General features: G+C 60.1%; 42 protein-coding genes and 2 tRNA genes (1 of these 44 only partly in view). 8 read left to right on the top strand and 36 right to left on the bottom strand.

Annotation, left to right across the window (positions count from 1 at the left end; all coding sequences use genetic code 11):
* Positions 1-1,772 (top strand): hypothetical protein (locus L4X63_RS22695; RefSeq protein ID WP_250680953.1); only part of this gene is annotated, 1,772 nt, incomplete at its 5' end.
* A 497-nt stretch (positions 1,773-2,269) separates the two neighbouring features.
* On the opposite strand, the gene L4X63_RS22690 is transcribed toward L4X63_RS22695, so the two are convergent.
* The 9 genes from L4X63_RS22690 to L4X63_RS22650 all read right to left on the bottom strand — a co-directional run bounded on the left by L4X63_RS22690 (position 2,270) and on the right by L4X63_RS22650 (position 8,061).
* Positions 2,270-2,346: transfer RNA gene (locus tag L4X63_RS22690), tRNA-Arg, on the bottom strand.
* 279 nt (positions 2,347-2,625) lie between these two features.
* Positions 2,626-3,114 carry a type II TA system antitoxin MqsA family protein gene (locus tag L4X63_RS22685; protein ID WP_250680952.1) on the bottom strand — a complete coding sequence of 163 codons (489 nt, stop codon included), beginning with the start codon at positions 3,112-3,114 and terminating at the stop codon, positions 2,626-2,628.
* Positions 3,102-3,383 carry a DUF4258 domain-containing protein gene (locus L4X63_RS22680; protein ID WP_250680951.1) on the bottom strand — a complete coding sequence of 94 codons (282 nt, stop codon included), beginning with the start codon at positions 3,381-3,383 and terminating at the stop codon, positions 3,102-3,104. The genes L4X63_RS22685 and L4X63_RS22680 overlap by 13 nt, the downstream gene beginning before the upstream one ends.
* Positions 3,384-3,646: 263 nt before the next feature.
* On the bottom strand, positions 3,647-4,162 hold the full coding sequence (locus L4X63_RS22675) for an adenine phosphoribosyltransferase (RefSeq protein WP_250680950.1): 516 nt from the start codon (positions 4,160-4,162) through the stop codon (positions 3,647-3,649).
* A gap of 15 nt (positions 4,163-4,177) precedes the next feature.
* Positions 4,178-5,194, bottom strand: a complete 1,017-nt coding sequence (locus L4X63_RS22670) for a sigma-70 family RNA polymerase sigma factor (protein ID WP_250680949.1) — start codon at positions 5,192-5,194, stop codon at positions 4,178-4,180.
* A 46-nt stretch (positions 5,195-5,240) separates the two neighbouring features.
* A complete protein-coding gene (locus L4X63_RS22665; RefSeq protein WP_250680948.1) occupies positions 5,241-5,885 on the bottom strand; it encodes a protein-L-isoaspartate(D-aspartate) O-methyltransferase in 645 nt (214 codons plus the stop codon).
* 55 nt (positions 5,886-5,940) lie between these two features.
* Complete coding sequence (surE, locus tag L4X63_RS22660; protein ID WP_250680947.1) at positions 5,941-6,687, bottom strand: 5'/3'-nucleotidase SurE; 747 nt, start codon at positions 6,685-6,687, stop codon at positions 5,941-5,943.
* A gap of 310 nt (positions 6,688-6,997) precedes the next feature.
* Positions 6,998-7,324, bottom strand: a complete 327-nt coding sequence (locus tag L4X63_RS22655; RefSeq protein WP_250680946.1) for a SemiSWEET family sugar transporter — start codon at positions 7,322-7,324, stop codon at positions 6,998-7,000.
* The gene (locus tag L4X63_RS22650) at positions 7,321-8,061 is read right to left on the bottom strand and encodes an RNA methyltransferase (RefSeq protein WP_250680945.1); all 741 of its coding nucleotides are present in this window, start codon (positions 8,059-8,061) and stop codon (positions 7,321-7,323) included. Before L4X63_RS22650 ends, L4X63_RS22655 begins: the two co-directional genes overlap by 4 nt.
* 324 nt (positions 8,062-8,385) lie before the next feature.
* Here L4X63_RS22650 and L4X63_RS22645 point away from each other — a divergent pair, with 324 nt between their 5' ends.
* On the top strand, positions 8,386-9,255 hold the full coding sequence (locus L4X63_RS22645) for a sensor histidine kinase (RefSeq protein ID WP_250680944.1): 870 nt from the start codon (positions 8,386-8,388) through the stop codon (positions 9,253-9,255).
* Positions 9,256-9,440: 185 nt separating this feature from the next.
* On the opposite strand, the gene L4X63_RS22640 is transcribed toward L4X63_RS22645, so the two are convergent.
* The 5 genes from L4X63_RS22640 to cobO all read right to left on the bottom strand — a co-directional run bounded on the left by L4X63_RS22640 (position 9,441) and on the right by cobO (position 13,373).
* Positions 9,441-10,094 carry a DedA family protein gene (locus tag L4X63_RS22640; RefSeq protein ID WP_250680943.1) on the bottom strand — a complete coding sequence of 218 codons (654 nt, stop codon included), beginning with the start codon at positions 10,092-10,094 and terminating at the stop codon, positions 9,441-9,443.
* 82 nt (positions 10,095-10,176) lie between these two features.
* Positions 10,177-11,184 (bottom strand): L,D-transpeptidase family protein, encoded by a 1,008-nt coding sequence (locus tag L4X63_RS22635; protein ID WP_284694778.1) that lies wholly within the window; start codon positions 11,182-11,184, stop codon positions 10,177-10,179.
* Between the two features lie 94 nt (positions 11,185-11,278).
* Positions 11,279-12,220 (bottom strand): methylmalonyl Co-A mutase-associated GTPase MeaB, encoded by a 942-nt coding sequence (gene meaB / locus L4X63_RS22630; protein WP_250680942.1) that lies wholly within the window; start codon positions 12,218-12,220, stop codon positions 11,279-11,281.
* A 101-nt stretch (positions 12,221-12,321) separates the two neighbouring features.
* Entirely contained in the window at positions 12,322-12,726 is a 405-nt protein-coding gene (locus tag L4X63_RS22625) for a cobalamin B12-binding domain-containing protein (protein WP_250680941.1), read from the bottom strand.
* Between the two features lie 116 nt (positions 12,727-12,842).
* Positions 12,843-13,373, bottom strand: coding sequence for a cob(I)yrinic acid a,c-diamide adenosyltransferase (gene cobO, locus L4X63_RS22620; protein WP_250680940.1), 531 nt, complete (start codon positions 13,371-13,373; stop codon positions 12,843-12,845).
* 266 nt (positions 13,374-13,639) lie between these two features.
* Between cobO and L4X63_RS22615 the strand changes: the two genes are divergently transcribed.
* Positions 13,640-13,714 (top strand) — tRNA-Val (locus L4X63_RS22615).
* Between the two features lie 77 nt (positions 13,715-13,791).
* Positions 13,792-15,543 carry a DUF6538 domain-containing protein gene (locus L4X63_RS22610; protein ID WP_250680939.1) on the top strand — a complete coding sequence of 584 codons (1,752 nt, stop codon included), beginning with the start codon at positions 13,792-13,794 and terminating at the stop codon, positions 15,541-15,543.
* 363 nt (positions 15,544-15,906) lie between these two features.
* Here L4X63_RS22610 and L4X63_RS22605 read toward each other — a convergent pair whose 3' ends face one another.
* Positions 15,907-16,395, bottom strand: coding sequence for a hypothetical protein (locus L4X63_RS22605; protein WP_250680938.1), 489 nt, complete (start codon positions 16,393-16,395; stop codon positions 15,907-15,909).
* A 277-nt stretch (positions 16,396-16,672) separates the two neighbouring features.
* On the opposite strand from L4X63_RS22605, the gene L4X63_RS22600 reads away from it, so the two are divergent.
* Complete coding sequence (locus L4X63_RS22600) at positions 16,673-17,233, top strand: recombinase family protein (RefSeq protein ID WP_250680937.1); 561 nt, start codon at positions 16,673-16,675, stop codon at positions 17,231-17,233.
* A gap of 31 nt (positions 17,234-17,264) precedes the next feature.
* On the opposite strand, the gene L4X63_RS22595 is transcribed toward L4X63_RS22600, so the two are convergent.
* From L4X63_RS22595 to L4X63_RS22545, 11 genes are all read right to left on the bottom strand, one after another.
* Positions 17,265-17,795, bottom strand: a complete 531-nt coding sequence (locus tag L4X63_RS22595) for a hypothetical protein (RefSeq protein ID WP_250680936.1) — start codon at positions 17,793-17,795, stop codon at positions 17,265-17,267.
* A 450-nt stretch (positions 17,796-18,245) separates the two neighbouring features.
* A complete protein-coding gene (locus tag L4X63_RS22590) occupies positions 18,246-18,407 on the bottom strand; it encodes a hypothetical protein (protein WP_250680935.1) in 162 nt (53 codons plus the stop codon).
* A gap of 77 nt (positions 18,408-18,484) precedes the next feature.
* Positions 18,485-18,703 carry a hypothetical protein gene (locus L4X63_RS22585; RefSeq protein WP_250680934.1) on the bottom strand — a complete coding sequence of 73 codons (219 nt, stop codon included), beginning with the start codon at positions 18,701-18,703 and terminating at the stop codon, positions 18,485-18,487.
* A gap of 118 nt (positions 18,704-18,821) precedes the next feature.
* Entirely contained in the window at positions 18,822-19,115 is a 294-nt protein-coding gene (locus L4X63_RS22580; RefSeq protein WP_250680933.1) for a hypothetical protein, read from the bottom strand.
* A 230-nt stretch (positions 19,116-19,345) separates the two neighbouring features.
* Entirely contained in the window at positions 19,346-20,353 is a 1,008-nt protein-coding gene (locus tag L4X63_RS23985; RefSeq protein WP_250680932.1) for a replication initiation factor domain-containing protein, read from the bottom strand.
* A 697-nt stretch (positions 20,354-21,050) separates the two neighbouring features.
* Positions 21,051-21,932 (bottom strand): efflux RND transporter periplasmic adaptor subunit, encoded by an 882-nt coding sequence (locus tag L4X63_RS22570; RefSeq protein WP_250680931.1) that lies wholly within the window; start codon positions 21,930-21,932, stop codon positions 21,051-21,053.
* A 30-nt stretch (positions 21,933-21,962) separates the two neighbouring features.
* Entirely contained in the window at positions 21,963-22,163 is a 201-nt protein-coding gene (locus tag L4X63_RS22565; protein WP_250680930.1) for a DUF1656 domain-containing protein, read from the bottom strand.
* On the bottom strand, positions 22,153-24,333 hold the full coding sequence (locus L4X63_RS22560) for an FUSC family protein (protein WP_250680929.1): 2,181 nt from the start codon (positions 24,331-24,333) through the stop codon (positions 22,153-22,155). Before L4X63_RS22560 ends, L4X63_RS22565 begins: the two co-directional genes overlap by 11 nt.
* Positions 24,330-25,757: an efflux transporter outer membrane subunit gene (locus L4X63_RS22555; RefSeq protein WP_250680928.1), complete on the bottom strand. Its 1,428-nt coding sequence runs from the start codon at positions 25,755-25,757 to the stop codon at positions 24,330-24,332. Before L4X63_RS22555 ends, L4X63_RS22560 begins: the two co-directional genes overlap by 4 nt.
* A 216-nt stretch (positions 25,758-25,973) precedes the next feature.
* Complete coding sequence (locus L4X63_RS22550) at positions 25,974-26,408, bottom strand: MarR family winged helix-turn-helix transcriptional regulator (protein ID WP_250680927.1); 435 nt, start codon at positions 26,406-26,408, stop codon at positions 25,974-25,976.
* Positions 26,409-26,577: 169 nt separating this feature from the next.
* Positions 26,578-26,877, bottom strand: a complete 300-nt coding sequence (locus tag L4X63_RS22545) for a DUF1294 domain-containing protein (RefSeq protein ID WP_250680926.1) — start codon at positions 26,875-26,877, stop codon at positions 26,578-26,580.
* A 227-nt stretch (positions 26,878-27,104) separates the two neighbouring features.
* Here L4X63_RS22545 and L4X63_RS22540 point away from each other — a divergent pair, with 227 nt between their 5' ends.
* Positions 27,105-27,683 (top strand): J domain-containing protein, encoded by a 579-nt coding sequence (locus L4X63_RS22540; protein ID WP_250680925.1) that lies wholly within the window; start codon positions 27,105-27,107, stop codon positions 27,681-27,683.
* A 106-nt stretch (positions 27,684-27,789) separates the two neighbouring features.
* Here the strand turns inward: L4X63_RS22540 and L4X63_RS22535 are convergent, their stop codons facing one another.
* The 10 genes from L4X63_RS22535 to can all read right to left on the bottom strand — a co-directional run bounded on the left by L4X63_RS22535 (position 27,790) and on the right by can (position 39,413).
* Complete coding sequence (locus L4X63_RS22535; RefSeq protein ID WP_250680924.1) at positions 27,790-29,310, bottom strand: NYN domain-containing protein; 1,521 nt, start codon at positions 29,308-29,310, stop codon at positions 27,790-27,792.
* 219 nt (positions 29,311-29,529) lie between these two features.
* Positions 29,530-30,009: a hypothetical protein gene (locus tag L4X63_RS22530; protein ID WP_250680923.1), complete on the bottom strand. Its 480-nt coding sequence runs from the start codon at positions 30,007-30,009 to the stop codon at positions 29,530-29,532.
* Positions 30,010-30,181: 172 nt separating this feature from the next.
* A complete protein-coding gene (locus L4X63_RS22525) occupies positions 30,182-31,096 on the bottom strand; it encodes a PLP-dependent cysteine synthase family protein (RefSeq protein WP_250680922.1) in 915 nt (304 codons plus the stop codon).
* A 72-nt stretch (positions 31,097-31,168) separates the two neighbouring features.
* Entirely contained in the window at positions 31,169-31,927 is a 759-nt protein-coding gene (locus tag L4X63_RS22520; RefSeq protein WP_250680921.1) for an NADH-quinone oxidoreductase subunit B family protein, read from the bottom strand.
* Between the two features lie 12 nt (positions 31,928-31,939).
* The gene (locus tag L4X63_RS22515) at positions 31,940-33,451 is read right to left on the bottom strand and encodes a hydrogenase large subunit (protein ID WP_250680920.1); all 1,512 of its coding nucleotides are present in this window, start codon (positions 33,449-33,451) and stop codon (positions 31,940-31,942) included.
* Positions 33,448-34,884 (bottom strand): proton-conducting transporter transmembrane domain-containing protein, encoded by a 1,437-nt coding sequence (locus L4X63_RS22510; protein WP_250680919.1) that lies wholly within the window; start codon positions 34,882-34,884, stop codon positions 33,448-33,450. The genes L4X63_RS22515 and L4X63_RS22510 overlap by 4 nt, the downstream gene beginning before the upstream one ends.
* 1 nt (position 34,885) lies before the next feature.
* Positions 34,886-35,527 carry an NADH-quinone oxidoreductase subunit K gene (locus L4X63_RS22505; RefSeq protein WP_250680918.1) on the bottom strand — a complete coding sequence of 214 codons (642 nt, stop codon included), beginning with the start codon at positions 35,525-35,527 and terminating at the stop codon, positions 34,886-34,888.
* A gap of 4 nt (positions 35,528-35,531) precedes the next feature.
* The gene (locus L4X63_RS22500; protein WP_250680917.1) at positions 35,532-36,440 is read right to left on the bottom strand and encodes a respiratory chain complex I subunit 1 family protein; all 909 of its coding nucleotides are present in this window, start codon (positions 36,438-36,440) and stop codon (positions 35,532-35,534) included.
* A 52-nt stretch (positions 36,441-36,492) separates the two neighbouring features.
* Positions 36,493-38,388, bottom strand: coding sequence for a proton-conducting transporter transmembrane domain-containing protein (locus L4X63_RS22495; protein WP_250680916.1), 1,896 nt, complete (start codon positions 38,386-38,388; stop codon positions 36,493-36,495).
* 308 nt (positions 38,389-38,696) lie between these two features.
* Entirely contained in the window at positions 38,697-39,413 is a 717-nt protein-coding gene (gene can, locus L4X63_RS22490; RefSeq protein ID WP_250680915.1) for a carbonate dehydratase, read from the bottom strand.
* Positions 39,414-39,797: 384 nt separating this feature from the next.
* Between can and L4X63_RS22485 the strand changes: the two genes are divergently transcribed.
* Both L4X63_RS22485 and L4X63_RS22480 read left to right on the top strand, forming a co-directional pair.
* Positions 39,798-40,082 carry a hypothetical protein gene (locus L4X63_RS22485; RefSeq protein ID WP_250680914.1) on the top strand — a complete coding sequence of 95 codons (285 nt, stop codon included), beginning with the start codon at positions 39,798-39,800 and terminating at the stop codon, positions 40,080-40,082.
* A gap of 421 nt (positions 40,083-40,503) precedes the next feature.
* A protein-coding gene (locus L4X63_RS22480; RefSeq protein ID WP_250680913.1) for a cytochrome c3 family protein crosses the window boundary here: on the top strand, positions 40,504-40,623 show its 5' portion. Its footprint extends 357 nt past the window's final position; the window shows 120 of its 477 coding nt (coding positions 1-120); its start codon is at positions 40,504-40,506; the stop codon falls past the right edge of the window.

Raw genomic sequence — 40,623 nt, 5'->3', positions numbered from 1 at the left:
TCCCTTCCTTGCCTTACGTCAGAATGACTGATTTTATGGACGGGAAGGCGGGAAGGCCAACGTTTAACCAGTGGTCAAGCGCACAAGCCACCACCAGCATCTATTCAGCGTATCAGGCCGCAAAGGCCGCCCTCCCTGCTGCTGGTGGAGAGATTGTTTTTGACCACAGCGGTAACTACTACACTGCAAGCCAGTTAGTAATAGACAAGTCCATCACGCTCAGAGGAAACATGCCTGCAGGGAGTGCCAACGGGACTTCTCCCATTACCATCCTGTCGGCTGTGGCCGGCCCGACCGTCCTGGTCAACGGTGTCGACGGATGGGGCTTGAAGCATCTCAACTTTGCATTCACGGCTGGAAACACGACCGGCACAGCGTGGAAAGGATTATCGGCCCAGCACGGGGACGTTGAGCATGTGACCGTCACCAATGCACCGGCCACCCCCGCAGTGCTCTACGATGTTAACACCGGCTCCGGCGCGGCTTACAACTCGATGCACAACTTCCACCGCGGGGTGGTCATCCGACTCAACAACGCCGTGGACAACCTCGAAGCTATCCAGCAAACCGGATCAACCACGGCAAACACCTGCTTCAACACTTGGGTTGACACCACGATCATTCCGACCAAGACCACGCATACGGCAATTCATGAGGCGGCAGCAGACAATAACATTTTCATCAACACGCACATCTACGGCGGGATTGTGGCCACGGCTGTCAACTTTGACTACTCGATCAATACCAGCTGGCCGGCTGACACCCACTTCTATGGCCTTGATCCGGGGCAGAGCACCTTTACAAACACCGGCACTCCCGGCGCGTCAGCTACCTCTAACGTCATCCACGGACTTTCCCGCACCAACGGGGCCGTGCCTGCCGACCTGGCAAACCTGTCCTTCGGTGCCACAGCCAAGGGTCTTGGGCAGACCTACAGCTACCCCGGGACCAACGTCAATTTTGATTTGCTTCCCGGCAGCGACCGGAGCTTGAACATCAACAAGCCGGTTGGGACGCTTGCGGGGAGCTCTAACTCCTATATCAAGATGGGACTCATCGGGAACATCGACGGCAACGATCCGGAGTGGAACGGCTTGAGGTGGTATGGCCACGCGGCAACGGATTCAGGTGTTTCTAAGGTCGCCGCCTTGAGGGTCTACAGCCGGTCAAACGCAACAGCGGACCCGACCGACTACTCCTTCGTCCTGGGAGCCGATTACAACACCTCGTCTGCCCTCCCGCTCAACCTTGGACTTTACGCAAAGAGCAAGGTGAAGATCGGGAAGTACTCGCTTGGAACCTTCACCGACTACGTGACCCTGTACGATGTTGCGGATAATAGCTCGACGTTCACTTTCATCAAGAGCAGTCAAGCAACCTTCTCGGGCCTCAACTACTTTGCCAACTCGGCACAGGTTCGGCTTCCCACCGCCGCGCAGTCGAGTGAAGGATATCTCTGGTACGACACAACGAACCACACCGCGGCATTTTCCAACGGCACCGCTAACGTGATTACGCAGGCAGGGTTCAGGGCGGTCACCGGGAACATCGGTGGCGGTGCTTTGGCGGCGGGGGCGTGTACCAGCGGCACGGTGACGGTCTCGGGGGCCACGACTAGCATGGCAGTAGTGGCAACACCGGTGACGTACCCTGGCGACGGTGCGATGTGGTCTGGTTATGTGTCGTCTGCCAACACCGTGACCGTAAAGGTCTGCGTCATGTCGGCAATGACGCCATCGACTTCGGCATACAATGTTAGGGTGTTGCAGTAAGGAACCATAAATGGGGTTTTAAGACTTGGACTTTATAGCGTAGCCTTGGTTTAGCAACTTTGATAAGAGCGGCGTTTGCGGTAGGAGGAGGGGGTTATCGATATCTATTTTGTAATGGAGTGGGAATAGGACGATAAAAATAAAATTCAATTTCAACCGTGTGGGCTTTTTAAAGCGGATTTGACAGGGTTGATGCACCCGGTTGGACCCGCTTTTTTATACCCATGTAAATGCGTCAACCATCTGTCCCTTTTGCGCCAATCATGTGGCGCGTTACATTTGACAGGGTTGATGCACCCGGCTGGACCCGCTTTTTTATACCCATGTAAATGCGTTAACCATCTGTCCCTTTTGCGCCAACCATGTGGCGCGTTACACGTTCCTTCGTTTAATATCTTCAGGTACTCAGTATAGACGAACAGGGGGGAATGCGGTGCGGTGGTTGCGTGACGTATGAAAAAAGGGCCACGGATTTTCCGTGGCCCTTTTGTTTCTAATGGCGTCCCCGAGACGATTCGAACGTCCGACCCCTTCCTTAGGAGGGAAGTGCTCTATCCTGCTGAGCTACGGGGACATAAGTGAGACAGACTTTATAACGCAGGATCGGCTGTTTTGCAAGGGGTTTGTAGAGATTTCTGGGTCGTGATAGGCAAATCCCCCCTGTCCCCCCTTTGACAAGGGGGGGGACTTTACACGCTCCTCACATCCGCCGCCAGTTGCACGAACTGCGGGGTTTGCGCGAGAATCTGTCGGGTTGAAGTGCTGCGTATGAATCCGGCAGTCACCTTCAGGCGGGGGATTACGAGACAATCTTCTGCGGTCAGCGGGTTGGGGAACTAGAGGAAAGTTGGTCCTACGCTGCCGACTTCCAGCCTTCACGCAAGTGCTGGAAACGACGATGCATCACTGTAGTCTCTTCGTGGTTTATGTCGTAGCTGTGACAATCGTCAATCTTCTTCCCCCTGGCAACCATCTCCCGTAAAAGAAGCTCCGTAGGTGTACTCATCCTCACCTTGCCGGATTCCCATTTGGAAACCTGGGAGCTCGTACTGTGCATATTCCTTGCGAAGTCCACTCCGGACCAACCGAGGAACTTCCGAAGGAACACAATCTCGGAAGGCTCCAGATTTCCCTGCTTCTTGATGACATCTCGAGCGATGGCGTGGTGAAGGCCAGACAGAGCAGGAATCATAGGCATGGTATTGCCACAGCAAGCACATTTCCTAACACGAATTCCTTCCAGCACGATGTTGCTCAACCCACACTCGGTATAGTGGTAGGGCTCAACTACCTCGACCATCTCTTCTTTTCCGCAGATCCCACAGATCATCAGATCCTCCACGCAGTTACTATTTGCAGGATCGTATCGTCCTCGAATCTAATAACCACACACATCTTCCTGGTTTCAACGCGATACCGCCACGTTCCGTTTTCCAGCTCCGGATCGTGAACAACTCCGCCATACAGCACGTTTTCGCAGTCGACAGTGCTGATTGTCCGCTTCGCCATGCGCTCGAGAGCGTGCGGTCTGGCGTACGTCACGATGCCGCTTCTGAGAATGGCCCGGATTAGGGCCTTCGCATCCTTTCGGGAAAGAGGCTCCAGCAACATGATTACACCATCCCATGGTTGTGTTCAATGAAATATTTGTGCCAGACACAACAAACATTAGCTTACACTTAAATGATACCCGTCCCGTGTCGGGAAGGAAGCCATCTTTTCTGGGATGTATTTCGGTGGGGAGGATTTTGACGAGGGGCGACAGGCCACACAGGGCGCGGTGCGAAGAGGAGGGCTTTCTACGTACAGGAGGCGGGCTTACCCCACCCCCCGGCCCCTCCCTCAAGGGGAGGGGGCCGGGGGGTGAATGGAGACTAGAACTTGAGGAGGGAGAAGACTTTGCCTTCGGGGAGCTTTTTCTTTCCGTCCAGGAATTCGAGCTCGGCCATGAAGCAGCATTCGACGAGGTCGGCGCCCAACTCCTGCACCATGTCGACGACGGCGGACATGGTGCCGCCGGTGGCCAGGAGGTCGTCGGCGACGATGACGCGCTCGCCGGGCTTAATCGCATCGGTGTGGATTTCGAGGGTGTCGGTGCCGTACTCGAGATCGTAGGTCTTCTTGTAGGTGGCGGACGGGAGCTTGCCAGGCTTTCTCACCAGCACGATGCCCGCGCCCAGCTTGTAGGCCAGGGCGGCACCGATGATGAAACCGCGCGCCTCGACCCCCACCACCTTGTCGATCTTCTCGCCGACGTACCGATGGGCCAAAAGGTCCACCATGCGCTGGTAACTCTTGGCGTCGCCCAAAAGCGTGGTGATGTCCTTGAAAAGAATCCCCTTCTTGGGAAAGTCGGGCACGTTCCTGATGATATCCTTCAGTTCTTGCATCTCGATAGCCGCTCCTTATTTTCCATTGGTGGCTGTGCGCCCCATTATATCGGTTGTTTCCACTATCTTTCTCAGCTTCTCCAGCGACTTGGCCTCGATCTGGCGGATCCTCTCGCGGGTCACGCCGAAGCTCCTCCCGATGGTGTCCAGGGTCTGGGGATCCTTGTCGTCGAGACCGAAACGGAGGGTGAGGATCTTCTTCTCGCCGTCGGAGAGGGTATCGAACCACTTGGAGACCAGCTCGTACTTGTTGAGGTCCTCGAGGAGCACCGCGGGCGAGATGGTCGAGGTGTCCTCGATGGTGTCGATCAGGAAGTAGTCGTTGTTCTCCCCCATCGGCCGCTCGATCGAGTAGGTCTTCTTGAGCAGAACCATCAGCCGCCGCACGTAGGTGACGTTGACGTCGAGGGTGTCGGCCACTTCCTTGATGGTCGGCTCGCGGTTCATCTTCTGCACCAGCTCGCGGGTCACCCTGAGCATCTTGTTGATGTCGTCGGAGACGTGTACCGGGAGACGGATGGTGCGGGACTGGTTGACCAGCGCGCGCTCGATGGACTGCCTGATCCACCAGGTGGCGTAGGTGGAGAAGCGGCACTCCTTGGAGAGCTTGAAGCGCTCGACCGCCTTGATGAGCCCCATGTTCCCTTCCTCGATCAGGTCCAGGAACGGGAGCCCGCGGTTGATGTAGCGTTTGGCGATCTTCACCACCAGGCGGAGGTTCGATACGATCATCCGGTCGCGGGCCGCCTTGTCGCCGAGATCGATCTTGGCCGCCAGCTCCTTCTCCTCATCGGCGGTCAAAAGCTTGGTCTTTTGGATCTCGCGCAGGTAGAGTTTGATGGCGTCGTCGAAGTGCTCGACCACCGCCGCCTTGATCTCCTCTTCCTCTACCTCGCCCCCGTCGTCGTCCCCTTCCTCGGCCTCTTCGACCTCTTCCACATCCTCGACGTCGTCAAGCTCCAGCGCATCAGGGTCTCGATCCACGTCCAGAAAGAGCGGCTCTTTCTCCTCGAGAAGTTCTTCGTGTTTCATACAAGACTCCTATGCAAATCGGTAAGTAAGTTCAGTTGTCCAGGGGTTAGTGCTCACTCCAACCGTGCCTGCCGATCAGACGGACGAAGCGGCATCCTTCGGAATCCTCTCTTTCGATGCTCCCGTCATGCCCTTTCTTCACCAATACGAGCTGCTGGTCCACCTTGTCCCCTACCGGAATCACCATCCGGCCGCCGGGTGCCAACTGGTCGATCAGGCAATCCGGAACCGAGGGTGCGCCGGCGGTTACCAGGATGGCGTCGAAGGGCGCTTCCTCCGGCCAGCCGTCGGTTCCGTCGCCGATCCGCAGGTTAACGTTCAAAAGCCTCAAACCGTCGAGCACCTTGCGGGCCTTCAGGGCCAGCGGGCGTATCCTCTCGACGGTGTAGACCCAGCCGGCCAGGGTGGCGAGCACCGCGGCCTGGTAACCGGAACCGGTGCCGAGCTCGAGCACCCTCTCCTTCCCGGTCAGCTGCAGCATCTGGGTCATGAGCGCTACCGTGTACGGCTGCGAGATGGTCTGCTTTTCCCCGATGGGGAGCGGCGTGTCGCTGTACGCCTGCGCAGCCATGGCTTCCTCGACGAAGAGGTGCCTCGGGATCTGCTGCATGGCGTCGATCACGCGCTGGTCGGTGATCCCTCGCTTGACGAGCTGGGCCACCATTCTTTTTCGTGCTACGGACAGATCCATCTTCCCCCCTAAACCAGCGGGGAAATATAACAAAGCACCAACCAAAAGTCCAGCTTCACCGCAGTTCCCACCGCTTCAGTTCCTCGAGCGAGGCATAGTTGGTGAGGTCGAGATGGAGCGGCGAAACGGAGACGTGGCCGCGGGAGACCGCGTGGTAATCGCTGCCGGGAATATCCTGGTAACTTTGGTCGGCGGTCCCGATCCAGTAGTAGTTGCGCCCGCGCGGATCGACCTTCCCGACGATGGTCCCCTCGTAGCTCCTCTTCCCCTGCCGGGTGATGAGCGGCGGGAGGAGATCCCCCGCGGGAAGGTCGGGGACGTTCACGTTCAAGAAGGTATCGGGGGGAAGGCCGTTCGATTGCACCGTGACCGCCAGCCGCGCGGCCACCTCGGCGGCGGCGTCGTAATGCTCTCCCGCTCCCGTGGTGGCAAGCGACACCGCGATGGCGGGAATTCCCATCAGGGTGGCCTCGAGGGCCGCGGCGACGGTTCCCGAATAGGTGACGTCGTCGCACATGTTGGCTCCCCGGTTGATGCCGGAGATGACCAGGTCGGGACGGAAGGTAAGCAGGCTGTGAATGCCGAGATTGACGCAGTCGGTGGGGGTGCCTTCGACGGCGAAGATGTTTTCGGCGATGCGGGAGGCGCGCAGGGGATGATGCAGGGTAAGGGCATGGCCGACGGCGCTCTGTTCGCGATCGGGGGCAACCACGACTACTTCGCCAACTTCCGACACGCGTCTGACGAGCGCGGCCAGACCCGGAGCATGTACACCATCGTCATTGGTAAGCAGGATCTTCAACGGGTACCCCTTGTTTTCGGCATTGCAGACGGCGGCATAAAAGGTTGTGACTTTATTTACCCCATCCTCACCCCGTCCCTCACTTTGAAGGGGAGGGAACGCGGGGCGGGTGGTCTTCTTTCGTTGTTTTCCTGTACGGCTGAAATCCCCCCTGTCCCCCCTTCGCAAAGGGGGGGACCTGTTTCCCCCCACATTCCCGGATGAACCTTTGCAAAGGGGGACCTGAGACTGGGAGCGTCCTTTCTCTCAGAGCAGGGACGGCGGCTCTTATCTCAACCAATCGGAGGGGGCGGAGAATACTTTAACATATTTAATTTACGTTTTTAAATTCTTTTTCTGCCAGTGGCCGCTCCCCTCCTCTGGTCACGGCACCGGCGTCCTCCCTGTCGAAACGAATCTTCATGCAGATGAGACCAACATAGCAGCAGATCGAGAAGGTGTTGGCTGCTATAAGAGGAAGATCGTCGATGAGCAGACCGTAGATCAGCCAGAGGAGCATTCCGGTTGACAGCAAAACGAGCTGCCACATCGAGATGTCGCGGGCGTGCCGGGTCCGCCAGGTACGCCAGACCTGCGGAAGGGCGGCGCCGGAGGTAAGCGCCCCGGCTAACAGCCCGATGTAATGGACAAAGTTCATGCTCCCTTCTTCCCCTTGAACTCGGCGCAGGCCCAGTCGATCTGGGAAAGGAGGCCGCGCATCGAGTTCACCTCGCGCTCGTCGAGCTCGGCCCGCGAAAAGATGCGGCGCATGGTGCGCATCATGTGATCGGGGTTTTGCGGATTGAGGTAGCCGATCTTTAAAAACACCTGCTCCATGTGGACGTAGAGCGGCTCCAACAGCGCGGAGCCGGCCACTTCACGGGCGGGCTGGGCGGGATTATCCGGCACCTCCCCTTTCAGGAATTCGTAGCAGAAGATCAAGACCGCCTGGGAGAGGTTGAGGGATCCGAACTCGTCTGCGGTGGTAATGGTGGACTGCCAGCGGCAAAGGGCGACCTCGTCGGTGGTGAGCCCGCTGTCCTCGCGGCCGAAGACCAGGGCCAGCCGGCTGCCGGGGGCGCAGGCGTGGAAGCGCTCGACGACTTCTCCCGGCGTCCAGATTTCGTTCCGGTACTTGCCGTGGCGGCGGGTAGTGGCGACGGAAAATTCGCTGTCGGCAATGGCCTCCTCCAGCGAGGTGAATACCTTGGCCGCGTCCAGCAGGTCGCGGGCGGAGACGGCGAACTTCACGGCGTCGAGGTGATCGAGACGGCAGGGGTTGACCAGGCGAAGGTCGCGCAACCCCATGTTTTTCATGGCCCGGCAGACCATGCCGATGTTGCCGGGACTCTGGGTGCCGACCAGCACCACTGAAATGCGTTCTTTGAGATCCATTGTGTTCGATACTTCCTTGATAGGCGAGTGGGACGCGGACCGGCCGGTTCCGGCGGATCCACGCTGATAGTGCGGCATCCCGTACCGGGGACGAGACCGCCCGGCATTAGACCATAACTTGCGAGCGTTTGGCAATACCGCTCCTGATGAGATCCGGCCCGCGTGCGCGCCACGGGCACCGGACCGCCCTTCCTAAGAGAGGGGGCACCACCGGCTCAGACTTTTTCGGGGCTTACCCGGCAAATTCCTTAGGTCTATGCATTTTTAGCTTGCCTATTTTGGTAATTTTGGTATTTCTAGCGCAGATTAATTACTGAGAGATACATGAACGCTGACCAAAAAACAAGAGAAGAGCTGCTGAAGGAGATCCAGGAGCTGCAGGAAAGGCTCTTGAGGGAGCGGCGGCGCACCGATGAGGCGCTCAGGGAGCGGGAGGAGGAGCTGCACCAAATCCACGCCACCTTGGAGCGCCGGGTCGAGGAGCGTACCGCCGCGCTGCAGGCGGCGGTCAGGGAGCGCGAGTCGTTCAGCTACTCGGTGTCTCACGATCTTAGGTCGCCGCTTCGCCTGATCAACAGCTGCTGCGCGATCCTGGAGGAGGACTTCGAAGAGGCACTTCCCGCCGATGCGAGGAAACTTCTGGACCGGATCCGGGCGGGGACCAGCCGGATGGGGGACGTTATCGACCGTCTACTCGAGCTTTCCCAGGTTCACCGCAGCGAACTGAGGGTCGCCAAGGTGCAGTTGAGCCACCTGGCCGAGGCGTCGCTGGAAACGCTGCGCGAGGCCGAGCCGCACCGGCAGGTGGAGTACCGGGTGGAGCCGGGGCTGACCGCCTACGGCGACCACCACCTCTTGGGCCAGCTCCTGATCAACCTCCTGGAGAACGCCTGGAAGTACAGCTCGCTGAAGCCGCAAACCGTCATCGAGTTCGGGAAAGTTAATGCCGCGGGCGAGATGGCTTATTTCGTCAAGGATAACGGGGCGGGCTTCGACATGAGGTTCAGCGACAACCTGTTCAAGCCTTTCGAGCGGCTGCACGGCCCGGAGTTCCAGGGAATCGGGATCGGGCTGGCAACCGCCCAGCGTATCGTCGAGCGCCACCAGGGAAGGATCTGGGCGGAAGGGGTGGAAAACGAGGGATCGATCTTTTTCTTTACGCTGGGGACCGATGTTGGGTATCCGAGGGCATAGTACACTTCAGCAGCTACCTTTCTGAGCTTTATTCCCACCTTTCCCACCTTTCCCACCTTTCCCACCTTTCCCACCTTTCCCACCTTTCCCACCTTTCCCACCTTTCCCACCTTTCCCACCTTTCCCACCTTTCCCACCTTTCCCACCTTTCCCATCAGTCGGACCAGTCGGACGAGTCCGATCATTCAGATTTTCGCCGGGTGTCTCTTATGGCGGGGGGAATGCGGGTTCTGGCGCCAGGCGCGGAGGCGTTTGAGCCTTCTTCTCGCGTGACGGCGGCGCCACCAGTGGACGACGAAGTGGCTGAGCCATAGGAGCGCGGTGAAGCCGCCAAGGATCAGCAGCAGATACGGCTCGTAGCTCTCCAGGTCGTCGACCACCATGGAGGCACCCTTGCCGAAGAGGTAGCCGGCCAGCGAGAAGACGATGGCCCAGGAAAGGGCGCTTCCCATGTTCAGCAGCAGGAATCGTTGGGACGAGAGATTGGTCATCCCCAGGATGATCGGGAGGAGGATGCGGAAACCGTAGGTATAGCGGGAAACGAAGGCGACGAAGGAACCGTAGCGCTCGATGAGGCGCAGGGCTTTCCGGAATTTTCTGGCGAAAGAGGTGAAGATGCGGAGAAGCTGCGCCCCTTTGCGCCTCCCCAAATGGAAGTAGAACTGGTCACCGAGGAAGGAACCGGCGAAGGCGGAGAGGATGACGCCGTAGATGCTTAAGTACCCTTGGCAGGCAAGGAACCCGGCAAAGATGAGGATGGCCTCCCCTTCCAGGAAGGTGCCGATGAAAAGCACCCAGTAGCCGTGAACCTGCAGGTATTCCCTGAGAAACTGCTGCACGCGACTCCCTTTCGTCGGGCTGTGATGGTTTGTAAATAGTAGACGCTATCCCAACCGCCGCAACCCCTCATGATGAAAGGGGTCAGCGGCCGGCCACCGCCAGGTACTTCGGAATAGCGCCCCGTACCTCCACCACCGGTGCGTTGCGGACGAGGACTGCCCCGCGGGTGGAACCTTCCCCCTGCGGCGCTTTCACGCCTTCCTCGGGATTGGCCCCCACTTCGGTGGAGCCTGCGGCCGCCATCACGATGCCGGCACCGGCACTGGCTCCCCTTACGCCTTCGCTTTCGGCGGCAGCCTCGGCCTCGCTGGTGTCCTTCGACTCGAGGCGGGCGATGGCGATCGGCTCTCCCCCGGCCCACTCGAAGAATTTTTCGGAATCGAGCAGCGTCGGGTTTTTCGGGACGCCGTAGACCCGCTTCTGCATCGCTTCGTCGAAGAGGCCTACACAGCCGTGGGAGGCAGGTTTGCCGGGAAGATCGCGGGCGTGGATCCAGTAGGCGACGTTGTCGGCCCCGACATGGAAACGCATGGCGTTGTCCATCGGGTACTGTCCGCTTTGGTCCTCGGTCTTGTAGAGGGAAGAGGCGTGGTTCTTGTCGCGGGCGTCGACCTGGAAGAGGCCGGTGGGGGTTTCGTGCCCGGCGGCACCGGTGGCGGCCGGCGCGGAGAAGGCCAGCTTCCCGTGCTCGTAGGCGCCCATCCACTGCTCGGTGAGGTCGATCAGGATGTACTTGGCGTGGCGTTGTGCGGGGGGATACTCCTGCGGGAGAGGACAGTAGTTGCGGGCGGCGGCCATGTCGTCGGGGACCCTGATGGTCATGCCGGGGTAGACGTGGCGGCGGTCGATGCGGTTGAAACGGGCAACCGTGGGCCAGTCGTTGCCGAAGAGGGATTCCAGGGTTTCTTCGGGAAGGACGAAGTGGGGGTGCCACTTTACCTGGGCGAGGCTTGGATATTCGAAACGGGTGAGGTCTTCATGGGCGGGATCGAGCGGATTCGGCCCCGGCATCGAGGTGGCCAGCGGTTTGTAGACGACGATGGCAAAAGCGACAAACGGCAACAACACGTACAGCAACTTGCGTAACATCCTGGCAAATCTCCCGACAGCGACTGACGACAAACGAATAATGGGGCAGTCGTTGCCCCATTCTCGTTGTAAGTAGCACTATTAGCCGCGTCGGTCAAGAAAAAGAGCTTTGCGCGAGCACCCGTTCTACCGCGGTGTAGGGATCGGTGGTCCGCTCGCGCAGGCCATCGAGGATCTGGCGGTAGGTGCCGTCCTCCTTGATGGCGCCGAAGACGGCCTCGAACAGCTGATCCCGGAGGGTATCGGTGAAGAGCTTGGCGTTGCGTTCCTCGGTGAGGCGCTGGAGGTGGCCGGAGGTTTTCAGGAAATCGTGGTGCCGGTCGAATTCGGCGATCAGTTCGTCGATGCCGACGCCGCGGCTCCCCTCGGTCTTGAGCACCTGCGGGAACCATTCACCTTCCTCGGGGTGGCGCATCTCGAGCATGGCGGAGAGTTCGCGGGCGGTGCGGTCGGCGCCGTCGCGGTCGGCCTTGTTGACCACGAAGATATCGCCGATCTCGAGGATACCGGCCTTGATCGCCTGGATGTCGTCGCCCAAACCGGGAACCATGACCACGGCGGTGGTGTGGGCGGCGGAGACGATGTCGACCTCGTCCTGCCCTACCCCTACCGTCTCGATGATGACGACGTCCATCCCCATGGCGTCCATGACGTTGACGACGTCGGTGGTGGAGCGGGAAAGCCCGCCCAGCGCGCCGCGGGTACCCAGCGAGCGGATGAAGACGCCGGCATCGTCGGCGTGGCGGTTCATGCGGATACGGTCGCCCAGGATGGCGCCGCCCGAAAAGGGGCTGGTGGGGTCGATGGCGACCACGCCGACCAGGAGGTCCTTCTTCCGGAAACCGGCCACGATCTGGTCGACGAGGGTGGACTTGCCCGCGCCCGGGGGGCCGGTGAGGCCGATGATGAAGGCGTTGCCGGTGTGGGGATAGAGAACCTTCAACTCGTCGACCGCGCTCTTCATCCGGTCGTCGATATCCCGCATCAGGCGCGCGGCTGCCCGCACGTCGCCGTCAAGGACACGTTCTGCTAACATACAAGCTCCAAAAACAGGTTCTGGTTTCTAGACGTTCCTCACCCCCCTTTGGGAAAGGGGGTGAGGGGGGGATGTGTGGTTCGCAAGCGGAAGTTGGGGAGTTACGCCCGGGGCGTTACTTTGGTGCGGACCCACTCCACGATGGTCTCGGTGGAGGTGCCGGGGGTGAAGACTTCGCGGATGCCGGCGGCCTTGAGGCCGGGGATGTCGGTCTCGGGGATGACGCCACCGGCCATCAGCACGATGTCCTCGGCCTTCTTCTCCTTCATCAGCTCGTAAACGGCGGGAAGCAGGGTGTTGTGGGCGCCGGAGAGGATGGAAAGGGCGATCAGGTCGACGTCCTCCTGGATAGCGGCGGAAACGATCTGCTCCGGGGTCTGGTGCAGACCGGTATAGATGACTTCGAAGCCGGCGTCGCGGAACGCACGTGCGATGATCTTGGCTCCCCTGTCATGGCCGTCCAGCCCGGGCTTCCCTACCAGAATACGTAATCTCCTCTCAGCCATGGCACACCTCCTGAATTTCCTTGGTATTAAGAATTTTCCCGCTCCCGCAAACGCTCCCCTTCAGGGGAGGGCCGGGGTGAGGATGGGGTTAATCGTTACAAGGGGTGAATCTCTCCCTACATCTCGATGCCGACCCGGGCCTTGACCCCGGCCTTGTAGTAATGCTTCACCTCGCGCATCTCGGTGACCAGGTCGGCCGCCTCGATGATCCGCTCGTCGGCGTTTCTCCCGGTCATCACCAGCTCGACCTGGGGGGGCTTGTTTTTCATCAGGTCGAGCACGTCCTCGACCGGCACGAGTCCCATGGAGACCGCCCCGTTGATCTCGTCGAGGATCACCAGGTCGTACTCTCCCCCCATCACGGTTTTTCTGGCCAACTCCAGCGCCTCGGCGGCCAGCTGCTTGTCGGCGTCGGCAGGGTTGTCCTTGTTGACCCACCCGCGGCGGCCGGTCTGGATGATGGTGAGGTAGGGGGCGAGTTTCTCGGCGGCCATCTGCTCGCCGTAGGGGCCACCCCCTTTCATGAACTGGATCATGCAGACCATGAGCTCGCGTCCCACCGCCCGCAGGGCCAGTCCCAGCGAAGCCGTGGTCTTTCCCTTGCAGTTGCCGGTATACACCTGAATGAGACCTTGTTCCAGTTTCATGCGCCATCCTCGGGGGTAAGGTAGGAAGATTGCGGGGATCCCTCCCCTCCCCTGCCGGGAACGGCTGTTCCTGCGGGATGGAGGGCGCGGCGCCTGCCGCTCCCGTAAACTGCGGCACTATAACAACTGCTTAAGGAAACTGTCAAGGCTAAACACCTTCAGCTTAAAACGACGTTTAAGCCAAAGGTGGACTGAAAGCGGCACCGCGTCTGATTCAGGGCTTGACACCGGTGAATCCTTCTGTTATTTAATCAGGACACTTCAACGGGCGATTAACTCAGCGGGAGAGTGCTACCTTCACACGGTAGAAGTCACTGGTTCGATCCCAGTATCGCCCACCAAATTTAAAGATATTGCGTAGTTAGTCCCAGCAAATGTAGGTGCATCGCATAATGCACACACATTGAAGGAGCTAACGATGCAAACGAAGCACCTCATCAAACGCGGCAGCCGGTATATCTACCGCTGCCGCGTTCCTTTTGACCTCCTCCCTTGTTTCCCCTCCCCTTTTATCTGGAAAAGCCTCAAGACCGATAACGAAAAGGATGCACGGATAGCCGCGATTGCGTTAGAATACCGGACCCAGCAACTATACCTGCAACTGAGGACCGGCATGTTATCGAAGGAACTCCAACAGCGACTTGTAAACCAGTACCTGAACAGCCATGCAACAGCGTTACACGCGGCGGCAACGAACCAGACGTTCACCGGCACCGAGAAGGACAGCCTTGGCGTCTCGAAGATCTTTGATGACTGCGCCAGAGGCCATGTTGAATGGGAGCAGATGAAAGACCTGGTCGCAGAGCACCGAGGGGCCACACCAAGGCAGAACCTTCAGGAGAGCACCGAGACCAGCGACAAATGGGCAGGGATGTTGAAAGCAGGACTCCCTCTGAAAGCCATTTCTCCCTTCGCCCACTTCACGGTAAAGCGAGTGGCAGAGAAGCTACTAAGGAAGCGGATCAAGATGACCCCGCAGGACTGCGAGGTCTTAGGATTACAGCTAACTAACGCTGATAAGGTCATCTATGAAACGCAGAGCGCAATGCTGCGTGGCGAGTGGTCGTTGCTGGAGTCCCTGCAACAGAAGGTCACGAAAGAACTTGAGGGCGGCTACCATGACCTGAAGACGGTGTTAGAGAAGTATAAAGAGCACTATCTGGTATCCAAGCCAAATGTAACTCAAGGCAGCAAGGATGATATGGAGGTAGAATGCCGCGAGCTTCTGGCGATCTTTGGCAACATCAGTATAGCTCAGTTCAACTCGATGGAGTCTGTAACAAAACTTAAGACAATTTTACTAAAATACCCATTGAACAAGCAGCAAAGGTTCGGTGACAAATCAATTCATCAAATCCTAAAATCAGGGAAACAATACAGGGTAATTGGCCTCAAGACCGCTAACAACTACATTGTTCGTGCTAGAAAGGTTGTAGAGTACGCCAGTAAGTTTGAAATGCTTTTTAAAGCAACCAACGTCTACCAGGGGGAAAAATTTGAAACTAATACTGCCGCAGAAGATGAGCGCCTCGCATACGAGACCGAGGATGTAAAGCGCTTGATCGACGCTATCTGCACGCAGCCCCTTTGGATTAAAGGAGCCCCCCACCCAGAGCGGTTCTGGTTGATCCTAATTGCCCTCTTCCATGGCTTTCGCCTCGGTAACATCACCGCACTAACCAAAGAGGACATCTGCCAGACCGATAAGGGAACCTGGATCTTTAGACTCAGGGCCGGAAAGACGAAGGCGACCATAAGGCCGGTTGCAATCTGCGACTCCCTCTTGCTGCTGGGTTTCCTGGAGTGGGTTGACAAGTTGAAGAGGCCAAAGCTGTTCCAGGACAGTTCCAGGAGCTTCAGCGTTTGGTACAACCGCGAGGAACGGAACAAGGCGACACCGAGCCTGGGCTTTGAACCGAAGTACGTGACCACGGACAAAGGAAAGTGCCTCTACTCGCTCCGGCACAACTTTGCCGGTAACGTCTTCGATGTGACCGAGGATTTCAAGATCACTTCGGATATGATGGGTCACTCAACCGGCAGGAGCACGACGGCCCGGTATACTAAGAGGACCAAGGCCGAAACGTTGAAGGAGATAACGGAGAAGATGCGCCTTGAGCATATCGACCTGGACAAGCTGGAAGGCAGAGCGCAAGAGCTATTTTTTTAATAACATTTATTTTCTTTTTTCGGGCGTGGACGTAAGGGACCGCGCGTCGCGAGGTGCGGTGCCATTTCGACCCCGCCCCCACCTGGGGCTTCCCAATTTAGCTTCTGGCGGCACTTTGGGCGGCGGTCCAGGGGTAGGTGAGGGTCAAAACGTGCGATTTCTCTTCTTCGGCTGCTTGGCCCTCCTCCACGTCGCTGTCGGGATCTGGAGTTACCGGCGCGGGTGGCATGTCTTCTCAATGTTCAACGGTGGGTGCGTCAGCTTGTTGGTGTATGTGTTGAGCTTGAAGCTATAGAAGGAAGAAGGGCCGCTTCCTTGATCGGGAGCGGCCCTTCTTGCGTCAAAATTGTCCCTTCCGGCTTCCTACAAAGGATGAATACCCAGTCGCCATAGGCTCAGGATATTTCTAAGGTAAAGATCGACTCTTTCATCTTCAGCATGGATAATATAGCCGCTCGCCTCCGGGTCGCCAAATTGATGCACATGCGAATCCCACCAGTCTTCGTCATGCTCATCGGCAGGCTGTCCGTGCTCTCGGATACCCTCAATATAAATAGCCGACGGAGCACCAGCCGTCAGAACTGTAAGGCTTCCTTTCCGTTCTCCGATGAAAAGCACGGACGCGAGTAGTCCCTCTTTGTAGATTCGCTCAATGACCTTGATGACACGTTCATCATGATCCTCATCCCAAATTACGGCCATGTGATGCCGGTGGGGTTTGTCCAGTCTCTCACCCGTTGCCGAGATCCAGGTGATTGTACTGAGGACTGAATAGTGTGTACCCCGGCCAAGGTACCCGACAGGCTGCTGCTCATCGTAAAGGGTTGATGCAATCTGGGTGTAGGTCTTCATAACTCTCCTCCCGAAGTAGTTGGAGCTTCCGCTCCTTGTCAGCCACAGCTTTCGACTCTGGCTCGTTCAGGTGCCTATCCTAACATCACCTCGGGATCTTCTCAAGGTCGATCTGCTGAGTAGCTGGCTCCGGCGTGTGTAAAAACGGTGTACCGCTGGGCCACACGTTTAATACACACTATCCATGTGTAAAAACGGTTGGTATTTTATTTTATTGACAATATGCCTAAAAGGTCTTAGACTGTTTTTACACGCTTTGGTTGCCAGGAGGGCTAACATGAAAGGTCAGGTTATCGGCTACAAGAGGGTAAGCAGCACAGACCAGAACACGGCACGCCAGCTTGAGGGGCTAGAGCTTGACGAGGTGTTCGAGGACAGGGTGAGCGGCAAGGACCGTAATCGCCCCGAATTGGAGCGATTGATTAGGCACGCCAGGAATGGTGACACGGTAGTGGTTCACAGCATGGACCGCTTGGCCCGTAATCTGGTGGACCTCCTGGACATCGTGAAGGAGTTGACCAGTAAGGGGGTGCTTGTTCAGTTCGTCAAGGAGAGCTTTACCTTCGCCGGGAACGATGATCCCTTCAAGGAGCTGATGCTGAAGATGCTGGGTAGCTTCGCTGAGTTCGAGAGAGCGCTTATCAAGTCCAGGCAGCGGGAGGGGATCGAGCTGAAGAAGGCAGCAGGCGGGTACAAGGGAAAGGGCCGCAAGAAGTCTATCACCGAGGACATGGTGCTAAGGATCAAGGAGCGGGTTGAGGCAGGCGAGAAGAAAACAAAAATCGCTTCGGATCTGGGGATTAGTCGAGAGTCGATTTACAAGCTGCTGAAGGCGTAGGCTAGAGAGCCGGGGTTCTCCCTGGCTCTTCTCATTCCTTATCCAGGCCAGGTAAGGGTTTACCATCCTGCTTGAAGCACTCCCTAGCTAGGTACTCAAATCCGGTGTAGAACGCATCCTCCCTATCCCTGACCTTGTTTTCCTTGCGCTGGTCCCGGATGAACCTACGCACGTCCTCATTTGACCAAGCCGCCTCGACATCGTAACTCAGTTCATTGTAGGCCATCTTCTTCGTGATGACGCCGTCCTTGACCAAATTGCCTAACGTCTCGAAGTTGCCTAGATACTCGTCTAGCAGGTGCTCTGGGAAGCCCTGGTGTACTTTGGTGGCAAGGATTGGGTACTTGCCGTCGTGGTCCTGGATCGCGTTGGTGATCTTGTCGTAACGGGCCTTTCGTAGCTCCTCACTGATTTTCATTACGAAGTCAGCCGACTTCACCATCTGGTCTGCACGGTAACTCCGGCTCATGTTGTAGACCTGGAAGCAAATGAAAGCCATGCCGAGGATCAACGAGACGGACTGCAACATGTCCATACTGCTTTTAAGAGTAACTTTGTTCATGAGCACCTCCAGTAACGGTAGTTCTGGCTTGATCGCTTATAACATCCTGCGGTCAACATGGCAACGCTCACTCCTCATCCCCAAGGGACGGCGGCGGTCAGGCTGTGCGGGTCTGGGTCACAGAGGCCATCGAACTGGGGCCGGTATTCGGTCGCCTGCGCCTTCTTCCTGAGTGCTGACAACTTGCGGAACTTTTCAGGGCTGGTCTCACTGCTAGGGGATGGAAGTAAGACGCCGCAGCGGTCGCACTTGAGGTTTCTTATAGTGCCTACGTGGCAGTAGGGACATTCGCCGGGGCGTTGGGCCGGTCGAACTTCCATGTATCGGCGCTGCCTGGGAAGATGGAGTATATGTTCAATCATGCCGGTATCCTTTTTTCATTTTTTTGGGGAGGGTGAGGTGTGGGTCTTGATGGAAAGGCCGTCCAGAGACGAAATTTCGAAGCCTGGGTTAGGCTTCAGCGGTGATAGTAAATGGAGTCAGGCGCTGAACCCTCAACCAAGCAAGGATCATGGCTTCCGCTACTGTTTTGGACGTGGCCCGGACGGTGACACGGCGGGTGACGGTCTTGCCTTCACGTTGGAAGGCGAAGTGAACGGTGAAGAGCTTCAAGGGATCTCCTGGAAAAGCGAAGACCGGCGCGGGGCCGGTCTCGTCGGGGTTGGGGTGGAGTTGGGTAACTGGCGTTCCTACGACTGCGGCAGAGGTGTGAGAACCACTTGGTAAACGATTCGGGGCGACTGGCACATTAGAGCCATCTTGCCGACCTTGTACCTAATTCCGAGTTCATCGGTCACGACGCAGCCGGGGGAGATGTCATCAAGGGTGCCCTCAGCGTAAACGAGTTTAGGGGCCAGTTCAGGAGGAAGGGAATCAAAGCTGGCGTTGCCGGGAGTCTGGTATTTCATGGTTGTGATCCTTTCGGTTTAGTGTGGTGTCGAGCGGTTGGCGCATGAGGCCAGCAGACGCTTTTGCAAGGCCCGGTGAACCGCACCGGTACGGGTGCCGTCTGCTGGAGGCTGCGGGTTAGTGGATGACGGCAGAGAGTCTTTTGAGGATGGAACCGATGACCTCAAGCCGGTCGGGGTTGAGCTTCCCGTGGTCTGCTGCGACCCTGAGAACGGTGACAAGGGCCTTCACGGTTTCGATGACCTCAGACAGATCCTCCTCCTCTACGAGAGAACCGTCCTTTAACTGAGTGAAGGCTTTGGCCTCGGTCATGTGGAGACGGTAGTGGGACGGCAGGGCTGCTGACTTCGTGGTGGTGTGCGGGCTGGTTTCGATGAACTTCCGCACCACCTCATTTTCTTCATGCTTCATGGTTCTGCTCCTTATGAGTTTGCCTTCCAGGGGAAGGATTGAGGTTTACCAGGGGGCGGCACGGCCTTCGGCCTTTAGCCGCACTTGACCAGCGCTCGACGGCTTCGCCGTCTCACTTAGTCAAGACCTCTCATTAATTGATTAATGATGGAGTGGGTATTTGACGACAATGTTAGGGAGTTACCTCAGATGAGGCGTATCAGGGGATGTGTATTTATAGAGGAAGCTAATCAAAAATCAATCTCCTCCGTTCTCCCCGTGGTGTCCGGTCCATCCTCAATGACCTCCCCGGTCCCCCCGAAATCGAAGATTAACTGCCGTTCTGGCGACTGCTCGTCGCGGTAGCGGTCCTGGCAGTAAGCTCGGTCCACATTGGCGAGTGCTTCCAGATAGGCTTCCTCCCCGATCTCCAGGCGAGTTTTCAGCATTCGCGCTTCCAGGCTCTTCCGTTGGTTCGCCGTCTGCGGCTTTGTTGGAGTCACTCTGTCAAACCTCACCGGTGTCGAGGAACTAAGCCAACTCTTCCAGGCGGGAAGAACTGGGCGACGGCCAACGTTGCTGTCCTCGGTCACTTGCTTGAACTGCACGTTGAAATGCCCGGAGATGTACCCCTTTATGAGTCCCTCCAGGTTTTCCGGTGCCTTGCGCCACTCAGCGAAGAACTGGCGAGCGTGCCTACCCTCCAACTCCAGTTCATGCCTGCACAAATCTGGGTTGTTGATGTGCTGGTGGAATAAACCTGCCTCGTAAATCCTGTAGCTTGGTGAAGCTCCAAAAGTCAGTGTCCTGGTTCTACTTGAGCGGTCGGAACCTTTAACGGTGTTGGCCGTGACCGCCTCATGCCGGTAGCATCGGTACAGCATCCTGAAAGGCGTTTCCAGGGTGTCGATCTTGGCATCGAGTGCTGATACCTCAAAGTCATTCTGGATGGTGCGGCAGACCTTCTCGACGTTAATGCAGCAGTGGTCGAACCCTGAACCGTTTATTTCGATAGAGATGTTCTTCCTTTTAGTGAAGTCGTTGGCGAAGATGATTATCTGTTCGTTGAAGCTCCAGGCGTCCCGGTACTTCCTTTTGTTGCTGGTCCGGTCCTTTAGATGTACAAATTCTGAAAGCGGTAGGTTGAACAATTTATTGGTGATTGTATTGATGCCTGATTCATGGACTTTTCCATGAATGTCTAGTGCTAGCGGTTCTTTCGGGTAAAACCTCAGCTTGTGTAATCCTGCTTGATTCACTTCTTGTGCTTCCTCCTTGTTTTGTTAAAATAAATTCAGTGAAATACTATTCTCATAGCAGTATCTGGGTTGATACCGCTTAAGGGTGCTAGACACTGATGTCTTGTTGGTTTTAAACTACATGGTATGCAGCGTTTTCTTCTGGAGCAGTATTGCCACCAGTACCTTCCTACTGATTTATATACGGAGAAGTCGTTTCTTTTTCCGCGAGAAGTAAAAATTTCTAGGAGGGGGTGTGCGTAGGCTCCCCGTCCGGGGAGAGGAGTCTCGTCAGCCTTGAGGGTTATTCAGGTGAGGCGGGGTCAAACGTGGATTTTCAGAAGTGTGACAATAGCGGCGAGCTAAACGTAACCCCTGATTTATATTTTTATATTCATATTTTTGTATATATTAAAGGAATTTAGGCTTGGTGAGTTATCACCGGATGAAGGAGGAATGCCCAGACCTGAGGGGGGGGAGTGGCTCGGGCGAAATCGATAGCTCTTGATATCCGTAATGAAGCGTGCTATACAAACTGCACACAAATCATTCCAACCAAAGCGGACTTACTAAAACAATATCAGGTACTTATAAAATTGGTGGGCTTCCCAGTATCGCCCACCAAAGAAAAATGCAAAGGCCAGACAGAGATGTCTGGCCTTTTTTCGTTCACCATCACCGATTTAAACAGACAGGATTGCCTTTACTACCTTGCGGGCTACGTTCCAGGGTGTGCGGCCGGCGGGCGGGCGACGACGGTACAGGTCATCCCCGCTGCGAGCGGAGCGTTGTCAGGCACCTTGTCCAGACGGATCCGCACAGGAATGCGCTGTGCCAGCCGCACCCAGTTGAAGACAGGATTGACGTCGGAGAGGAGCTCGCGCCCGGTGGGATTGTCGTGGTCGGTTATGCCGTGGCTGAAGCTCTCGATGTGCCCCTTGAGGGGTGGGGTGTTCCCCAGAAGCCTGATCTCGACCTGATCCCCCGGGTGCAGCAGGTGGAGCTTGGTCTCCTCGAAATAGCCGTAGACCCAGAACGACTTCTTGTCGATCAAGGCGAGTTTGGCCACCCCCGCGGTGGCGAAGTCACCGCGGTGTACGTTCATGTTGGTGACGTAGCCGTCGACCGGCGCGCGCACCTCGGCACGTTCCAGGTTGAGCTTCGCCGTCTCCACGGCAACCGCTGCCTCCTGGCAGGCCGCGACGGCCGACTCGGCCTGGGACCTGGCGTCGTCGCGGCTCTCCTCCGAGACGGCGATGCCGTCCAGTTCCGCACGGCGCCCGGCCTGATCCTGCCGCATCCTCATCACCGCCTCGCTCGCCGCCAGACGCGACTTTGCCTGTTCGAGCGCCAGGCGGTAACGTTCGCGGTCGACCGTGAAGAGGAGATCCCCCTTATGCACCAGCTGGTTGTCCTTTATGGAGACCCCTACCACGACGCCGGAAACATCGGCAGCGACGTTGACAACGTCGGCGCGCACGCGTCCATCGCGGGTCCAGGGAGAATCCATGTAGCGCTGCCACAGGGTCCTGCTGATCAGTGCGGCGGAGGCAACAACCGCTATGGTTATGACAAAACGGAGCAGATACCTTACGTTCATCGATGAAACTCCCTGGTTGCGATGTGCCCGCTAGCGGAGCACAAAGAGTCCGAAGACCCCGAAAATGCAGGCAAATACCGAGACCCGGAACAGCGGCGGGTGCCAGACGTGCCGGTAGAGGCCGCACCATCCCAAGATCCTGTCGAGGAGCACTTGCACAACGACACTCGCCAGAAAGGCAAGGAACATGGTCGGCATCAGGGCGTCGAGGAGTGAAAACTCACGCGGCATTGACAATATCCTCCGTAGCTTGTCCGGCCGGGGCGCCAAAGGCGGCGGCGAGAGCGGTTTCATCATCGAGAAGCGCGGTCCGTATCAGGTGCAACGAGGTCAGCAAACGGCGCAGGATCTCCCCTTCCCGCGGGGATGCCAGCCCCCCTTCGCGCTGAAGCGCGTCGATGGCGTTGGTAACCCCGTCGAGCGCCTGGTCCCGGTTACGGAGTGAGAGCCTTGCGAAAAGGTGTGCCGTTGACTTGATGCTTTCCTGCAACTGAGCCGACAACTGGCGCGGCAGCTCAATACTGTCAGCGTCTTCCCGCAGATGAATCACGGCGCGGCCGATCTCTTTGACCATAAAAACCCAGGTGACCAGCCGTTCGTTCCCATTGGGATCCAGGTGCTTGGTGGCGTCGAGCTTGTGCAGCAGTTCGGAGGTACTGCCTTCGAAGCGGTTCACCAGGCCGGGGAGCGGAGCGAAGCAGGCGGTGACCACCTGCCGGCGTATCTGGCTCGCCATACGCCGCTTGTGCCAGGCCCCAGTGGCAGGCACCAGCGTCATGAATACCAAACCTGCTATGGCGGTACCCAGAAGCGCGGCAGTCCCTTCGTTTACCGTCCCCATGGGGTTGAGCACCATGGGATTGGCAGGGGCGAGCATGGCACAGAAAAAGACCACATAACCGGTGCCGACGGCGATCCATTGCGGGTAGGTGATGATGTAGGAGCCAACCATCAAAAACGGCATCAGCGCCGCAGCCAAAAGCATGAAGCCGTCCAGCCGGGGCATGACGAAACACATGAAAAAAAGTGCCGCCACGTATCCCGACCCGTGTCCCATGGTCATATGCCGGACGGAACGGTACTGATCGGGGGCGGATCCGAACAGGGAGCTGGTCACCGCCACGAAGCTCAAGGCACTGGCGCCATAGGGCCAGGCGGTGGCAATCCAGAAGGCGCTTATCAGCAGCATCGAGACGAACGCCTTGGCTCCGGCCAGGAGCGCAGCCAACGGATCGGTGTGGGTCGCGAACGTGATGTCGTCCGGCGGCTGCGGTTCCGATTCCTTTTCCGGGAGCTTTGCGTAGGTCCTCGCGTAGGCATGCAGCTCGCGCAGGAACCGGTGCAAAAGCTCAAGCGCCGTTTCGAAGTCCACCGCATTTTGAACCTCGCTTAGCTCGGGAGAGTTCCTTCGCGCCGCTGCCACTTTCCGCGACAGAAGAGCCCGGAAGGCGGCGATGCGGCGGGCGGTCAGACGTGCTGCTTCGGCACTGCGCGGGGAGGCTTCGGCCAGTTCCAGCGTCTCCCCCAGGGAATCGTATATTCCGGTGAGCGCCTCCCCTGCCGGCGTGGGATTTTTCGTGAGCCGGTTCAGGATCTGGTGAAAGGAATAGAAGGTGGTCGAGGCCGCCATGAATTCGCTGTTGAGTTTGCGCAGCTTAAGGTCGCGGGAACGCACTTCGGGATCTTCCAGGATGGCGGCATTGCGTATCGATTCGAGTGCTATGACGTCGCCCGCCAGCTTGAAGTGCATCGCCTCCTGTTCCGAGCGGGTTGCCGTGCCGGAAAGGGAGACGCGGACGTAAGCGATGAAGTCGGCGTAGCGCTTCTGCACGTTGCGGATGATCTGATCGGAAAGCCGGCGCGGGAAGATAAGATCGCTCATCACGGCGGCGCAGAGGATGCCCAGCGTTACTTCCGAGAGCCGGGTGACCGAAAGCGAGAAGGCGGCCTGCGGCTGTGGCGCGGCCTGCAGTGCGGCAAGGGTGGCCGAGTATCCGGCCAGCACAAACCCATACGACTTGAAATCGCGATAAAATGCGGCTCCTGCCGTACATATCCCTACCCATACCGCCAAGCCGGTCAGGAACAGCACCGGCTCCTGGGCAAACAACCCGACCAGCAGCAGGCTCACCAGCACGCCGGTCAGCGTGCCGCCGATGCGGTACAGGCTTTTGGTCAGGACCATCCCGGTCTGCGGACGCATGACAATGAAGACGGTAATCATGGCCAGACGCGGCTGGTCCAGCTGGAAACGCATCGACAGCCACAGCGCCGCCAAGGCGGCCGCCACCGACTTGGCGACGAATATCCAGCGCCATCCTTCCTCCCGGGCACCGGCAAGAGCTTCCCGCCACAGCGCCGAAAAGTGGCCCTGGAGCGCCGGCCGGTTCACGGCACTCATTTCGCGCCCCCCGGCGCGGGCGGGGTCACCGGAACACCACCGCCGATCGAATGCATCAGCCCTGCGTAGGCATCGAGAAACCGTGCCTCGACCTGTGCCTTGCGCTGTGACTCCACCAGTGTCTGGTTCTGGGCGTTGAGAACGTTGAGGTATTCGCTGAGCCCTTTGCGGAAGCTTTTCAGGGCGATGTCGTAGGCACGATGCGCCAGCGCGTACGATTGCTTAGCCTGGCCGCGCTGCTTTTCCAGCGAGCGCAAGGTCACCACTTGGTCGGCCACTTCCTCCAGCGCCCGGACCAGCGTGCCGTTGTACGAGTCGACCGCAATATCGTAGTCGGCGGTGGAGGCGCCGAGCTCGCTGCGCAGCCGCCCCCCATTGAAGACCGGCAGCGAGACCGCCGGGGTGAAGCCGGCGATCAAGGAGCCTGGCGACAGGAACTGGGCGAAGCCGATTGATTGTATCCCGGCAAACGCGGTCAGGTTGATGTTAGGGTAAAATGCGGCCTTGGCCACCTCGATCCCCTTTCCAGCCGCCTCCACCCGCCAGCGCTGGGCCACCACATCGGGGCGCCGCCCCAGGAGTTCAGCCGGGAGCACGGCAGGGAGCCCCACCGGGAGATCGAAGGAGAGGGACGGCCTGCGAATCCCTTCGCCGTCCCCCGGCCCTTTGCCGGTAAGAGCAGTCAGCTCGTTGTGCAGCAACTCGATCGACTCCGAGATCCTCTCCAGTTCCGCCCGTGCCGCAGGAAGCGGCGTTTCGGCCTGGCTCAGGTCGAGTTCGGTCGCAAGCCCGGCCGCATAACGCTTCCGGGTGATATCGAGGATTTCCTGCCGCTTCTGCAGGGTCGCTTTGGCGACATCCTCCAGCACGCACTGGAGCGACAGCCGCACGTACGCCCTGACCACAGCTGTCTCCAGCGCGAGCTGCACCTCCTGCGCTTCGGCTCTCCCCACCTGCACGGCATCGAGCGATGCGGCGAGGGCGGCGCGGTTCTTGCCCCAGACATCAAGGTTGTAGGAGAGATCGGCCGTTGCCCCGTTATTCCATTCCCAGTTGCCTGCGAGGGCGGAAGGATTGTAATGATACTCCGAATACCGCTGCCGGCTGAAAGCCGCATCCACGTCGATCGAGGGGAGCAGGGCCGACCTGGCAATGCCGCTTAGCGCTTGTACTTTTGCGATCCGCGCCTGCGCGATATGCATGGCCGGATTTCCGGAGAGCGCTTCCGCTACCATGCGGTCCAGTTGCGGGTCGCCGTACGCCTTCCACCATTGGGCCGACGGCCAAGGGACAGGCTGATTCCCCGCGGCGCGGATTGCGTTGCCGGCGTTGAGCTTTTGAGGCTCAAGCCGCTGCGAACCGGGGGTGATGCTGTTCGGGATACTGGCACAGCCACTGAGAAAGAGGAGGAAAGCGGCGGACAACAGGGAAAGGGTCCTGATTTTACTTCGAGATCTAAACAGTTTGCGCTCCAGTGCAGTGGGTGGGAGTTAATCCCGCGCTATATCGGGGATGCAGAAAAAACCGTGGCCGGAACCGGCGTTACCGGTCTACCGGCCAGATAGAAACTGATAATAACCAGCCGAATGAAATTGTTTTGCTAATAATGGTTGTGACAAGTATTTTGGTAAAAAAATTTGCTACATCGTCGCTGCCACCTTGTCGAGCAGGGTAGTCAGGACCGCGACCTCATTATCCGTCAGCCCCCTCTCCATCCGTTCCCTTACCTGCACGACGAAAGATAATCCGGCTTCAAAGACAGCTCTTCCCTCGTCGCTTAGATAGATGAGATAGGCACGCCTGTCGTCGATCGCGTCAAGGCGTTTCACCAGCCCCTTCTTGATGAGCTTGTCCAGGATCCTGGTGGTATTTGCCTGATCCTTGAGGATTTTTTCCGACAACTCCTTCTGGTTGATGCCGTCCTGCTCCCACAAGCGGTGCAACACCACCCACTGCTCGCTGGTGATGTCGAACGGCTTCAACTGGCTATTGATCTGGCACCTGAACTTGGTGACGATCTTCACCAGCCTGAAGTCGAGAGAATCATCGAGTCTGAGTTCCGCAACGTTTCGCATGGCTTCAGATTAGTTGATATGACAACTAATTGTCAAGTCGTTTTACGCGGCTCAAAGGCTGCGCTTGCGATCACGCCAGCGCAGCCCGTGTCAACCGGCATGAAAATTGACCTACCACCGGCGTCCAAAATTGACCCACCACCGGCGGTTAGTTCTTTCCGATTTCACTTTACCGGTGAGTTATCACGATGGCGGTGAGGGTGTTGGCGGCTACGGTGAGCCAGAAGACCAGCTGGAAGGATCGCTTGCTCGACTTGTGACGGAGCAGGCGTTGGGCCAGGAGACCGCCGGGCCAGCCGCCGAGGAGGCTTGCCGTGTGGAGGGTCAGCTCGGGGATGCGCCAGGCGCCGTTACGGGCGGCGGTCTTGTCGGCGGCGTAGAGGAGGAAGGTGAGGAGGCTCGCGGCAGCATACAGCATGGGGAGACTCCCCAGCGCGAGGTAGAAAGCGGCGGACAGGGCGATAAGCAAGCCGGCTTGAGCACATGGGGTGGACACGCGATCTCCGTTTCGGGCAGAAAAGCCCCTCGCCCTACCCCCAAGCAGAGGGGATGTTGTGGCTGGGCGGGATTATAGCGGGGATGGAAGCCCCATGACAAGATCTCGTGGCGGATACTTTATTTAGATTTTTCCAATGATAAACTTGCTGGCGTGTTCGTACGGAGAACGACGACAACGCCAGGGGGAGGGAGGATACGGTGACTATCCAAAAATTCGTCGACTACTATGACCTGCTGCAGTTAAGCCCCAACGCGGATGCGGAGACCATCGACCGTATCTTCCGGCACCTGGCCAAGAAGTACCACCCGGACAACGTGGACTCTTCGGACACGGACCGCTTCCGCCTGATCGTCGAGGCGCACCATACCCTTTCGGACCCCGAGGCGCGGGCCGGGTACGACGTCCAGTACCAGGATTACTGGAATCATAAATGGGGGGTGGCGGCTGAGGCGAGTAACCGGGCGGCCTTCGGGGACGACCAGGTGACCCGCGAGAAGCTCCTTTCCCTTCTCTACGTCCAGCGGCGCCGCGACATGCTGAGCCCGGGGATCGGCGAGGTGGAGATCTGCCGCCTGATCGGTGCTCCGGCGGAGCTGGTGGAGTTCCACCTCTGGTATCTCAAGGCCAAGGGATGGGTGGAGCGGCTGGAAACCGGCCACGTGGCGATCACGGCCGGCGGGGTGGACCAGGTGGAAGAGACGAAGCTAAGGCTCGCGCCGGACCACCTGCTGGAGGAACACCTGCGGACGAGCCAGGTGAGGATCGAAGAAAGATAACATCGGCGGCTTCGAACGCGGATGACGCGGATTGAGCGGATTGGCGCGGATACCCCCAAAACTTGGGGGTCTGAGCCGATCCGCTCAATCTGTTTGAAGCCGCGTGCTACAGGTTTTCGGTTTCTTCCGATACCCCGGTGATCCAGGCGCGGACCGAGGAGGTTTCTTCGTCGGTCAGCTGGATCTGGGAGCTCCGGCAGAGGTTCAAGACGTTCTCGAAGAACTTCTGGGCCAAGGTCGCGGCATCCACCTGCCCCTGCTGGTAACGGTAACGCACGTGGCCCAGGCCGAGCAGCACGAAGTTGACGTGGCTCCTCGCCACCGATGCCCCTTCCTCCGCGCAGCAGTCGCGCACCGCCTTCGAGGTCCTGCTCAGGCTGTAGCCGTTGGCGTTGACCTCGTTGGCCAGGCAGCGGAACAGGATCAGGTAATGCTCGGCGGGGAGCAGCGGGGTGTCGGTGATGTTGTGGATCTTGACCTGCAGCGAGTCCATCTTCTCTTCCGGGGCCGGGTGGATGGTCGGATCGTAGAGAAAACCGGAGAGCATGCTGGAGAGCTCGATCCCCGGCAGGTTCATGTGGCCGAGCAGCGCCTTGAAGCTCCCCTTCCCGAACCACTCCGACTGGTTGAGCCCGGGCCCGAACTTCATAACCAGCAGATGGGCCATCTTGGCCATCACCACCGGGATCGGTGAAGACTTCACGATCTCGACGATGAAATCCTCCATCCTCTGCTTGAGCTCCGGGGTCAGCACGACCCCTTCGGCGGCCGCCGCCGGTTGCTCATGCTCGGCCTCCACGGTAACGACCGGAGCGGCCTGGACGCCGATCTTCCACGGATCCTCGTCGATCAGCAGCAGCTCGTCACGCGAGTTGGCCACCTCCATGGCGAGCCTACGCAGCGTGCCGTACCCCAGCCAGTTGGTATCCCTCCCGAATTCCTTGAACTCCCGGAAAATCCTCGGCAGGTCGGCGGCCTGGACGGGCCCCGCCTCGGCGACCACCTCGGCGACCCGGCTGGCGATGCGCTTGATGAGCGAAGTCTCCGGCTTTACGCTGCCGGGAGCGGAGAGATCGTGATCGGGCTCGATCTCGACGAAGCCGATGCCGCTGCTGATGAAGTCGTCGAGGTCGAAGACGTGGTCGGCGGACGCCTTGTAGGCGGGCGACGCGTATCCCACCGCCAGCACGGAGGTGCGGCGGTCGTGCTTTCTGAGCTTGATGAGCACCGGCGTGAAGTCGGCGTCACCGGAAAGGACGATGAACTCGTCGATGGACGGATAGTGGTGCAGGGTCTCCAGGATGTCCATCACCATGTGGACGTCGGTACTGGTCTTCCCCCGGCTGGTGAGCGGCGGGCAGTCGATGACTTCGAAGGCCGCCTTGGTGAAGTAGGGGCGGAAATCGGCGAAGGAGGAAGGGTTGAGATAGCACCGGCGGATCAGGATGCGGCGCTCGAACTGGCCGTCGGTGGAAATGGGGAGTCTCGAGTCCACCAGCCACTTGAGCCACCGTTCCGGCCGGCTGGCAAAGGCTTTGGCCAGATCCTGGTCCTGGTTGTGGAAATTGAGATAGATATTGTCGAAGTCGACAAAGAGTGCGGAGCGGATTGTCGAGATCTCCGGCATTGGTACTCCTTTCAAATGGGGAACTGGTTGGGAAGATGGTGTCGGATCACTTCATGAGACCGGCGAGGTGACGACATACACAATGGTACCGGCGAGTTGGGCAGGACGCAACCAGAAGATGAGAAAAGCTCCCTCCCTGCGGCCTTCTCCCGGTACGAGATGGGGTGGACCGGAGGGAGGGGGCACCGTTTGGCGGACCCGAATCGATCGAAAGCCGGACTACTCGGAGGTCGTTTCGTTGTCCGGGACGATGGCGGCACCGGTCTTGGCGTCGGTGACGACGTTGGTCGCCCAGGTGTAACCGGCGGCACCGGGCACCATGTACTTGATGCGGAAGGCGAGACGGTCGCCGGGGGTAATGACCGCCTTGGGGAGGTAGAGGTCGAAATCGGTGGATTCCCCGTCCTTGAGCGAGCCGAGCACGTAGGTCTGCCCCTCGGCCACCTCGTCGTTGGCGCCGCGCAGCAAGGTGGCGGTGACCTCCATGTCCTCGACCTTGCGGAGGGTGATGTTCTGCATCAGGCCCTGGACCGCCACGCCGTCGTGACCGGGAACGAGCTCCCAGGCGATCTTGAAACTGTACCCCTTGTGACGGAAGGGATACGACTTGGCATCCTTCTTCACGGCCTCTTTAGAGGCGCAACCGGCCACCAGGAAGAGGAGGGCTCCAGCGAGAATCAGGGGGAAGAGACGGTTCATGGTCAGTACCTCCGGAACCCACCCTCCCCCTTGCCTGCGCGAATGGATTCCGGGCAGGCCCAACCTCCCGGTGATGACGGGAGGCGGGGAGAGACGGTAAAAGTTGAGCTGCTAACGACGCTGGCCACGGCCCGCCCCCGCGGGGCGCGGGGTGCGAGGGGCAACGGTGGCGTCAGGGGGGGCAGTCGGCGCACATGGACTTGAAGAGGTTGGTGCTCAGGTAACGATCGCCACGGTCGGGGATGATGACCACCACGGTGCCGGAGTCGATACCGGCCGCCACCTTCATGGCCCCGGCCATGGCCGCGCCGCCGGACATCCCGCAGAAGATGCCGTGCTGGTGGGCCAGCAGACGGGCGGTCTCGAAGGCGTCGTCGTCTTCGATGACCAGTTTGCGGTCGTAGGCGGTGGGGTCGTAGATCGGCGGGACGATGGCCTCTTTCATGTTCTTCAGGCCCTGGACCTTGTGCCCCAGCACCGGTTCGACCGCCACGATCTCGACCGCCGGAGACTTCTCCCTGAAGAACTTGGAGAGCCCCATCACGGTGCCGCTGGTGCCGATCCCTCCCACCACGTGGGTCACCTTCCCGGCGGTCTGTTCCCAGATCTCGGGACCGGTGGTCTTGTAGTGGGCCAGCACGTTGTTGGGATTGGCGTACTGGTTGGGCATGTAGTATTTCTCGGGATCCTCGGCGAGGATCTTGTGGGCGAGCCGGATGGCGCCGTCGGTGGCCTCGCAGCCGGGGGACAGCACGATCTCGGCCCCGTAGGCCTCGAGGACGCTCCGCCTCTCCATGCTCACGCAGGCGGGCATGCAGAGTTTTATCCGGTAGCCGCGGGCGGCGGCGATCATGGCGAGGGCGATGCCGGTGTTGCCGGAGGTCGGTTCGAGGATCACCTTGTCCGGGGTGAGCTCTCCGCTTTCTTCGGCGGCCAGGATCATCTGGCGGGCGGGACGGTCCTTGACGGATCCCCCGGGATTGTTCCCCTCGAGTTTCGCCAGGATGCGGACGCCGGGCTTTCCGCTCAGGGCGACCGCGACCAGCGGGGTGCCCCCTATGGCATCAAGGAGACTTTGACCTTTCATGTGTGCCTCACTAGCAAATGGAATGGAAGCGCTGCCGCCTCAACGGCAGAACGTCGCGCAGATTAGCACGAGCTACTCCATCCTGTCCAGCAGCCTGAGCAAACCATCGAGAATGGTGATGGGATGGGGAGGACAGCCGGGGATGTAGAGATCGACCGGGAGGAGTCCCTCGACGCCGTCGTGGGCGGCCGGGGAACCGATGAAGGGGCCGCCGTTGATGGCGCAGGCTCCGCAGGCGACCACGATCTTGGGGGCGGGGATCGCCTCGTAGGTGAGCATGAGCGCCTCCCGCATGTTCTCGGTCACCGGCCCGGTCACCCAGAGCCCGTCGGCGTGGCGCGGGGAGGCCACGAACTGCAGTCCGAAGCGGCCGATGTCCCAGCCGATGGTGGAGAGGACGTTGGTGTCCGCCTCGCAGGCGTTGCAACCGCCGGCTACCACGGAACGGAACTTGAGGGAGCGCCCGAAGAGGGAGAGCATCTTCTTCTCCAGCGCCTGGGCGAGGCGGCGCTCCTCCCCCGCCGCTACCACCAGGTCTTCGCGGCGGTTGACGGCCAGGCGGGGGTCGGTGGTGTGGGTAATGCCGCCATGGGGGCACATCTCCGCGCAGTCGGGACAGAAGAGGCACTTGCCGAGGTCGATAGAGAGCTTGCCGCCACAGCCGATGGCCCCCACCGGGCAGAGGTCGGCGCAGACCCGGCAGTCCGGCGGGCAGACCGTGGCGTTCAGCTCGGGGTACCCCCGGAAGCGCTCGGGAAGGGTAGCCGGCTGATCGGGATAGGTGGTGGTCCGGTGCCCCTGCTTCAGGCGGGCCAGGATGGCTTTTATCATAGACGGTGCTCCTTACAGATCGAAGCCGCAGTACGAGAGATTGAAGCTCTTGTTGCAGAGGGGGAAATCGGAGATCTGCCCTTCCCGCAAGGCCATGGCGAGCCCGGTCCAGTTGTGGAAGGAGGGATCGGTGATTTTGTAACGGGCGAAGCCCCCGCGCTCGTCGGTGATCCCGACGTGGCAGATCTCGCCGCGCCACCCCTCGGTGAGGGCGACCGCCAGGGAGTCGCCGGCGATGGCGCCGGCCGGGTACTGAAAGGCCACCCCGGGGAGGTGGGTCAGCTGTTCCTGGATGAACTCCACCGATTTCTCCACCTCCAGCCAGCGGACGAGCGTCCTCGCGTAGACGTCCCCCGCGCGGGCGGTCTCCACCGGGATGTGGCTCATGGCGTAGATCCCGAACGGATGGTCGCGCCGGATGTCGCGGTTCAAGCCGCTGGCACGGGCGGCGGGACCGACCATGCCGATCTCCAGCGCGGTCTCCCCGCTCACCACCCCGGTCCCCTCGAGCCTCGCCATCACCGACGGGGTCTCCCAGAGGAGATCGACGGCATTGGCGACGTCGTCGAAGGCTTTCTGGAGACGGCCGGCCATCTTCCCGGCGAGATCCCCGCTCACGTCGAAGGCGACCCCTCCCGGTACGACCAGGTCGCGCCCGAAGCGGTTGCCGCAGAGCTCGGCGGTCAGGTTGAGGAAGTCACCCCGGATCCTCCCGCAGAAGGAGGCGGTCGGGAGGTAGCCGACGTCGCCGGAGATGGCACCCAGGTCGCCGGTATGGTTGGCGAGCCGCTCGAGCTCCAGGGCAACGGCCCGGATCGCCTGGGCCCGGGCCGGGACCCGGCCGCCGCCGAGCGCCTCCACCACCATGGTGTGGGCGGTGCCGTGGCCGATGGTGGTATCGCCCGCCACCGTCTCCATCCTTTTCCGGGTGACGGCGGTGAGCGGCCCCTGCACCAGGCGCTCGACGGCGCGGTGCTGGTACCCGAGCGAGATCTCCAGGTGGAGGACCTCCTCCCCGAAACACTGGAACCGGAAATGCCCCGGCTCGATGATGCCGGCGTGGACCGGCCCTACCGCCACCTCGTGAATCTCGGTGCCTTCGACACGGTAAAAGTCCATCAGGCCGATTTTGGGAGTCTTCCCGGCCGAAGCCCCCAGCGGGGTGGCAAGGGGCGGTGCGAAACGGACCGGCTTGAACCAGGGGTGATCCTCGATGACAAGGCCGAACTGCTCGGCGATCTCCCGCTCGAAGAGGTGGAGCTGCGGCGCGTACGGGGTGAGGGTCGGGATCTCCCGGGCAGTCGCCAGGGCGGTCATCACCCCGAGGACACCCTCCATCTTCTCGGAGAGGACCGCGTAGAGCCGGACCGCATTCCCCTCGGCAGCGCCGAAGTAGGAAACAACCCGCCAGCCGTCCTCGATCCCGCCCAAAAGCTCCTGCTGGAACCGCTCGAGGGAGAGCTCGGGAATCTCCCGGCGGGGCACCGCCTCGCCGTTTTGCAGCATCCGGTACGGCCGGTTCATCGTCCACCTCCCAATAGTCCGGCCGCCTCGGTGATAATGGCCTGCAGCGGGGCCGGGATCCAGAGCCCGAGCACGAGGACCACCGCCATCAGCACGAGCGGCGGAAGCACGGTGGGAACGGCGTCACGGTAGGGGGTGCGCTCGATGTCCTCCGGAATCTTCCCCATCACCAGCGGCAACACGGTGGAGGCCATCCCGATGAAGATCAAGGCCAGAAAGAAGAGGAAGAGACCGCCGGTGACGTGGTTCCCCTGCCCGAAGGCGGAAGAGACGATCATGAACTCGCTCACGAAGGGGGCGAAGGGGGGGGAGCCGGTGATGGCCAGGAAGGCGGCCAGGAACAGGGCGCCGGACCAGGGGGTCCTGGTGAGGGCGCCGCGGACGTACTGGGTGCTCTTGGAGTTGTAGGCGCGGTGGATGTTGCCGGAGGAAAGAAAGAGCACCCCTTTGGTGAGCGCGTTGTTCATCATGTGCAGGAGCGCCCCGAAGAGGGCTCCCTTGCCGATGCCGAGGGCCACCGCGATGATGCCGACGTGCTCGACGCTCGAGTAGGCGAGCATCCTCTTGAAATCGCTCTGGCGGGCCATGAAAACGGCGGCGAAGGCCATGGAGACGAGCCCCATGGCGAGGAGCACCTGCTGGAAGAGGAGCGCCTCGGTGGAGGCGGCGGCGATCTGGTAGACCCGCAGGAGGGCCAAAAGCGCGCAGTTCACGAGCCCCCCCGCCAAAAGCGCCCCCACGAGCCCCGGCGCCTCGCCGTAGGCGTCCGGCTTCCAGGTGTGCAGCGGCGCAAGCCCCATCTTGGTCCCGAACCCGACCAGGAGGAAGATGAAGGCGGCGTGGCGCCAGCCGGCGTGGAGGTTGGCGGCGTCGGCGATCAGCGAGCTCATCACCAGCGAGACCTCCTGGTTGGCCACGATGGTGGAGTAGGCCAGGAAGAAGATCCCCAAAAGGGCGATGGCGATCCCCACCGAGCAGATCAGGAGGTATTTCCAGGTGGCCTCGATGGAGCGGGCGTTGCGGTTGAAGTAAACGAGCGGAGCCATGGCCAGGGTGGTGGCCTCCAGCGCGATCCAGAGAAGCCCCAGGTGCTGGGAGATGGTCACCAGGGTCATCGCGGAGAGGCAGACGAGGAGCGCCAGGCAGAGGATCCGGTTGGGGCGGCGGTGGCGGTAGCCGAGGTAGCCGACCGCGTAGAAGGCGCAGACCGCGAAGAGGATGCTGTTGCAGAGAAGGACCAGCTTGCCGAGCGGGTCGAGGTAGATCCAGCCGCCGGGAGACGGGGGCGGGGTCTGGATCACCAGCGCCACGGTCAGGGCGAGGTGCACAAGGGCGAAGACGGGGAGCACGAAGGGGCGTTTCCGGTTGTCCGGGATGACCCAGGAGATCTGGGCTCCCACCAGCGGCAGCAGAACGAGATACCAGGTGAGCACGTTATTCCTCCCGCAGTGCCGACAGCCGCGAGGTGTCGAGGGTGGAGAACTCGCGGCTGATGTGGTTGATGACGATCCCCATGACGAAGACGCCGACCAAAAGGTCGAGAAGGGCGCCGGCCTCGACCATGACCGGCATGGCATCGGCCAGCAGGAGGCCGAAGATGAAGATGCCGTTCTCCATCAGGAGGTAGCCGATGACCTGCGAGATCGCCTTGCGTCTTCCCATGAGGACCAGGAAGCCGGACATGAGGGTGGCCAGCGAGGCGGGGACGACGAGGAGTCCGGCGTGCTCGGGGGCCAGGGGGAGCTTGGCGGCGAAGATGAAGGCGAGCGAGGTGAGGAGCGCCCCCAGGACCAGCGACGGAATGTAGCCGATGAAGGGGACGAACTCGCGCTGGATCTCGGCGCGCTTGATCGCGTTGATGATCAGGGCCGGGATGACGGCACCCTTGACCGCCATGATGCTCACCACGATGAGGGCCAGGTGCCAGGAGAAGGGGTGCACCAGGGCGGGTAGCACCCCGAGGAGCACCCCCTGCAGGGCCACCGCGCGGACCGAGAAGGCGAGGCGGCTCGTGCCGAGCACGGCGAAGTTGATCAACAGACAAAGGACGAGGAGCTGGTCGGCCAGGGAACTCATGTCATCACCTCACAACCAGGACCAGCGAGAAGGCGGTCAGGATCATGGCCGCCACCAGAAGCTGGGGAACGCGGATCAGTTTCAGACGGGCCATCACCGATTCGACCACGCCCACCCCGACCGCCAGCGCCAGCATGGAGAGGCCGAAGATCAGCCAGTCGAGGTAGGGATCCCCCCCGGAGAAGGGGATGGCGATGTTGGCGAAGAGGGCTCCCATCAGGTAGAGCTTGAGGGCGGCGCCGTAGAGGATGCAGCCGAAGTAGGGACCGGAGTGGTCGAGCACCATCACCTCGTGAATCATGGTGAGCTCGAGATGGGTGTTGGGGTCGTCGAAGGGGATGCGGGAGTTCTCGGCCAGAAGGACCACGAAGAGGCCGAAGAGCATCAGCAGGAGCGAAGCGCCGGTCCCGGTCCAGACCGTGAGGGTGACGCTCTGGAGCATCGGGGTGAGCGACATGGTGCCGGAGAGCCTGGTCAGCGTGATCAGGGCGAAGAAGATGGTCGGCTCGGCGAGGCAGGAGAAGGTGACCTCGCGGGCGGCCCCCATCCCCTCGAAGGCGGAGCCGGTGTCGAGCGCGGCGGCGGTGGTGAAGAAGCGCCCCAGGGCGAAGAGGTAGGCGAAGAGGATCATGTCCCCTTCGAAGGCGACCGGGGCGGGATGCTTGCCGAGCGGGATCAGCAGGGCGGCGAAAAGGGTAGCGGCCAGGGTCACCACGGGGCCGGCCTTGAAGACCCAGCTGGTGGTGTCGCTGATCACGACCCCCTTCCTCATCAGCCTGCCGAGATCGTAGTATGGCTGCAGCACCGGTGCCCCTACCCTTCCCGCAAACAGTGCCTTGGTCTTGGCGATGACGCCGATGAGCAGCGGCGGCATCGCGAGGACCAGTACCATGTGAACGATGGTATCGATCATGTCACGTCTCCAGACATTGGTTTTCAAAAAACACGGACTGCTTAAGGACCAGCTACCTGACCGACAGCAAAAGCACGAACAGGGTCGCGAAGATGTACAGCATGTAGATCTGCACCTCTCCGTGCTGGAGCCTCCTGATGAAGGCGGAAACGGTCGCCGCCCCCCGCAAGGCGGGCATGGCCACCTTGCCGAGGAGGGTCTCCTCCGGCTGGTAGCGGAAGCTGGCCTCGACCGGGGCTACCCCGGCCACGGTGCCGCGGCTGGTCCGGCTCCGGATGAGCGGGGTGGACAGCGACCCCATCAGCTGACCGAAGGAGCTCGCGGTGTACTGGATCCGGGGAGCGGGAGCGAGATAGCCGCATCCCCAGGTGGGGCCGGTAGCCCGCGGGGAGGCCAATTCCCTCCGCTTCAGGACGAGAAAGATCGCTCCCGCCAAAAGCGGCAGCGCCGCACCGGCGGCGGTGAGGGCGATGGGGCGCACGGGGGCGGCATAGCCCGCGGGGGCACCCAAGGCCAGGGCGCCGACCACCGGATTTACCAGCGAAAGAAAGAGCTGGGGGAAGATCCCGCCCACGAGGCTCAACCCCGCCAGCACTCCCATGGGAACGAGCATGGAGGCGGGAGACTCGTGGGAATGCGCGGCACCCTCGCTTCTGGGGGCACCCAGGAAGGTGATCCCGAAGAGCTTCACCAATGAGATGACGGCGACCCCGCCGACCAGCGCGAGCACCGGGGCTCCCAGGGCCAGGAGCGGCTGGCTCGAGCGTGCCTCCCCGAAGAAGCCGAGGTAGAGAAGGAATTCGCTGGCAAAGCCGTTGAAGGGGGGAAGCCCGCAGATGGCGACCGCACCGGCCAGGGAAAGAAGGGTACTCCAGGGCATGCGGGAGGAGAGTCCCCCCATGCGGTCCATCTCCCGGGTGCCGGTGGCGTGCATGACGCTACCCGCGCCGAAGAAGAGGAGCGGCTTGAACATGCCGTGGTTGAGGATGTGAAAGAGGGCGCCCGCCATGCCGAGGTAGGCGAGCCGGGAGCTGCCGGTGGCCTCCCCGTAGAGGGCGGCACCGATCCCGGCGGTGATGAGCCCCAGGTTTTCGATGGAGCTGTAGGCCAAAAGGCGCTTGATGTCCTTCTGGGCCGAGGCGATGCAGATCCCCATCAGCGCCGAGACGAGGCCCGCCACCACCAGGAGCTCGCCCCACCAGAGCGGGCGCTCCGGGAAGAAGGTGATCACCCGGAGGATGCCGTAGATCCCCATCTTGAGCATGACGCCGGAGAGGATGGCCGAGACGTGGCTTGGGGCATTGGCGTGAGCGGAGGGGAGCCAGATGTGGAGCGGCATGATGCCGGCCTTGGAGCCGAAGCCAAGCAGGGCGGCGAAGAAGAGGATGGCGGCGAGCGAGGAGCTCACGTGAAGGGAGCCCGCGGCCGGGAAGAGGAAGCTTCCGGTGGCTCCGGCCAGCAGCGAGAAGAGGACCAGCAGCGAGGCGGCGCCCAGGTGGCTCGCCACCAGGTAGACGAGCCCCGCCTTCCCGACCTCGGGATCGGTGTGCTCGGCGCTCATGAGGAAGTAGCCGGAAAGCGCCATCACCTCCCACGACATCACGAGAAGCGCGCCGTTGCGGGAGACCACCACCATCGCCATGGCGGCGGCTAAAAGCCCGTAGAAAAAGGTAAGGGGAGGTTCGCTGGCCGGTTTCGAGGAGGCGGGCCAGTAACCGCAGGCGTAGAGGGAGCCGGCGGCGAAGACCAGGAAGATCGGAATCAGGAAGATCAGTGTGAGGGGATCGAGGGCGAGCTCGCAGGAGCCAAAAGGGAGATTCCACTCGATGAGGTAGCGGGCCCGCAGCCCCGCGGTCAGCATGTACGATATGGCAGGAAGCGCCATAAGCGAGGCGAGCAGCGCGCCGGCGGTGGCCACCCGTTGCCCCAGGCTACCCTGCCTTAACAATAGACCCGGGACTCCGGAGAGAGCTGCCACCGCAATCGCGCCCAATACCCATAGGGCAGGCTCTCGCATCATGTCATGAAACATTGCAATCAGCCTTTCGACCGTGGCCGGGAGAACCGGCCACTCCAGTAGTATAAAGATCACCCCTCGCCGCCGCTTGCGCGGTCACCGGAGGATAATGCACAACAGAAGTCCCCCCTCCCCCCTTGAGGGGGAGGGGCGGGGTAGGGGGGAAGGTGCCATTGAGGTACTCCGTTGGCAGCTTCCCCCACCCCCTAACCCCCTCCCTCAAGGGGAGGGGGGACCTTTTACTTCTTCTTCAGCGTCGGGTCGGTCGCCTGCTGGAGGTGCGAGTGGGTGTGACGCTCCGGGCTCTGGCGCCGCGTGGTCTCGTCGATCGCCTTGGCGTAGGCGTCCGGCAGCTGGTCGATGGCGGTCACGCACATCCCGAGGTTGCTCAGGTGGCCGTCGGCCAGGCCGTAGATCCAGCTGTGAACCGCCACCTCCTGGCCACGCGCCCAGGCGTCCTGGACCACCGTGGTCTGGCAGACGTTGACGACCTGCTCCACCACGTTCAGCTCGCAGAGGCGGTCGCACCGGATGTTGTCGTCCGGGAGGGAGGCGAGGTACCCCTCGTGCTTCACCCGCACGTCCTGCAGGTGGCGGATCCAGTTGTCGATCAGGCCTAACCGCATGCTTTTGAGCGCCGCGTAGACGCCGCCGCAGCCGTAGTGTCCGCAAACGATGAGGTGCTTGACCTTGAGGATGTCCACCGCGTACTGCATGACGGCCAGACAGTTGAGGTCGGTGTGTACCACCAGGTTGGCGACGTTGCGGTGGACGAAGAGCTCGCCCGGCAACAGGCCGACAATTTCGTTGGCAGGAACACGGCTGTCGGAGCAGCCGATCCAGAGGTACTCGGGGGCCTGCTGCTCGGAAAGTTTGAGGAAGAACTCCGGGTCCTCGGCATGTATCAGCTCGGTCCAGGCCCGGTTGTTTTCGAAAAGTCGAGCTACTCCAGGCATATCCACCTTTATCCGTTATCGAAGCAGCGGCCGGCGCCCCCGTAGGCCTGTTTGGGGTACCCTTCCGCTGTCTTGAGCAAGTTTGCCGCCAACATACCGTAATTGGCTGATATCAAACGGCATACGGCCGCCGAATCACCGTAAATTACTCCCCGGGACATGATTTGTCAAAAACAAAGAACAAAAAAATTGCGTTTTATATCCGGCGGCGAATGCCGGCCGAAGACGTGCCACCGGGATAACGCATGGTACAATTGAGTGGCCGCCAGAGGGAACAAGAGTTTTTTCCCTATGGCTCTGGGGCGATGCGGCATGGCAGTAAGGAGGAAAAAGAAGTGATGAAATGCGATAGAGTTGGGAGGGCCTTGCACAACGAGGTGTGAAATGCTGGAAGACGCAATCCTGATCGTGGTCATTATTGCGAATATGTCTCTGGTTTTCACCCTGTTACGGCTCAGCATCAAGCACAGGGAGCTGCTGACCCGGCTCAGATTCGGGCGCAGCGTCTACGGATTCGTCGACACCCTGGCCAGACTCATGGAATTCATTCTCAAGAGACAGTTCGTCCCCCTGAGTGATCCTTTCCTTTCACTGGGGTGTGTCGCCTTCATAGTCTCCTTCCTCGTTTCCATCCCCCTGATGTTGCTCGCCATCGTTTTCCACCGGTAAAAATTGGCCGCGTAATCGCTGACGGCAGCAGGGACCGGCGGCCTTTCTACGGCTGAAATCCCCCTAAGTCCCCCTTTAACAAAGGGTGACTTCCCAGGTCTCCCCCCTTGTTAAACGGGGGGACCTTATGCCCCGTTTAACAAGGGGGGAGACGGTTTACGTGCGGGTAAACAAACTTCTGCACAATATTCGCCTTGCACGCCGTTGTCAAAATAACTTTTTCTAAGCATTTCACAGGGCAGTAAAACGCCGGTACAGGCGATAAACACAGTGTTTTATCTTACTTTGGTATTGTCAGGCGCAACCTGGTGTGTTAAAAATCTTAACAGCGTTATATTTTTGCACCAAGAGCAGAAATCCGTCCGGCCGTTTTGGGTAAGCAGCGCCTACCGCATGCTGCGGAGCAAAGGAGGAGAGAGCTGTGAAGAACCATGTTTGGCGACCCCTGTACGTAGTGCTCTTGGTCATCGCCGCGGTGTTGGTGACGAGAAAAATCCTGGTGCCGGCCGACTTCGGCATCGGGAGCCGCGGCTACATGTAC

It is taken from the genome of Geomonas sp. Red32 (assembly GCF_023652955.1).
Lineage (GTDB): Bacteria > Desulfobacterota > Desulfuromonadia > Geobacterales > Geobacteraceae > Geomonas.
This window is presented reverse-complemented; position numbering and strand designations above follow the sequence as displayed.

Bases quoted from the DNA above. Each gene is read 5' to 3' on its own strand.
- L4X63_RS22680 (WP_250680951.1), bottom strand. From the start codon at position 3,383: ATGTTGCTGGAGCCTCTTTCCCGAAAGGATGCGAAGGCCCTAATCCGG.
- L4X63_RS22675 (WP_250680950.1), bottom strand. From the start codon at position 4,162: ATGCAAGAACTGAAGGATATCATCAGGAACGTGCCCGACTTTCCCAAG.
- L4X63_RS22670 (WP_250680949.1), bottom strand. From the start codon at position 5,194: ATGAAACACGAAGAACTTCTCGAGGAGAAAGAGCCGCTCTTTCTGGAC.
- L4X63_RS22665 (WP_250680948.1), bottom strand. From the start codon at position 5,885: ATGGATCTGTCCGTAGCACGAAAAAGAATGGTGGCCCAGCTCGTCAAG.
- L4X63_RS22655 (WP_250680946.1), bottom strand. From the start codon at position 7,324: ATGAACTTTGTCCATTACATCGGGCTGTTAGCCGGGGCGCTTACCTCC.
- L4X63_RS22650 (WP_250680945.1), bottom strand. From the start codon at position 8,061: ATGGATCTCAAAGAACGCATTTCAGTGGTGCTGGTCGGCACCCAGAGT.
- L4X63_RS22645 (WP_250680944.1), top strand. From the start codon at position 8,386: ATGAACGCTGACCAAAAAACAAGAGAAGAGCTGCTGAAGGAGATCCAG.
- L4X63_RS22635 (WP_284694778.1), bottom strand. From the start codon at position 11,184: ATGTTACGCAAGTTGCTGTACGTGTTGTTGCCGTTTGTCGCTTTTGCC.
- meaB (WP_250680942.1), bottom strand. From the start codon at position 12,220: ATGTTAGCAGAACGTGTCCTTGACGGCGACGTGCGGGCAGCCGCGCGC.
- L4X63_RS22625 (WP_250680941.1), bottom strand. From the start codon at position 12,726: ATGGCTGAGAGGAGATTACGTATTCTGGTAGGGAAGCCCGGGCTGGAC.
- cobO (WP_250680940.1), bottom strand. From the start codon at position 13,373: ATGAAACTGGAACAAGGTCTCATTCAGGTGTATACCGGCAACTGCAAG.
- L4X63_RS22610 (WP_250680939.1), top strand. From the start codon at position 13,792: ATGCAAACGAAGCACCTCATCAAACGCGGCAGCCGGTATATCTACCGC.
- L4X63_RS22605 (WP_250680938.1), bottom strand. From the start codon at position 16,395: ATGAAGACCTACACCCAGATTGCATCAACCCTTTACGATGAGCAGCAG.
- L4X63_RS22600 (WP_250680937.1), top strand. From the start codon at position 16,673: ATGAAAGGTCAGGTTATCGGCTACAAGAGGGTAAGCAGCACAGACCAG.
- L4X63_RS22595 (WP_250680936.1), bottom strand. From the start codon at position 17,795: ATGAACAAAGTTACTCTTAAAAGCAGTATGGACATGTTGCAGTCCGTC.
- L4X63_RS22585 (WP_250680934.1), bottom strand. From the start codon at position 18,703: ATGAAATACCAGACTCCCGGCAACGCCAGCTTTGATTCCCTTCCTCCT.
- L4X63_RS22580 (WP_250680933.1), bottom strand. From the start codon at position 19,115: ATGAAGCATGAAGAAAATGAGGTGGTGCGGAAGTTCATCGAAACCAGC.
- L4X63_RS22570 (WP_250680931.1), bottom strand. From the start codon at position 21,932: ATGAACGTAAGGTATCTGCTCCGTTTTGTCATAACCATAGCGGTTGTT.
- L4X63_RS22565 (WP_250680930.1), bottom strand. From the start codon at position 22,163: ATGCCGCGTGAGTTTTCACTCCTCGACGCCCTGATGCCGACCATGTTC.
- L4X63_RS22560 (WP_250680929.1), bottom strand. From the start codon at position 24,333: ATGAGTGCCGTGAACCGGCCGGCGCTCCAGGGCCACTTTTCGGCGCTG.
- L4X63_RS22550 (WP_250680927.1), bottom strand. From the start codon at position 26,408: ATGCGAAACGTTGCGGAACTCAGACTCGATGATTCTCTCGACTTCAGG.
- L4X63_RS22535 (WP_250680924.1), bottom strand. From the start codon at position 29,310: ATGCCGGAGATCTCGACAATCCGCTCCGCACTCTTTGTCGACTTCGAC.
- L4X63_RS22530 (WP_250680923.1), bottom strand. From the start codon at position 30,009: ATGAACCGTCTCTTCCCCCTGATTCTCGCTGGAGCCCTCCTCTTCCTG.
- L4X63_RS22525 (WP_250680922.1), bottom strand. From the start codon at position 31,096: ATGAAAGGTCAAAGTCTCCTTGATGCCATAGGGGGCACCCCGCTGGTC.
- L4X63_RS22520 (WP_250680921.1), bottom strand. From the start codon at position 31,927: ATGATAAAAGCCATCCTGGCCCGCCTGAAGCAGGGGCACCGGACCACC.
- L4X63_RS22515 (WP_250680920.1), bottom strand. From the start codon at position 33,451: ATGAACCGGCCGTACCGGATGCTGCAAAACGGCGAGGCGGTGCCCCGC.
- L4X63_RS22505 (WP_250680918.1), bottom strand. From the start codon at position 35,527: ATGAGTTCCCTGGCCGACCAGCTCCTCGTCCTTTGTCTGTTGATCAAC.
- L4X63_RS22500 (WP_250680917.1), bottom strand. From the start codon at position 36,440: ATGATCGATACCATCGTTCACATGGTACTGGTCCTCGCGATGCCGCCG.
- can (WP_250680915.1), bottom strand. From the start codon at position 39,413: ATGCCTGGAGTAGCTCGACTTTTCGAAAACAACCGGGCCTGGACCGAG.
- L4X63_RS22485 (WP_250680914.1), top strand. From the start codon at position 39,798: ATGCTGGAAGACGCAATCCTGATCGTGGTCATTATTGCGAATATGTCT.